The sequence below is a fragment of the Pseudomonas sp. PS01301 genome (genome assembly GCF_029960215.1).
GTDB classification, from domain to species: Bacteria; Pseudomonadota; Gammaproteobacteria; order Pseudomonadales; family Pseudomonadaceae; genus Aquipseudomonas; species Aquipseudomonas coleopterorum.
Genome location: NZ_JASCPM010000036.1, coordinates 1 through 47,398 on the forward strand (window position 1 = coordinate 1; position 47,398 = coordinate 47,398).

The 47,398-nt window shown below is 59.8% G+C and carries 44 protein-coding genes, 5 tRNA genes and 2 pseudogenes; 21 read left to right on the forward strand and 30 right to left on the reverse strand.

Going from position 1 to position 47,398, the window contains the following annotated elements; genetic code table 11:
- Positions 1-207: 207 nt before the first annotated feature.
- Genes QMX89_RS17045 through ptsP form a run of 3 tightly spaced genes read right to left on the reverse strand, consistent with a single transcriptional unit; the run spans position 208 to position 5,764 of the window.
- Positions 208-1,938, reverse strand: coding sequence for a PTS fructose-like transporter subunit IIB (locus QMX89_RS17045; protein WP_049861174.1), 1,731 nt, complete (start codon positions 1,936-1,938; stop codon positions 208-210).
- Positions 1,939-1,949: 11 nt separating this feature from the next.
- Positions 1,950-2,891 carry a 1-phosphofructokinase gene (gene pfkB / locus QMX89_RS17050; protein WP_282349110.1) on the reverse strand — a complete coding sequence of 314 codons (942 nt, stop codon included), beginning with the start codon at positions 2,889-2,891 and terminating at the stop codon, positions 1,950-1,952.
- A complete protein-coding gene (ptsP, locus tag QMX89_RS17055) occupies positions 2,891-5,764 on the reverse strand; it encodes a phosphoenolpyruvate--protein phosphotransferase (RefSeq protein WP_282349111.1) in 2,874 nt (957 codons plus the stop codon). Before ptsP ends, pfkB begins: the two co-directional genes overlap by 1 nt.
- Positions 5,765-6,099: 335 nt before the next feature.
- Between ptsP and cra the strand changes: the two genes are divergently transcribed.
- Positions 6,100-7,095, forward strand: a complete 996-nt coding sequence (gene cra, locus QMX89_RS17060) for a catabolite repressor/activator (RefSeq protein WP_282349112.1) — start codon at positions 6,100-6,102, stop codon at positions 7,093-7,095.
- Positions 7,096-7,097: 2 nt separating this feature from the next.
- Positions 7,098-7,886, forward strand: a complete 789-nt coding sequence (locus QMX89_RS17065; protein WP_282349113.1) for a TatD family hydrolase — start codon at positions 7,098-7,100, stop codon at positions 7,884-7,886.
- Positions 7,887-7,962: 76 nt separating this feature from the next.
- On the opposite strand, the gene ampE is transcribed toward QMX89_RS17065, so the two are convergent.
- The 3 genes from ampE to QMX89_RS17080 form a co-directional block, all read right to left on the reverse strand.
- Complete coding sequence (ampE, locus tag QMX89_RS17070) at positions 7,963-8,799, reverse strand: regulatory signaling modulator protein AmpE (protein WP_282349114.1); 837 nt, start codon at positions 8,797-8,799, stop codon at positions 7,963-7,965.
- Positions 8,796-9,359: a 1,6-anhydro-N-acetylmuramyl-L-alanine amidase AmpD gene (ampD, locus tag QMX89_RS17075; RefSeq protein WP_282349116.1), complete on the reverse strand. Its 564-nt coding sequence runs from the start codon at positions 9,357-9,359 to the stop codon at positions 8,796-8,798. Before ampD ends, ampE begins: the two co-directional genes overlap by 4 nt.
- 91 nt (positions 9,360-9,450) lie before the next feature.
- Complete coding sequence (locus QMX89_RS17080) at positions 9,451-11,673, reverse strand: DUF1631 domain-containing protein (RefSeq protein WP_282349146.1); 2,223 nt, start codon at positions 11,671-11,673, stop codon at positions 9,451-9,453.
- A 281-nt stretch (positions 11,674-11,954) separates the two neighbouring features.
- Between QMX89_RS17080 and nadC the strand changes: the two genes are divergently transcribed.
- The 5 genes from nadC (at position 11,955) to QMX89_RS17105 (ending at position 14,713) form a co-directional block, all read left to right on the forward strand.
- On the forward strand, positions 11,955-12,803 hold the full coding sequence (nadC, locus tag QMX89_RS17085) for a carboxylating nicotinate-nucleotide diphosphorylase (RefSeq protein WP_049861167.1): 849 nt from the start codon (positions 11,955-11,957) through the stop codon (positions 12,801-12,803).
- 44 nt (positions 12,804-12,847) lie between these two features.
- The gene (locus QMX89_RS17090) at positions 12,848-13,102 is read left to right on the forward strand and encodes a hypothetical protein (protein ID WP_049861166.1); all 255 of its coding nucleotides are present in this window, start codon (positions 12,848-12,850) and stop codon (positions 13,100-13,102) included.
- 211 nt (positions 13,103-13,313) lie between these two features.
- Positions 13,314-13,898 (forward strand): SMI1/KNR4 family protein, encoded by a 585-nt coding sequence (locus QMX89_RS17095; RefSeq protein WP_122742721.1) that lies wholly within the window; start codon positions 13,314-13,316, stop codon positions 13,896-13,898.
- Positions 13,899-14,108: 210 nt separating this feature from the next.
- Entirely contained in the window at positions 14,109-14,360 is a 252-nt protein-coding gene (locus tag QMX89_RS17100) for a type II toxin-antitoxin system HicA family toxin (protein ID WP_282349118.1), read from the forward strand.
- A complete protein-coding gene (locus tag QMX89_RS17105; protein WP_282349119.1) occupies positions 14,357-14,713 on the forward strand; it encodes a type II toxin-antitoxin system HicB family antitoxin in 357 nt (118 codons plus the stop codon). The genes QMX89_RS17100 and QMX89_RS17105 overlap by 4 nt, the downstream gene beginning before the upstream one ends.
- Positions 14,714-14,726: 13 nt before the next feature.
- On the opposite strand, the gene QMX89_RS17110 is transcribed toward QMX89_RS17105, so the two are convergent.
- The 5 genes from QMX89_RS17110 to QMX89_RS17130 form a co-directional block, all read right to left on the reverse strand.
- Complete coding sequence (locus QMX89_RS17110; RefSeq protein WP_282349120.1) at positions 14,727-15,500, reverse strand: EAL domain-containing protein; 774 nt, start codon at positions 15,498-15,500, stop codon at positions 14,727-14,729.
- A gap of 90 nt (positions 15,501-15,590) precedes the next feature.
- Entirely contained in the window at positions 15,591-16,208 is a 618-nt protein-coding gene (locus QMX89_RS17115; protein ID WP_282349121.1) for a TPM domain-containing protein, read from the reverse strand.
- Between the two features lie 18 nt (positions 16,209-16,226).
- A complete protein-coding gene (locus QMX89_RS17120) occupies positions 16,227-16,988 on the reverse strand; it encodes a TPM domain-containing protein (RefSeq protein ID WP_090360313.1) in 762 nt (253 codons plus the stop codon).
- Positions 16,985-17,584: a LemA family protein gene (locus QMX89_RS17125; protein WP_049861160.1), complete on the reverse strand. Its 600-nt coding sequence runs from the start codon at positions 17,582-17,584 to the stop codon at positions 16,985-16,987. Before QMX89_RS17125 ends, QMX89_RS17120 begins: the two co-directional genes overlap by 4 nt.
- Before the next feature lie 260 nt (positions 17,585-17,844).
- On the reverse strand, positions 17,845-18,063 hold the full coding sequence (locus QMX89_RS17130) for a hypothetical protein (RefSeq protein WP_043192846.1): 219 nt from the start codon (positions 18,061-18,063) through the stop codon (positions 17,845-17,847).
- Positions 18,064-18,186: 123 nt separating this feature from the next.
- Here QMX89_RS17130 and QMX89_RS17135 point away from each other — a divergent pair, with 123 nt between their 5' ends.
- A complete protein-coding gene (locus QMX89_RS17135) occupies positions 18,187-18,366 on the forward strand; it encodes a hypothetical protein (protein ID WP_282349122.1) in 180 nt (59 codons plus the stop codon).
- 55 nt (positions 18,367-18,421) lie between these two features.
- Here the strand turns inward: QMX89_RS17135 and QMX89_RS17140 are convergent, their stop codons facing one another.
- Together QMX89_RS17140 and QMX89_RS17145 are read right to left on the reverse strand one after the other, a co-directional pair.
- A complete protein-coding gene (locus QMX89_RS17140) occupies positions 18,422-18,667 on the reverse strand; it encodes a hypothetical protein (RefSeq protein ID WP_056844110.1) in 246 nt (81 codons plus the stop codon).
- Between the two features lie 142 nt (positions 18,668-18,809).
- Positions 18,810-19,073 carry a hypothetical protein gene (locus tag QMX89_RS17145; RefSeq protein ID WP_122742568.1) on the reverse strand — a complete coding sequence of 88 codons (264 nt, stop codon included), beginning with the start codon at positions 19,071-19,073 and terminating at the stop codon, positions 18,810-18,812.
- Positions 19,074-19,234: 161 nt separating this feature from the next.
- Here QMX89_RS17145 and QMX89_RS17150 point away from each other — a divergent pair, with 161 nt between their 5' ends.
- Positions 19,235-20,008 carry a hypothetical protein gene (locus QMX89_RS17150; protein WP_282349123.1) on the forward strand — a complete coding sequence of 258 codons (774 nt, stop codon included), beginning with the start codon at positions 19,235-19,237 and terminating at the stop codon, positions 20,006-20,008.
- Here QMX89_RS17150 and QMX89_RS17155 read toward each other — a convergent pair.
- The 5 genes from QMX89_RS17155 to QMX89_RS17175 form a co-directional block, all read right to left on the reverse strand.
- Positions 20,005-20,406, reverse strand: a complete 402-nt coding sequence (locus QMX89_RS17155; protein ID WP_282349124.1) for a VOC family protein — start codon at positions 20,404-20,406, stop codon at positions 20,005-20,007. The two genes, QMX89_RS17150 and QMX89_RS17155, sit on opposite strands and share 4 nt — an antisense overlap.
- Before the next feature lie 79 nt (positions 20,407-20,485).
- Positions 20,486-21,031: a YecR family lipoprotein gene (gene yecR, locus QMX89_RS17160; RefSeq protein WP_282349125.1), complete on the reverse strand. Its 546-nt coding sequence runs from the start codon at positions 21,029-21,031 to the stop codon at positions 20,486-20,488.
- Positions 21,032-21,354: 323 nt separating this feature from the next.
- Entirely contained in the window at positions 21,355-25,125 is a 3,771-nt protein-coding gene (locus tag QMX89_RS17165; RefSeq protein WP_282349126.1) for a hypothetical protein, read from the reverse strand.
- 282 nt (positions 25,126-25,407) lie between these two features.
- Positions 25,408-26,049 (reverse strand): hypothetical protein, encoded by a 642-nt coding sequence (locus QMX89_RS17170; protein ID WP_282349127.1) that lies wholly within the window; start codon positions 26,047-26,049, stop codon positions 25,408-25,410.
- Between the two features lie 30 nt (positions 26,050-26,079).
- A complete protein-coding gene (locus tag QMX89_RS17175; RefSeq protein ID WP_282349128.1) occupies positions 26,080-27,078 on the reverse strand; it encodes a hypothetical protein in 999 nt (332 codons plus the stop codon).
- A gap of 659 nt (positions 27,079-27,737) precedes the next feature.
- Here QMX89_RS17175 and QMX89_RS17180 point away from each other — a divergent pair.
- Positions 27,738-28,445 (forward strand): hypothetical protein, encoded by a 708-nt coding sequence (locus QMX89_RS17180; RefSeq protein ID WP_282349129.1) that lies wholly within the window; start codon positions 27,738-27,740, stop codon positions 28,443-28,445.
- Positions 28,446-28,646: 201 nt separating this feature from the next.
- On the opposite strand, the gene QMX89_RS17185 is transcribed toward QMX89_RS17180, so the two are convergent.
- The 6 genes and pseudogenes from QMX89_RS17185 to QMX89_RS17210 all read right to left on the reverse strand — a co-directional run bounded on the left by QMX89_RS17185 (position 28,647) and on the right by QMX89_RS17210 (position 33,258).
- The gene (locus QMX89_RS17185; protein ID WP_282349130.1) at positions 28,647-28,847 is read right to left on the reverse strand and encodes a hypothetical protein; all 201 of its coding nucleotides are present in this window, start codon (positions 28,845-28,847) and stop codon (positions 28,647-28,649) included.
- Between the two features lie 378 nt (positions 28,848-29,225).
- On the reverse strand, positions 29,226-29,840 hold the full coding sequence (locus tag QMX89_RS17190; protein WP_282349131.1) for a hypothetical protein: 615 nt from the start codon (positions 29,838-29,840) through the stop codon (positions 29,226-29,228).
- 178 nt (positions 29,841-30,018) lie between these two features.
- Positions 30,019-30,306 (reverse strand): annotated as a pseudogene (locus QMX89_RS17195) (integrase); the annotation flags it as partial.
- Positions 30,307-31,200: 894 nt separating this feature from the next.
- Positions 31,201-32,524, reverse strand: a pseudogene (locus QMX89_RS17200) (integrase arm-type DNA-binding domain-containing protein).
- Between the two features lie 161 nt (positions 32,525-32,685).
- Positions 32,686-32,761 (reverse strand) — tRNA-Thr (locus QMX89_RS17205).
- Positions 32,762-32,835: 74 nt separating this feature from the next.
- Positions 32,836-33,258, reverse strand: coding sequence for a prepilin-type N-terminal cleavage/methylation domain-containing protein (locus tag QMX89_RS17210; protein ID WP_282349132.1), 423 nt, complete (start codon positions 33,256-33,258; stop codon positions 32,836-32,838).
- 374 nt (positions 33,259-33,632) lie between these two features.
- Between QMX89_RS17210 and pilB the strand changes: the two genes are divergently transcribed.
- From pilB to QMX89_RS17255, 9 genes are all read left to right on the forward strand, one after another.
- The gene (gene pilB / locus QMX89_RS17215; protein WP_282349133.1) at positions 33,633-35,333 is read left to right on the forward strand and encodes a type IV-A pilus assembly ATPase PilB; all 1,701 of its coding nucleotides are present in this window, start codon (positions 33,633-33,635) and stop codon (positions 35,331-35,333) included.
- 3 nt (positions 35,334-35,336) lie between these two features.
- Positions 35,337-36,551, forward strand: a complete 1,215-nt coding sequence (locus tag QMX89_RS17220) for a type II secretion system F family protein (RefSeq protein WP_282349134.1) — start codon at positions 35,337-35,339, stop codon at positions 36,549-36,551.
- 3 nt (positions 36,552-36,554) lie between these two features.
- On the forward strand, positions 36,555-37,427 hold the full coding sequence (locus tag QMX89_RS17225; protein WP_282349135.1) for an A24 family peptidase: 873 nt from the start codon (positions 36,555-36,557) through the stop codon (positions 37,425-37,427).
- Entirely contained in the window at positions 37,424-38,047 is a 624-nt protein-coding gene (gene coaE, locus QMX89_RS17230) for a dephospho-CoA kinase (protein ID WP_282349137.1), read from the forward strand. Before QMX89_RS17225 ends, coaE begins: the two co-directional genes overlap by 4 nt.
- Positions 38,044-38,247, forward strand: coding sequence for a DNA gyrase inhibitor YacG (gene yacG, locus QMX89_RS17235; RefSeq protein WP_049861149.1), 204 nt, complete (start codon positions 38,044-38,046; stop codon positions 38,245-38,247). Before coaE ends, yacG begins: the two co-directional genes overlap by 4 nt.
- Before the next feature lie 58 nt (positions 38,248-38,305).
- Positions 38,306-39,016: a response regulator transcription factor gene (locus tag QMX89_RS17240; RefSeq protein ID WP_282349138.1), complete on the forward strand. Its 711-nt coding sequence runs from the start codon at positions 38,306-38,308 to the stop codon at positions 39,014-39,016.
- The gene (locus QMX89_RS17245; protein ID WP_282349139.1) at positions 39,016-40,380 is read left to right on the forward strand and encodes a sensor histidine kinase; all 1,365 of its coding nucleotides are present in this window, start codon (positions 39,016-39,018) and stop codon (positions 40,378-40,380) included. The genes QMX89_RS17240 and QMX89_RS17245 overlap by 1 nt, the downstream gene beginning before the upstream one ends.
- 85 nt (positions 40,381-40,465) lie before the next feature.
- Positions 40,466-42,703 carry a TonB-dependent siderophore receptor gene (locus tag QMX89_RS17250; RefSeq protein ID WP_282349140.1) on the forward strand — a complete coding sequence of 746 codons (2,238 nt, stop codon included), beginning with the start codon at positions 40,466-40,468 and terminating at the stop codon, positions 42,701-42,703.
- The gene (locus QMX89_RS17255) at positions 42,703-43,605 is read left to right on the forward strand and encodes an alpha/beta hydrolase (RefSeq protein ID WP_282349141.1); all 903 of its coding nucleotides are present in this window, start codon (positions 42,703-42,705) and stop codon (positions 43,603-43,605) included. Before QMX89_RS17250 ends, QMX89_RS17255 begins: the two co-directional genes overlap by 1 nt.
- A gap of 85 nt (positions 43,606-43,690) precedes the next feature.
- Here the strand turns inward: QMX89_RS17255 and QMX89_RS17260 are convergent, their stop codons facing one another.
- Positions 43,691-44,116, reverse strand: a complete 426-nt coding sequence (locus tag QMX89_RS17260; protein WP_282349142.1) for a DUF3830 family protein — start codon at positions 44,114-44,116, stop codon at positions 43,691-43,693.
- Between the two features lie 100 nt (positions 44,117-44,216).
- Here QMX89_RS17260 and QMX89_RS17265 point away from each other — a divergent pair, with 100 nt between their 5' ends.
- Both QMX89_RS17265 and QMX89_RS17270 read left to right on the forward strand, forming a co-directional pair.
- Positions 44,217-44,846 carry a DUF1780 domain-containing protein gene (locus tag QMX89_RS17265; protein WP_049860973.1) on the forward strand — a complete coding sequence of 210 codons (630 nt, stop codon included), beginning with the start codon at positions 44,217-44,219 and terminating at the stop codon, positions 44,844-44,846.
- Positions 44,847-45,175: 329 nt separating this feature from the next.
- A complete protein-coding gene (locus tag QMX89_RS17270; protein ID WP_282349143.1) occupies positions 45,176-46,477 on the forward strand; it encodes an NAD(P)/FAD-dependent oxidoreductase in 1,302 nt (433 codons plus the stop codon).
- A 131-nt stretch (positions 46,478-46,608) separates the two neighbouring features.
- Here QMX89_RS17270 and QMX89_RS17275 read toward each other — a convergent pair.
- The 5 genes from QMX89_RS17275 to QMX89_RS17295 form a co-directional block, all read right to left on the reverse strand.
- Positions 46,609-46,685, reverse strand: a tRNA-Pro gene (locus QMX89_RS17275).
- 97 nt (positions 46,686-46,782) lie between these two features.
- Positions 46,783-46,858: transfer RNA gene (locus QMX89_RS17280), tRNA-Lys, on the reverse strand.
- A gap of 5 nt (positions 46,859-46,863) precedes the next feature.
- Positions 46,864-46,940 (reverse strand) — tRNA-Pro (locus tag QMX89_RS17285).
- A gap of 10 nt (positions 46,941-46,950) precedes the next feature.
- Positions 46,951-47,026: transfer RNA gene (locus tag QMX89_RS17290), tRNA-Asn, on the reverse strand.
- 162 nt (positions 47,027-47,188) lie between these two features.
- On the reverse strand, positions 47,189-47,398 hold a 210-nt coding region (locus QMX89_RS17295; protein ID WP_282349144.1), incomplete at its 5' end, for a hypothetical protein.

Genomic DNA, 47,398 nt, shown 5'->3' on the forward strand with positions numbered 1-47,398 from the left:
CAGTGTTTCTGTAGCAGCGGCGCGAGCCGCGTCGGCGGTGCATGCGGTGTATCTGGAAGACCGCGATGAGGCCGGACGCGGCTTGCGCCGCTGCTACAGGGGATCGCACTGTTTCTGTAGCAGCGGCGCGAGCCGCGTCGGCGGTGCATGCGGTGTATCTGGAAAACCGCGTCAAGGCCGGACGCGGCTTGCGCCGCTGCTACAGGGTCAGGCTTTTGCCGGTTCTACGGCGATTTCCTGGGTCTCCGGCTTTTTGATCACGGCATACACGACCGCGGTCAACAGGGCACCGGCGACGATGGCCATCAGATACAACAAGGCATGGTTGATCGCGTTCGGAATCAGCAGCACGAACAAGCCACCGTGCGGCGCCATCAGCTTGCAGCCGAAGTACATCGACAATGCACCGGTCAAGGCCCCACCGACAATGCTCGCGGGAATGACCCGCAATGGGTCCTTGGCGGCGAACGGGATGGCGCCCTCGGAAATGAAGCACAACCCCAACACCAACGCCGCCTTGCCTGCCTCACGCTCGGTCTGGGCGAATTTGCGCCGGGCGAAGAAGGTCGCCAGCCCCAGACCGATCGGCGGCACCATGCCCGCCGCCATGGTCGCGGCCATCGGCGCATAGCTCTGCGACGCCAGCAGCCCCACCGAAAACGCATACGCCGCCTTGTTGATCGGTCCGCCCAGGTCGACGCACATCATCGCGCCCAGCAGCACCCCCAGCAGCAACGCGTTGGTGGTGCCCATGCTGTCGAGGAAAGTCGTCAGACCTGCCAGCATTCCAGCCACCGGCTTGCCGACGACATAGATCATCACCAGGCCCGTGAACAGACTGGCCAGCAGGGGAATGATCAGGATCGGCTTCAAGGCTTCCAGACTGGCCGGCAGCTTCGCATAGCGGTTGATCGCCTTGGCCGCGTAACCGGCAATGAAACCCGCCGCGATACCACCGATGAAGCCGGCACCCAAGGTGCTCGCCAGCAAGCCACCGATCATGCCCGGCGCAAGCCCCGGACGGTCGGCGATCGAATAGGCGATGTAGCCCGCCAGCAACGGCACCATCAGCTTGAACGCGGCTTCGCCACCGATCTGCATCAGGGCGGCCGGCAAGGTGCCGGGCTCCTTGAACGCCTCGATACCGAACACGAACGACAGCGCGATCAGCAAGCCCCCCGCCACCACCATCGGCAGCATGAACGACACACCGGTCAACAAGTGCTTGTAGACACCGGTCTTTTCCTGCTTCTTGGGCGCACCGGCAGCGCTGCCGGTGGATTCCACCTCACCTTCGGCCAGCGCCTTGTTGAGGGTCGCTTGAGCCTGTTTCAGGGCAATGCCGGTGCCGCAGCGATAGATCTTCTTGCCAGCAAAACGCTCGGTGGCCACTTCGATATCGGCGGCCAGCAACACCACGTCGGCCTCGTCGATGGCCTGTACGCTCAACGGGTTGCGCGCGCCCACCGAACCCTGGGTTTCCACCTGCAACTCGTAGCCCAACTGCTTGGCGCCCTGCTGCAACGCTTCGGCCGCCATGAAGGTGTGCGCCACCCCGGTCGGGCAGGCGGTGACCGCCACCAGACGCGGTGCACGCGACGCCGTTGCGGCTGCCGCTGGCGCAGCGGCGTAGGGCTTGGCTTGTTCGGCAGCCTGCCGCAGAAAGCCGTCGACATCCTGCAGGGCGTGGGCCGGGCTGCTCTGGAACAGACGCTTGCCGACGAAACGGCTCAGGTCCATGGCACCGGTGTTGACCACCAGCACCCAGTCCGCGGCTTCGATATCAGCCTCGGTCAGACGCTGCTCGGGGTTTTGCGGGTCGAACACTTCAACGCTGGTGCTCCAGCCCTGGCGACGGGCCGCCGCGTCGAGCAGACGTGCGCTCAAGACGCTGGACACCCGCCCGCTGGGGCACGCGGTGACGATAGCTAGTTTCATCTTCAACCCTCTTATTGTTCTGTCAGCGGACGTACACTGACGCCGCTTTCAAGCCGCGCCAGGTGCGCGGCATCACTGATTCCGAAGCCGATCTGCGTCACCGCCATGGCGGCGATCGCGGTGGCCGTGCGCAGGCTGTGTTCCGGCGTCCGTTCGCTGAGCAGACCGTGTACCAGCCCGGCCAGCAACGAGTCCCCGGCACCTACGGTACTGGCCACGTCGACGGTGGGCGGCAAGGCCTGCAAGGCCAGGTCGGCCGCGAACCAATTGACGCCGCGCTCGCCTTGGGAGATCACCACGTTGCCGACCCCATCAGCCAACAGGCGCTGGGCCGCAGCGGACTGCTCGGCAGGCGTTTCCACCGAGCTGCCGAGCACCTCGGTGAGCTCATGGGTATTGGGCTTGACCAGCCATGGACGGGTCAGCAAGCCGGCGCGCAGGGCCGCGCCACTGGTGTCGAGCGCCACTTTCAGGTCCATGCGCGCAAGCGTTTCGAGCAGCGCCTGGAACCACTGCGGATTCACCCCACGCGGCAAGCTGCCGGCGACCACCACCGCATCGTGCCCCGGCGCCATGTCCTGCAGACGAGCCAGCAGCGCCGCCTGGGCCTGATCATCGACCACCGGACCCGGACCGTTGACGTCGGTGACACGGCCACTGCGCTCAGCCAGTTTGATGTTGCTGCGCGTCTCACCCGGCACGCGAATGAACGCATCGGTAAAACCGCGCTGCGCGAACAGTGCCTCGAACGGCTGCGCATTGGCATCGCCGAGAAAACCACTCACGGTCACCTGATGGCCGAGGTCGGCCAGCACCTGGGCGACATTGAGGCCCTTGCCGGCTGCGTGACGGTGCAGGGCATTGCTGCGATTGACTTCGCCCAGTTCCAGGCCGTCGATCTCCACGGTCAGGTCCAACGCCGGATTAAGCGTCAGGGTCAGGATGCGTGCCATCAAGATTTCTCCACCAGGGCACGCACCTGCGTGGCGGTGCCCAACCCGAGCGCATGCCGGGCCAATTGTTGCGCGTGGCTGAGCGTCAGCTCGCGCACCCCCGCCTTGACCTCGGCAATGCTGCGCGCCGAGACACTCAATTCATCCACACCCAGGCCGACCAGCAACGGCACAGCCAACGGGTCGGCTGCCAGCTCACCGCACACGCCGACCCATTTGCCGTAGTCATGGGCTGCACGCACGGTGATGTCGATCAATTGCAGTACGGCCGGGTGCAGACCATCGGCCTGGGCCGACAAGGTCGGGTGGCCACGGTCGATGGCCAGGGTGTACTGGGTCAGGTCGTTGGTGCCGATGCTGAAGAAGTCGACCTCGCGGGCCAGTACCGGAGCCAGCAAGGCCGCCGACGGTACTTCGATCATGATGCCCAGTTGCAGGTCCTTGACCGGAATCTCGCGACGCACGCGCTCGGTCATGTCCTTGGCCTGGCGCCACTCTTCGACACTGCCGACCATGGGGAACATGATCCGCAGCGGACGGTTGTCGGCGGCGCGCAACAGCGCGCGCAGCTGGCCTTCCATCACGTCGGGGCGCTGCAGCGTGAGGCGAATGCCGCGCACACCCAGGAACGGGTTCTCTTCCTTGTCGATCGGCCAGTACGGCAACGGCTTGTCGCCGCCCACATCGAGGGTGCGTACCACCAGCGGTCGACCTTGCAGGCCATCGAGCACACGGCGGTACTCGGCTTCCTGCACGGCCTCATCCGGGGCTTGCGAATGGGCCATGAAAATCAGCTCGGTGCGCAGCAGGCCAACGCCCTCGGCGCCCTGCTCCACGGCCTTGGCAACACCGGCGCTTTCGCCGATGTTGGCAAATACTTCCACGGCGTGCCCGTCGAGGGTCACCGCGCTTTCCATGCGTCGCTCGGCTGCGGCCTGCAGGCGCTGCTCGCGGCGATCACGGTCGGCCAAGGCACGTTCCAGCACCTCGGGCGCCGGTGCCACAGTCAACAGACCGCGCTGACCGTCGATCAGCAGCGCGGTACCGGCAGCGATCTGCAACACGCCTTCGCCTGCGCCGACCACGGCCGGAATGCCCAGAGCACGCGCGACGATGGCGCTGTGCGCGGTGGCACCACCGCGCGCGGTGAGAATCCCGGCCACACGAGCCGGGTCAAGACGAGCCACGTCCGAGGGGCCAACTTCATCCATTACCAGGATGTAGGCTTCTTTTGGTTCTTCCAGCGTTGGTACGCCACACAGCTGCGCCAGCACGCGGCGACCGATGTCGCGCAGATCGGCTGCGCGCTCGGCCAGCAGGGCATCCTGCAGCGCTTCCTGTTGCACGGCGGCCGCCTCGATCACCGTGTTCCAGGCTGCCGCAGCACTTTCGCCCTGCTGCAGACGCGCGGCGACTTCATCGGTCAGCGCCGGGTCGTCGAGCATTTCCTGGTGAGTGACGAAGATTTCGCGGATGGCCTGCGCCTGAGCCCGCTGGATCAACCCTTCGATGTCCTGGCGGACCTGGCCCAGGGCGGCCTGCAGACGCTCGCGTTCGAGCGCCACGGATTCACCGCGCTGGGGATATTCGAAATCGTGCAGCACCTGGATGTGCGCCGGCCCCATGGCGATGCCGGGGGCAGCGGCGACGCCCTGGACCTGGGCCCCGGTGCGCGGTGCCTGCGGCTTGGCCTTGGGCGCCTTGGCGACCGGTGCCTGCTGCGGCGCCGCTTCGGTGACCGCTGGCAGCGGCTCCACTTCTTCGCCCAGACCGTCTTCGATGGCCTTCAGCAGCGCCGGCAGGGCGTCGTCTGCAATGGTGGGTTCGGCCACCAGCTCCAGGGTCTGGCCGCGCTGCGCACCGAGGCTGAGCAGCTTGCTCAAGCTCTTGGCGGACACGGCAAGGCCGCCGGACTCTACCACCCGCAAGCGGATCTCGCCGTCGAAGCTCTTCGCCAGCTGCGCCAGGATCTTCGCCGGGCGGGCATGCAGGCCGTGGGCGTTGGCCAGTACGATACGCGCACTGGGCCAGTCGGCTGGCAGCTCGCCACCGAGCGCTTCGAGCACTGCCCGCGTGCTGGTGGCGCCGCCCAATTCGTTGCCGCGGCCTTCGATCAGCAAAGCGCACAGGCGTTCGAGCAGCGCCTGGTGGGCTTCACCCAGACTCGCCAGGCAGAACAGACCAGTCAACGGCTGCCCCAGATAGCGCAGGGGCTTGTCCGGAGTGACGAACGCCAGGCCCGGACGCTTGACCGTTTGCTCGCTGTGCAGCCACCACAGGCCATCGCCCAATGGCAGCGCTTCGACCTGCTGCAGCAGCGCCGCGAAACCGTTGCTTACACAATCGGCCTGGCGCAACAGACGCGCACCGCGCCACACCAGCTCTTCGAAGTCTTCGGCCATCACGCCCAGGCTGATCATCTGCGCATCCAGCGCCAATTCCTGCGGCGCCCCCTGCAGCAGTTTCAGCAGCGCTGGCGCATCGCTGGCCCGGCGCAACGCTTCACCCAGGTCGGTTTCACCCAGTGCGCGGGTCAGCAATTGCAGCAGGCGCAGGTGTTCGTCGGATTTGGCGGCAATGCCGATGGCCAGGTAAACCATCTGGCCATCGCCCCAATCCACGCCTTCGGGGAATTGCAGCAGGCGCACGCCGGTGGTGAACACCAGGTCGCGGGTATCGGGCGTACCGTGGGGAATGGCGATGCCTTGGCCAAGAAAGGTCGAGCCTTGAGCTTCACGCGCTTGCAAGCCGGCCAGGTAACCTTCGGCCACCAAACCATCGGCAACCAGTTTGTCGGCGAGCAATTGCAGGGCGGCGGGTTTATCCACGGCACTCTGGCCCATGGATATCTGCTCTATAGTGAGCTCCAGCATTGCCTCTCTCCTTTACAGCGGCGGCAGCACGCTGAGGTATTGTTGTGAAGTTTGAGCATAGAGCACCGATGGGCGGGCTTTGTACTCTCGATACGTCCGGCCTGCGTTGCCGAGGGTAAGGGTGAGACCTCGACGAGAGATGTTTTACGGCAGGAAACGCGCAGGCTGAAACGTTTAATCTAGAATGCAGCGCACGTTACTCGATAATCTTCCATGATTGAAGTCCAACCTGTCGGTTACGTTGCCTGATCACGGCCCGACGCAACCTGACCAACGATGAATAAGCGCGCTCCAGATGCTCTGGCACCGGCGCGCCGACCACAAGGAATCAACGGTTGAAACTCAGCGATATTGCTCGCCTGGCTGGCGTCTCGGTCACTACGGCCAGTTACGTCATCAACGGCAAGGCTGCCCAACAACGCATCAGCAAGGCGACGGTGGCACGCGTCGAAGCCATCGTTCAGGAACAGGGCTTCACGCCCAACCCCCAGGCGGCCGGTCTGCGCAGTCGGCACACCCGCACCCTGGGTTTCATCCTGCCGGACCTGGAAAACCCCAGCTACGCGCGCATCGCCAAGCGGCTCGAACAGGGCGCTCGCGCTCACGGCTATCAACTGCTGATCGCCAGTTCCGACGACGACGCTGCCAGTGAACTGCAATTGCTGCAACTTTTTCGCGCCCGCCGCTGCGACGCGCTGTTCGTCGCCAGTTGCCTGCCGGCCAGTGACGACAGTTACCGCGAGTTGCAGGCCAAGGGCACACCGGTGATCGCCATCGACCGGATGATGGACCCGGCGCAGTTCTGTTCGGTCATCAGCGATGACCGCAACGCCAGCCTGCAATTGACCCAGAGCCTGCTGTTGCCCAAGCCACGGCACATCGCTCTGATCGGCGCTCGGGCAGAGCTGAGCATCAGTCAGGCACGAACCGAGGGCTTCAACACCGCGCTGGCCGATTTCGACGGCACGGTGCTGGTCGAGCACAGCGAATATTTCAGTCGCGAAGGCGGCCAGCAGTCCATGCTCGCCCTGCTCGACCAGCTTGGCCACCTGCCCGATGCACTGGTGACCACCTCCTACGTCCTGCTGCAGGGTGTGTTCGATGTCCTGCAGCAGCGCCCGCTGGATTCCCAGGCGCTGCACCTAGGCACGTTCGGCGACACCCAGCTGCTGGACTTTTTACCGCTACCGGTCAATGCGATGGCCCAGCAGCACGACATGATCGCCAGCAAGGCCTTGGAACTGGCCCTGGCCGCCGTTGAACAAAAGCACTACGAGCCCGGCGTGAATGCCCTGGCCCGGACCTTCAAACAGAGGATTCACGAGGCCTGATCGTGCGCTTGATCGACACCCACACCCACCTGGATTTCCCCGACTTCGATGCCGATCGCCCGCGCGTGCTGGACAGCGCTGCGGCGCGAGGCGTGGAACGGGTGGTGGTCCTGGGCGTGCACCAGGTCAACTGGCAACGGGTGTGGGACCTGGCCCTGGCGGATGAGCGGGTGTACGCGGCCCTGGGCCTGCACCCGGTGTTTCTCGAAGAACATCAGCCCGACCATGTGAACGGACTGCGCGACTGGCTGGAACGGTTGCACGGACACCCCAAGCTCTGCGCCATTGGCGAGTTCGGTCTGGATTACTACCTCAAGGATCTGGATCGCGACCGGCAACAGGCATTATTCGAGGCGCAGCTGAAACTGGCGGCAGATCTGGCGCTGCCGGTGCTGCTGCATGTGCGCCACAGCCATGCCGCCGTGATTGCGACGCTGAAGCGTTTCAAGCTGCCGCGTGCCGGTGTCATCCATGCGTTTGCCGGCAGTTGGGAGGAAGCGCGGGAGTACCTGAAACTGGGCTTCAAGCTGGGCCTGGGTGGCGCGCCGACCTGGCCTCAGGCGTTACGCATGCACAAGGTGCTGCCGCGCTTGCCGCTGGACGCCATCGTTCTGGAAACCGACGCGCCGGACATGGCGCCTGCGATGCATCCTGGCTTACGCAACAGCCCGGAGCATCTACCGGACATCGCCGAAGCGTTGGCGAAGATCATCGGCACCGACGCCCATACCCTGGCCGCTGCGAGCACCCAGAATGCCAATGCCCTGTTCGGCTGGCCCGATGGGCAGTGACCTCTGATGCGGCTCGCGCCGCTGCTACAAAAGCGGCGCGAGCCGCGTCCGGGTTCGACACGATGAACCTGAAAAATCACGCCAAAACCGAAACCACCGCCAACACCGCATACCACAACACCCCGGCCCGCACGACCATTTGCCAGAGGCTGTCCAGCGTTTCCACGCCTGCCGGGCCTACCACCGGCGTCGGCACATCGCCTGCCACACGACCGACCCGGCCGATCAGCGTCGCTGCGTCGATTTCCCAGCTGAGCACTTCGTGCAACATCACTCGGCTCACCGCTACGAAGTTGCCGACCAGGGCGAAGCTGGCTGCCAGCAGGCGCACCGGCAGCCAGTCCAGGGCATGACGCAGGCGCTGCGCCCGCAGCGCCACTGCGGGATGCCGAGACTGCTCGGCCACCAAGGCCACCAGCCGATAGATCAGCGCCGCCACAGGGCCCAGCGCGGCGTACCAGAAGATCACCGCGAAAAAGCTTTGATAGGCTTCCCAGAGCAGATGGCCCTGCACCCTCTGCAGCAGGCTGTCGCCATCCTCGGCAGTGACCCCCATGTCACGTTCAGCCACGTGTACCGCCGCCTGGGTATCTTCACGGCGCCAGGCGTCGCGAAACGGCCCCAGCCCTACGGTAACGTCACCCCGGCCCAGGCTGTAGATCAGCACCAGCAGATGCATCGGCAACGCCAGCAAGCCATACGCGACCGGTTGCAAGACATACAGCAGCAACGCCAGCAGCAGCGCCGGCAGTGCCACGCTGACACCCAGCACCAGCCATGGCTCGCGCGCCAGGCCCGACCGCGCCTCTAGCCGGTGCAGTTCACCGAGGAAGAACCCATCACGTTGCACGCGCTGGCGCAGACCGGAAAACTTCTCCGCCAGCAAGACCAACAGCAGCACTAGAAAGATCATCGAGCATCCTCTTCATTGAGCAAGGCGGCACGGTAACGTGCCCAATCGAAACAGGGGCCGGGGTCGGTCTTGCGACCTGGGGCGATATCGCTGTGACCGCGTATCCGCTCCACGCTCAACGCTGGGAAGCGCTCCAGCAACAGCCGGGTCACGGTGACGAGCGCCTCGTACTGGGCATCGGCGAAGGGCTGATCATCGGTGCCTTCCAGTTCGATGCCTACCGAAAAATCATTACAGTTTTCGCGGCCGTCGAACAACGACACCCCAGCGTGCCAGGCGCGGTCCAGGCAAGAGACGAACTGCGTCACCCCGCCGTCGCGCTCGATCAGAAAGTGCGCGGACACCCGCAGATGGGAAATCCCTTCGAAATAGGGATGCTCAGTGACATCGAGACGGTTCTGGAAGAAAGCCTGCACCTTGCCCGTGGCAAATTGCGCGGGCGGCAGGCTGATGTTGTGGATGACCAACAGCGAGACTTCGCCGTCAGGGCGCTCGTTGAAGTTGGGCGAGGGACAATGCCGAGCGCCTTCGCACCATCCCGTGAAACCGTTCAACCGCATCTGGAGTCCTGCTGGCCAATCAAGGAGCCCCAGTATGAACTCTCAGACCTGAGAAGTCAGACCCAGGAAGACGGCCTGCACCCAGGGCCGGTCAATTCGCCTTGAGCTTGCGCAGGTTGGTGACCACTGAATCCAGTGCCCGGTCGAACAACAGCGTGTCATCGAGCACTCGCACGGTACCGCGGCGGAACTCGACCGCCAGCCCCATGCGAGTCTTTTCCAGCACCTTCATGCCAGTACGGTTGACGAACACATACTTGCCCGAGGTCTCGATGATCGCGGTCAGCTTGCAGCGCAGCTTGAACTCTTCGTTTTCCTGCAGTTCCACCCACGTGCCGACGCGCAGCTTGTCGACCTGCAGCAGGCCTGGGTCATCCTCCGGAAGACGCAGCTGGGCTTCACCATCGGCGGTTTCACCGACCGGTGCCAGGACGATCTCCTCGACCACCTGCACCAGCGACTCGTCGCCGTTCGAAGTCCCCTCGACATCCGCCAGTTCGCGCTGGAATGCCTGGACATGCAGCACTTCCAGCTGGCTGAAGAATTCACTGGTGGCGAACGGGTCGAACGCGGTGCTGGTGAGGCCGTCGCGCAGGGACTTGAGCAGACCCGGCACCAATTCCAGCAGGCGCATGCGCATATCCGGATCATCGTGAGGCTCGACGCTCCAGATCAAATCGTCGACAGTCGCCAATGCCGCCTGCCACTCATCCGAGTTGGCCCCATGCTTCAGGCACACCAGCAACAGCACGCGGCTCCACGCTTCCTGCAGCAGATTGACCACCACCAGCGGCAGCGTACGGCCCAGCAAACGGCTGTTGAGCTCCTTCTCCACCAGATGACGTGCAAGGTCCGCGCGAGCGCGGCCTTCTTCGGCATCGCGGGTGCGCTGTTCGAGCAACTCGCTGCGGCGGCGCTCGTCATTGCTGAAGGCAAGGAAATCGACCAGCAGTTCGGAGAACAGCGAGGTGTCATCGACGAAATCGTTGAGCAGGCGCTGGACGATCTGCTCGATCCGCAAATACAAGGCATCGCGCTGGTAATCGTCGCGGCTGCCCCACCCCATCGCCGCCGAGGCGATTTCGTTGAGCAGGCGCCGGGCCGGGTGGGCGCCACGGCTGAAGAAACTCTTGTCCAGCACTGCGACCTTGAGCATGGGAATCTGCAGACGCGCGATCAAGGCCTTGAGCGAGTCAGGCAGATTGCGATCGTCGAGAATGAATTCGAAGAGCATGGCAACGAGGTTGATGACGTCCTCGTCCACCACCCCCACCACGCGAAACTTGCCGCTCTTGACGCTGACGCGGGTCAGCAATTGCTCCAGTTGTTGGCGCAGGTCGTAATCGTTCTGCGGCGTCTGCTGGGGAACGTGATGCTGCAGATGAGACAGCAGGCGCATCAGGTCGCTGGTCGAGATCGGCATGGCCTCGCTGGGCGGCTCCATCTTCGGCGCCATGCTGCCACGCAGATCGTGCAGCAGATCCTGCAGGGCCCCGAACACTTCCTGCACGCTTTCATCGCGCTGGGCAGGCTTGCTCGGTGCTTCGGTGCGCGTTTCCGGTTCGACGGCCGCGGGGCGCGCACGGTCGCTGGAGCGATCGGCGGCGCGACGGGCCGGCGCGGCCTTGAGCTCGGGCAAGATTCCGGCGGCGATAAGCAACTGATTGGCCTCGGCGTAGAGCTGATCGGTATCGGTCAGGACGTATTTTTCGAACAGCTTGAGGATGATCAGCTTGACCTTGATCTCCACGCCCAGGCTGCGCCCGGCTTGAAGGAAATAGTCGCAGAGCATGACCGGGCCAAGGGGATTGGTGGAATCATCCAGGCGGCGCGTGAGCAGCACGTTCAAACGGGTAGTCAACTGGCCAAGGGCGAAGCTGTCACGGCTCAGCACCTTGCTGACCATGGCGTCCAGCGCCACGGTGCGCTCAAGCTCGTCGTTGGGCACCAAGGCCAACTTGTCGTAGCTCAGCGGCGCAGGTGCATTGGTTTCGGCCGTGTCGTACTGACCCACGCGCACAAAGCTTTCGTAGAATTTCTCGAGGAAGCCGCGCTCGATGCTCTTGCGCTTGAGGCGCAAGTCGCGCATGGCTTCGAAAAAGGTGTTCTGATCGACGTTGTTCAACGCCCGATCGGCCATTTCGAAAAGGGTGTCGTCGGCGTTGTCGAACAACACCTGAAGGGCCTGCTTGAGTTGCAGCGCGGCTTTGTCGCGCACCTGCAACAGGACGACAGGCAGGCGCACACTGGCAGGCTGGCTCGCTGGATCGACGGCCGCCTTGTTCAGTGAAACCACTTTCCCATCGTTCGCCATCAAGAACCCCCCACCCACGAAAAAGAGCGTCGACATCCCTGCCAACCACGTGACGTCATCGCCCACCTGACCTCACAGACAGTGATCTCTGACTACCAAGGTGACAAGCAGTTCAGCGAGCACGGAGCTAAGTAGAAGATTGACCGTAAATAACCTGAAAAGCTCATCTAAGCCGACCAAATGCATCTCTTTTTGCACCACATTACGGCGCCAGACGCAGGGCTTCGCTCCGAGCCGCGCAGTATCCTATAATCCGCCCCACTTTGCCGATGGAGCGCGTCATGCCTAATCTTCGTCTTGCCGATCTGACCGCTGAAATCGAAGCCAACGTGCGCCGTGCGTTGTTCGAAGACGTGGGCAGCGGCGATATCACCGCGCAACTGATCCCGGCCGAGCGCCTGGCCAAGGCCACCATCATTACCCGCGACACCTGCACCATCGCCGGCACCGCCTGGGTCGATGCCGTGTTTCGTCAGCTCGACCCCCGCGTGGCAGTGCATTGGCAGGTGGTGGACGGGCAGCAGGCACAAGCCAACCAGCCGTTGTTTCACCTCGAAGGCCCGGCACGGTCGCTGCTGACCGGAGAGCGCAGTGCGCTGAATTTTCTGCAGTTGCTGTCAGCCGTCGCCACCCGCGCGCAGTCGTTCGCCGAGCGGGTTGCCCACACTCAGGTCAAGCTGCTGGACACGCGCAAAACCCTGCCGGGCCTGCGCCTGGCGCAAAAGTATGCAGTGACCTGCGGCGGTTGCCACAACCACCGCATCGGCCTGTACGATGCATTCCTGATCAAGGAAAACCACATCGCCGCGTGCGGCGGCGTGGCCCAGGCAATCACGGCCGCGCAACGCATCGCACCGGGCAAGCCCGTGGAAATCGAGGTCGAAAGCCTGGACGAGTTGCGTGAGGCACTGGCCGCGGGCGCCGACATCGTCATGCTCGACGAGCTGAGCCTTGCGGACATGCGCGAAGCGGTGAGCATCAATGCCGGCCAGGCCAAGCTCGAAGCCAGCGGCGGCATCAATGATTCGACCTTGGTCAGCATTGCCGAAACGGGTGTGGACTACATCTCGATCGGCACCCTGACCAAGGATGTAAAAGCGGTAGACCTGTCCATGCGCCTGAGCCTGTGACAGCCCACATAGATATCGACCAGCAAAGGTATGGAGTTTTCTTAGTGACCAGCACATCCACCCAAGGCGCCCACCAGGTCTACATCGTTCGCATCGACGGCACCCGTTTCGGCCCCTTCGAATCTTCCCTGGAGCCCAACAAGGCCCTGATCTACGAGGTGACCCTCAACGCCGGCGCGGGCGATCGCATCGAACTGCACGACGCCGCCGGAGACGTGCAGACCCACGTCATTTCCAACACCCACTTCCAGCCCCAGATGAGCGACGTCCCCGCGCACTACACCGTCCGCTGGCGCTGACACCCCCCCGCTGGTCTCTATGCAAGCAGGTCCTGTGGGAGCAGGTCCTGTGGGAGCGGGGCGGGCGGCGAGCCCTCTGCCCGCGAAGAGGCCAGTCGCCTCCCCACACATCCCAACCCCCCCCACAAATCCCCCAAACAGTAAATTCCCTTGACTCCCCCCCACGAATCGCCCAATGGTGCTCAAACAAAACCCGCGTAAGGAAGCAGCCTTGAGCATCGTCGAACAGTTTCACTCAGGCCTCAAAGCCGCCCTGCCCGCCGCCAGCCTTGACGAACTCGCGTTCGCCACCGGCGCCTCTTCTACCCAACTGGATGCGCTCAAAGAAGTCTACCCTGACTGCCCGGACAGCCTCCTGCACCTGCTGGCCAAGGTGAACGGCACGCACTGGCAGAAGTACGAAAAAGGGGAAGTTTCGGTACTCATCCTGGGCTCCGACATCGCCGAGTACCCGTACTACCTGCGCTCGGTCGAACAGATCCTCGAAGACCGCACCGCCAACGACAAAAGCATTGCCGACATCTACGACGACTTGTTCCTGGAAAACCCGGACATGGTCGACAAACGCATCGATCCCGATGTCATTCTGGGCGAACGGCTGTGCTTCTCGCACTGCATGAACAACGGCGGTACCTCCACGCTGTTCATCGACTTCAACCCTACGAGCAAAGGTACCAAAGGCCAAGTGATCCGCTTCGTCCACGACCCGGACGAATACGTGGTCATCGCCGACAGCTTCGACGCCTACCTGAAGATGCTGATCGACGACAAGTTTGCGTTCATTCTCGAGGATTGATGCTGCAGCAGACGAGCCCACCTGCCTGGTGAGCTCGTCTACTGGCAAGACGGTCTGACCACCCACCTATGCTTCCCTCGGGCACTCCTGCACATCCTTCGTATCATTTCCCCTCGCCTACATCCTCATTCCTGATCTAAACCTAGCCAAGCAGCAGATATTGACGCGCAATTGATGAGCAACTAAATTTAGTCGCACCTAGGGAGAGGTATGTCCAGGCAAGGAAAGCTCATCGCCAAACTAATCTCGCAGGATGGCGATTTCACATGGAATGAACTGGTGAAAGTACTGCAGGGGTTTGGCTACGAGCCAATTCAAGGCAGTGGTAGCCGTGTCAAATTCTACAATGGTGATCCGAAGGCCTTAATCAGCCTACATCGTCCTCATCCGGGTAATGAAATCAAACCCTATATCCGGCGGCAGATCATTGCTCAATTGAAAAACGGAGGCCTGATCCCATGAACCCATTGCTTCAATACCGCGGCTATTTCGGATCGATCGAGGCGAGCGCTGAAGACGACTGCCTATATGGCAAAGCGCAGTTCGTGCGGGCGCTGATCAGCTATGAAGGACAAACAGTCTCACAACTCATCGCAGCGTTTCACACAGCCGTAGACGATTATCTGGAAACATGCGCCAACCTGAAGGTGGCGCCGGAAGTACCCTGTAAAGGGTCGTTCAATGTGCGAATAGGCCACGAGTTGCACTTGGCAGCCAGTATTGCTGCAAACCGGCAAAGCATTACGCTCAACGACCTGACCAAGCAGGCCCTTGCAAGCTACCTTCACCAGGAATCAGCGATCCGCGCAGGTTGAAGCAACCCTTCGCTCAATGCTTGAGCGGTAGCAAGCCAATGGCCGGACGGGCGAACAGATAGCCTTGCTGGAGGTCGATCCCCAGCCCCTGCAGGGCCGTGCTTTCGCCGACGGTTTCCACGCCCTCGGCCACGACGGTGATGTTCAGCTTGCCAGCCACCAGCACGATACCCGCCACGATAGCCTGGCGCACGGCGTCATGATCCAGATCGCGAGTCAGTGCCATGTCGATCTTCAGCACCTTGGGCTGGAAGGTCGCCAGCAGATTCAGGCCCGAATACCCTGACCCGAAGTCATCGATCGCCGTGACGAAGCCCTGTTTCTCGTATTCGCTGAAGATCGACTGCAAATGCAGCGGGTCGTCTACACGCTCGCCTTCGGTCACTTCGAACATCAGCCGATTCAGCGGAAAGCCGAATTCGCGGGCTGCTTCGAGCGTGGCGCGGATGCACGTTTCGGCGCGATAGACGGCCTTGGGCAGGAAGTTGATGCTGAGCAGGCAGTCGGGGAGGTCCAGCAGACCCCAACGGGTGGCCAACTCGATGGCCTTGACGCGGCAGGACTGGTCGAAACGGTAGCGATTGCCGTCGTTGACCTGGCTCAGAATGCTGTACGCAGACTCACCGTTGATGCCACGCACTAGGGCTTCATAGGCCCACGGCTGCCCGCTGCGCACGTTGAGGATCGGCTGGAATGCCATGGTGAAGTCGAAACCCAGGGCATCCAGGTTTCGACAGTCGGAGCAGCCAACCGCTTTGAACGGCTGAGGGAAAATGATCGGGCTCATGGCGAGGCTCCGTGGGCAAAGTGCGAATGATAGCGTAATGCCACTTTGACAGCTCGTAACCTCGTTAGGTCCATTGGCAGGGCTGAGCGGTCAGCCCAGCACGACCAACCGATCAGGCAACTCGTTGCGAGGATGGGTTACAGGTACGTGTTGACGTAATACCTCACCGCACGCCTGGATACAACCCACGAAGCCCTCCATCGTTTCACCTCGCTTGACCCGCGCGGTGAACGCCTCGACGATCGCGTTCCAGGTGTCATCGCCAATTCGGCTGGAAATCCCCTCGTCCACCAGGATTTCCACGTACCGTTCCGCCTCCGAAACGAAGATCAACATTCCCGTCGCGCCTTGGGTGTGGTGCAACTTGCGCTCCAGGAACTGCCGGCGGGCCATGTTGGCCGCCCGCCAGTGACGCACACGGCGCGGCACCAATGCCGTGGTCAATGCGGGAATGCGGAACAGCAGCCCCATCACGATGAAGGTCGCCCACTGCACCAGCAACAACTGATGGGCATTCAGCCAACCGGGGTAATAGTTGATCAGGCCCGGCACCAGCAAGGCGATCAACCCCGCCCATAGCAGCGGAATGTAGGTGTAGTCATCGGATTGCAGTGCGAGCACCGTAACCAGTTCGGCGTCGGTGTGCAGTTCGGCCTCGGCAATGGCCGTGGCCACGCGCTTCTGCGCGCTTTCGTCCAGTAATGTCATGCTGCGTACCTGCTCGATTTACCAGCCACCCGATGCACCCCCGCCGCCGAAGCCGCCGCCACCGCCACCAAAACCGCCACCGCCGCCGCCGAAACCACCGCCGCCACGGCCGCCGCCGAGCACACTGCCCAGCACCGCACCGGTGAGTACCGAACCGCCACCACCGCCTCGGCCGCCACGTCCGCCTCCCCCACCACGGATCATCACGATCACGATGATGATCAAGATGAGAAACGCCGGCCACGGCAGGCGCTGCTGCTCCTGACCTTGACCCTGCGCATTGCTGCGCTGGGGCTCGGCCAGTGGATCACCGCCCAGCACCTGCAACATGGCGGCCGCGCCAGCACGAATGCCACCGGCGAAATCGCCCTGGCGGAACGACGGCACGATCACGTTATTGATGATGATGGAGGACTGCGCGTCCGTGAGCTGCCCTTCCAGACCGTAGCCCACTTCGATGCGCACCTTGCGCTCGGCCTTGGCCACGATCAGCAGGGCGCCGTTATCCTTGCCCTTCTGCCCGATGCCCCAGGCGCGTCCGAGTTGATAGCCGTAGTCGGCGATATCCGTGCCTTGCAGATCCGGTACGGTCACCACCACGACCTGCTCGGAGGTCGCCTGCTCGTGTGCTTCGAGCATCTGGCTGAGCTGACTGCGGGTCTGCCCGTCGAGCAGGCCCGCCTGGTCCACCACCCGGCCGCTGAGCGCTGGAAACTCCAGCGCTCCGGCGGTGGCGACCCACAGCAGCATCAGCAGCGGCAGGCACCGCCATGGCTTCATTGGAACTTCACGCTCGGCGCTTGCTCGGCATTGGGTGCCGTGGCCTTGAAGTTCTCGCGAACCTTCTGGTCACGGTACATGGTCATCTGCCACAGCTTGCCGGGGAAGGTGCGGATCTCGGTGTTGTACTTCTCGACCGAGGCGATGAAGTCACGACGTGCCACCGCGATACGGTTTTCGGTCCCTTCTAGCTGCGACTGCAAGGCCAGGAAGTTCTGGTTCGACTTCAGGTCAGGATAGCGCTCGACAGTGACCATCAAACGGCTCAAGGCACCGCTGAGTTGCTGCTGAGCCTGGTCGAACTGCTGCAGCTTGGCCGGATCGTCCAGCGTATTGGCATCGACCTGGATCGAAGTGGCCTTGGCCCGCGCCTCGATGACCCGGGTCAGGGTGTCCTGTTCCTGCTTGGCGTAACCCTTCACCGTTTCCACCAGATTGGGAATCAGGTCGGCACGACGCTGGTACTGGTTCTCCACCTGAGCCCAGGCCGATTTCACCTGTTCGTCATATTGCGGAATGTTATTGATGCCGCAGCCACTGAGCAGCGTGGTGAACATCAACACGGTCAGCAGCCGTGTGCGCAGAGAAATGGTCATGGCGGGGTCAAGCTCCTTGGAAGGCAGCGCAACAAGGCGCTGCAACGCGCCGACATCCGGTTCGGGTCGACGCTTGAATAAGAGAGGTTAGCAGGCCTGGATGGGCGAAACGCCAAATCGCAGGCAAAGAAAAGCCCGCCGACGGGGAGGAAAGCGGGCTTGAAGAAGGAGCAAGGTCAACATTACGCCCGAGAATGTGAACACCGCGTGAAACGGATGTGAACGGACAGTTAGCTGCACTTTTCTCCTTTTTCACGACATCAACGACCGTCTGCGATCTTGCGTTCGATCTCGGCGGTCTTGCGCTGCAAGGTCTCGGCGTCCTGCTCTTTCTCCTTGATGGAGGTCGGCGTGATGACCTTGTCGACGCCTTCGGTCGCCGGGGTTTCGTTCTCGATATCGCGCTCGACCACGTTCACGGGCTTGCCGCTCGCGTCGAGGGTCGGAGCTTTTGGCTGAATTTCATCGCGTGTGGTCATGGTAGGAAGCCTCTGATGTTAGGTAACGATTCGAGGCTTTGCAGGCGAGGTAAGTTCCTGTGCACAACTTTTGACCGCACGTTACCCACAGGCACGGGTCACAGTTTCTTTGGGAGGAAAACCATGGCCATTTCAGTGAAGAAACTCGAAGGCGATGACGTCCCCGAGCAATATCGTGCACAAGGCATGGACCTGGTGTTTCAAGTACAGGACGCCGAGGGCGAGCTGCACATCCGCACCAACGACGAAGAGGCCGCCGCCCTGGCGGTGGAGTTCAGCGAGAAGGACCAAGGCAACGAGTGACTACGGATGGCGTGCAGAACCCAGCTGATTTGCACGTCAGGCCCCGCAACTGCGCCTAACGGCTAAGCAACCAGACCCCGGCGCAGATCAATCCGGCCAGCAGCGTACCTCCGAACAAGGCGTACTCCAGCTTGGTGCGATTCAGCGAGTCGATTACCTGCTCGATGTAGACCTCGATGTCAGCCGCTCGGCGGCGCATCTCCAGACCTTCGATAATGTCCTGCACCCGCGCATCGAGCAGCGGCGAGACGCACAGATAGACCGAAGCGTAACTGGCGAGAATGATAAGAAGGTACTTCACGGTTGGCTTCCTTGCCCAAAATGTAATGCGGGCGCATGTGCGGTCGACAGACGCGGTGGAAACGATACAGGTCGAAGCGAACAATCGCCATGGTGGGAGCGCTCCCCTCCATTGCGTCTGCCGATCACGTCACAGCCCACTGTCACAAATGCTTTTTCGCCTCCTTGTCGAGGTGTTTGTCGGCCTTGTGCCGCTCATCATCGTCATGCTTGACGCCTTTATCGACCTCAGCGGCGTCATGTTTGACGCCCTTGTCGATTTCCTTGGCATCGTGCTCGACACCTTTGTCGAGTTCACGATTGTCGTGACGAATGCCCTTGTCCAGTTCATCTTCAGCCTGCGTGGCAGGCGCCACGGCACAGATCAGCAGCAAAGCGGTAGCGATTGAAGGAACCCACTTACCCATGGCAACACTCCTGTTTGAACGGCTGGAGCCACTGACTCCATCGACCCTAACGGTAGTAGAGGCACACAAACCGCGCCAGAGTGCGCCAGACAGATGACCGCCCACACACCGGGCTATCGAATCCTGTAAAACGTACGAACCAAAAACAACGAAACACGCCCATGACCGTCTTCTACCTCAAGCTGCTCATCACCCCGCTGCTCATGCTCTCGATCTCCATTGCGGCCAAACGCTGGGGCACCCACGTCGGTGGCTTGCTCTCGGGTCTTCCGGTGACTTCGGCCGTGGTGATGTTGTTTCTGAGCCTTGAACAAGGCCCTGGATTCGTAGCAATGGCGGTACCGGGCGCGCTGGCGGGCGTTGCGGCGATCCAGGCGACCTACCTGTTCTACCTCACCGTGACCCGGCGGCTTTCGGCATTCCTCGGCTGCGTGGCAGCGCTGGCCTTCTACGTGGTCGCCGCCTTGCTCATGAACTGGCTGGGCTCACTCCCGGCGTCCATCGCAGTCACGCTGTGCCTCATCATCGTACTGATCATGGCCACCTCAACGACCGGCGAGCGCCCGGCAAAACCGGTTCCGCTGCCCAGCTGGATCATCCCGATGCGGATGCTCACCGCCACCCTGCTGCTCCTGCTGATCACCGCCGGCGCACAGTGGCTGGGCCCCGTCGTCAGTGGCTACCTGGCGCCCATCCCCATCATCGCGTGGCCGCTGGCCGTGTTCGCCCACGTCCAGGGCGGACGTCAGGAGCTCGCCGCGATCGTGCGCGGCAACGCCATTGGCGCCGTCGGCGTGATCGGCTTCTACCTGAGCCTGCAGGGGATGGTGATGCAACTGGGCATACTGCCCGCCGTGGCGACGGGCGTGGTCCTGGCCGTAGTAATCACGGCCGTCGTCGCGCGACTGGCCAACCTGCGCCGGAAAGCGGCCTAAGCCATATCAGAGGTGTGCACGAAACATAACTTGTTGCCCTCGGGATCCCGACAATAGGCCCCGAAATAGTCCTGCGCATACTGCGGCCGCAAACCCGGCGCCCCCTCGTCCGCGCCGCCGTTATCCAACGCCGCCTGCCACGCGTCCCGCACCTGCTGCTGCGACTGCCCCGCAAAACTCACCTGCATGCCGTTGCCCCACGTGGCCGGTAGGCCGTTGAACGGAAGCTGGACGTAGACCTGAGGCCAGGGCCTGCCCGGCCGCTGCCAACCGGCGCCGGCTGGACCGCCGTCGTTTTCCTCGGGGATGCGGATGAGGCCCAGGGTTTGGAGGACGTGGTCGTAGAAGGCGAGCATTTTTGGGAGATCGCGGGCGCCGATTTGGATGTGGCTGAACATGGGGGCTCCTAGGCATGTCGTGTGGGCTATGCGTGAGAGGAACCGAACCGGACAGATTTATGTCCCTGCCCCCGATTCGCTACTGCGCCATGATTGCCTGATATCTCTTTTGATACTCGTCGTAAGGCAAGTTCTGCTGCATCAGCAAATCGATCTGCCGTTCGCGGTATTCAGAGGCTGATAAGGGCGCAGGTGCGGTACTGGGCACGGCTTGGTAGGGTGCTGTCGCCTGTCGCGCACGGACAGCAACAGGAGCTTGGCTTGGGCCAAGGTAATTGAGTGGCGCAGACACGCTGCCGAGGTTGCCAAGGCATTGGTATTTCTTCGATACACGCCATGCGGAGCAATCGCCATAGCCGCGTCTGAGCGTGCATTCCTGGTTCGTTCCGCCAAAAGGCTCTGCGTCGACATAACCCCATAATGAACACTTGGAGCGGGCAATGGCATACGCCTGCTGCTGATCGACCACCGGGGTTTCGAAGCTACCGAATTCATACGCAACGTCAATGACGCCATCTGCGCGACTTCCGCCTGTGGCCTGGAAGTCCTTGTGCGTTGCGCAACCGGCAAGGGTCGCCAAAAACACGAAAGCCGCTGTTCGGCGGCTGAGGGTTAGGAGAGGCATGTGATATCCGTATTCTGAGTTTTTGAGCAGCGGTGCTACATCAGGCTTGCTGGGTCTGAAAATCTGAAGCTGACACAGGTGATTTCAGATGGTGCCGGAGATAGGAATCGTATCGACACGAAAGACGCTGAATTCAATCGATATTTTTCTTCAGGGTATAACTCATTATCTCTAAAATCATCCTCAGCCTATTTCCAGGTGGCGAATCATCGTGAAAAAGCCCTGACTTGCGGCAGACTAGTCTGGAAGGAATTCAAAGTGCTCCGTCGAGCCACCACCCACCTTCAGCACGAGGGCGGTCATCATAGTTGTCATTGCCGAGCTTATGCACTGCGCTGACAATCGAACACGGTAAGTCCTAGGACGAATGACTCGATGGCTTCGATAGTCTGGGTCCGCTCGCCGTGCAGTAGCCTTGCAGCGGCATTCGCAATCGAGAGTTCGCCTTGAAGAGCGGCATCCACGAGTTGCAGGCCAGCCCCCTTGATGTCGTCCGTGAGTGCCAAGTTGCTCCAAGCCTCCCTCGCTTCGTCGAGAGTCTCGAAGATCGCCCGATAGATGCTTTCCTCCTCGGGCATCCTGGTTCCCTTACTGCTCCAATACGCATCAATGCCTTGGAGCTCTGCCAACGGGTTGGTGAGCCGAGTAAATACGTTTAGCGAATCCAGCGGAGCTGCCTGGAGTCCTGCGGCGGCGCACCAGGGTTGCGCCAGTTCATTTGATAGGACCGGGAACATACTGTCGAAGCCAGATGTAGCGAGATTCGTCAATCCGAGCTTGCCCATGACCGGCAGGACGCAAATCTTGCGCCCGTCATCAACAAGAGCGCGCCAGGCTGCCCAGCCACTCTCTAGGTCCAAGCCTGTTCCATCGGTGTTCACAGGCAAGGTGACCAGCACATCCGCAGGCGGCCACACCCCGGGAATAGTAGCCTCATGAAGCAGATAAACGCCGATGCCAGGGCTTATTGCGGTCAACTCGGCCCTCAGCCTACCTTCCAAGTTATTGAACTCGGCCTCGCGATATCGGCGCGCGGCAAGTGCCGCCTTGCCAAGCGCACTTCCCTTTGGGGCCGTCTGGCAGCGGTGGGTGAGGAACGGGTGCAGCCCTCTTTTCTCAGACTCACCGGCCATCGTCTGAAACATTTCCACGAGGCGTCGTAGCTGATCCAACTCTTTCGGAGCCTCGATTGACAACACATCCCATGACTCCTCGGACGCCGCAATCGTGATGCTTTTCTGGAGGTCTGCAAGCCACCCCATGTAGGCCGGAGCACCCTGCGGCAGCGCAAGAAACCTCCGGACGAGGTCCGTGGAGCAACTGGACAGGATCGATGGCAGCCTCGACCAGCTCTGAACCTCAGCTGTTGGCTGCTGCTCCTGTGGCGCCACCAAGCTGATAGCAGCATCGTATACGCGCCCCAAAATGTTGAGTGCCGTTGTGTCAGTCTTTCCTCTGAATTGCCCGTCAAGCAGGGCTCTGAGGTTCGGGACGAGCATATTGAGCAGATCCAGGCATTGCGCTAGATATGCGGTGTAACTCTTAACAGCCAATTCCGCGTTGAGAATGGCCAGCCACGCACGATTGCGGGCAACCTGTTCGGGCGCGGGAACGTTCGCCCTGGGCATGCGTTTGCAAGCAAGCGGGTAATCTCCAATTGTGGACGGGACGATGCTCCCATCACCTCCGAGCGCGTTGCTGGAGACAATATCTGCTGCAGGTGTCAGCGCCAGCAAGGTTTCACAAGTCTGATACACCTCGTGATTAAGGTCGGTTTGCACGGAGGTTGCTACGTACCAGAAGTCTGAGCGAACCTCTTTACCTTCCTCGCATAGGCTCAGACGCGGCGCTTCAGCCCATGCCACATGGTCGCAGAAGCGCTGGAACAACACCTCTTGCCCTACTGCATCGACCCAACTGATCGCCAGCGCCCTGTCGACCCTTGCTGTGACTCTTAGTAGCGAAACTATGGCTTGAAAGTCCGCGTCGACAAGCGGTGGGGAAAGTGTGGCCAGCTCCCTCAAGTGCGAAGCTGGGATGACTTGGCCGAGTAGCGAAGCCATGACCCGGGTCAAGTCCCCCATGCTGCTCCCCGCCTGGAGCGTGCGGCGCAGATCGCTTGGAGCTAACCGAACCAAAAAGCGAGCGGTCAAACCTGAAGCGATGACCTCAGTTCTGATTTCAGTAAAGCGTCGAGATGCCGAGACTATCTGACCGATATCTGGTGGCTCGACGTCGCCGATCGCAAGTCCAGCAGGCGTTCCCAGCAACGACTTCGCCATCGCTAGTGCTTCGGCGGTCTGGAGCCATCGTCCGATCACCCGATGCGCGTTCGTGTGATCCAGCCCTGTCAGAATCGCGCTGAGGAGCGTCGTTGTCGGTGCTGCCTCCAATCTAAGTGCCAGGCCTTCAATTACCTCGTCATCGTATCCCCCGTGCCTAGAGAGCGTGCGCTCAAGGAACCGAGACATCTCGGATGCCGACACCAGCCAAACTGCAGTTGCGACCGTAGTCGACAACAAGGGCGGCGCGAACTCGTGGGACAGACGAAGTAGCTCTGCAGATCTCAACTCATGCAGCCCCACTATCCTGCCGTCATGTGTGTCTTGAACTAGGTGCTCATCCTTGAGTCTGGTCAACGCTAGCGAGACCGTAGTTGCTGGTTTGGACAAGACGCGAGGCAATTCTGACACATCGGCACTGCAACCCGCAGCGTTCACACAAGCCACCATCCTCAGGACATCCAACTCGTCGTGTCGAGTGACGTCGTTCATCCGCGCAGCAATCTGCGCGTGCAGCGTCTCACTCAATCGATGCCCCTGGGTAAGCACGTGGGTGTACTCAAGTAGATGGCCAGCCGCCAGCGCCCAAGGTTCTCGCCATCCTTGCCAAGCGGTTTGCCCTCTATCCCTCAACTCTCGCCACACTCGTTCAGCAAGAGTGTCGTCACCCTGAACCTTGACCTGGGCAGCGCGACGGTTATCTACCAGCGGATAACGATCCTCCTCTCGTACAGATGCCAAAAGCAGCAGCCCAGGAGTGCGATTTACCTCCGCAGTCAACGCGGTCCAACCCTCCCAGAACCCTCGGCCCACGTCATCGATGATGAAGCCGACGGGCGCATCAGCAGTCGCTCGTCTGGAGCGTGCAAGCTGGACAAGTGACGCAACTGCTGTCGGCGGCATACGATGAACCTGAAACCAACGCACTGCGTGGCGACTGGCATACGCGGCTTCCCAAAGAACTGCTGACTTTCCTGAGCCGGAAGCACCGTGAATGAGCGCGTTTCTGCGGCTTTCCAATCCTTGGAGAACGGCTGCACGGAGTTCAGGGCGTTCCACAACAAGTCCCGCCGCTACATGTGATGCCTGCGCATCGACACCCAGGTAGAACTGCGGATCCTCATCAGGAGTCAGGAAGTCCACAGCTGAACACAAGCCCTCAGTTAGCGCTGCCTCGACTAGTGCTGAGGTCAAAAGCGGCTGTAGCGCATCGAACCGGTGCTGAACATCAGATACTGCAAGCCCAAGATAGGCGTTCTCCGGCCGAGTACCATTTACATCAGAAAGATGCCCCACCACGCCCAAGAGGTCCGCGAAGTACATTTCGGCTTCGAAGGGGGTGCAGGCCTGCCTAGCCGAAATCTGGGCTAATGCGCTTCCGCGAGGGTCAGGCAGCACGAGCACCTTGGTTCGCGCAATGAGGCCAGCCAGCCCCTTGCGTCCCTTCAACTGGGCTACGACGGTCGGATAGGCGGAAAGATCCTGCAACTGGCGGATGGCAGTGCGACGTTCGCCAATGTTACTTTCGAGCACCAGCAGAAATTGGTCGCCAGGAAGCCCTTCTCCTTCCCACATTTTCGTGACGAAGCCTGCCACTGAACGAGCTGAAAACGGCCCCATGTGGTCGCGTCGTGACTTGACCTGCGCGAGCGTTCTAGCGCTGGCCGTCCGGACCTCAAGATCGTCACCCCCTTCAGGGACGACACTGCCGTAACCAAGCTGGCCGACGAAGTTTTCCACAGCAAGGCTTGCCGCAACCGCATCCTGATAGCGGAACCCACGTCCCGCATGAGAGCCAGCTCTTGTCGCCAAACCAAACCTCCCTTTCCGATGGCCAAAAACAATTCGTCGGGCATTCGCTCCAAGCGGCGACTAGAGGAGGATATCTCGTGAAGACATTACTCCCGGAAGTGCAAGTTATGGAACAGGGGGCGCTAAGAATATGATGTAGTATAGCTCTTCACCCAGCGGTATTCACACTGTGATTCGGCTCCGTCTACCCATATCTAGCATCGAACGGCAGTTTACAGGCGTTCAACATTCGGCACGTCAGGCAACGGTTGTCCTAACTCCCGCCATCTTGCTGACTTTCGGCTAAGAGCGCACCAGATCAAGCACAAAAACAATCACACGTCCCTCACGTACTGATTTGCTTCCAGTAATGAGCATCTCCCGCAACTCATTCGCTGCTTGAGGTGGCTCCGTACCTCGCCCTGGTTTTTTAAGGCACTTGTTCGGCAGATTCTGATCGCCAAACCAGAGGACGAGATAGATGCCACGACCCTCTGCTCGCCAGTCTCGGGTGTAGAGTGCATCAAGCTGCATGTCTGCACCTCTCCAGAGTTCCGCGTGCCACTGCCCCTTCACTTCGATCGGTATCCTAAGTGCACGCGCTGAACAGGCAATATCGACTTCCTTGTCTGCAGCGACATGCGCCTCAGGATCAAACGTGATCTCTTTCGATCCTTGGCGAAGCAGCCCAATAAGATGATCACGACAGCGTTCCTCCGCGAAGGGCGTACCGTTGTCATCATAGAAGCCACGCCATGATTCGGCATCGTCGCTCTTGACCTTCGCTTGGGCGATCGAAAGCTCCTCGAGCACCAACGCCTGCAGATCAGCGGCGGATACAGGAAGAAGATTACGTGTAATCGAATTGATGGTTTCAAGCGCGGGAGGAGCATAAGATGATTCGACACGGATGTGCGCTTGCTCTGCGACAACAATCTTAATCAACTCGGTGTAACCGTCGGTAGGCGCGCTCCTCTAGCGCATCAACGCAGCGATTGCATCTTCGCTGGTGTCATTGCCCAGACGACGGATTAGATGGATCAGATGATTACTCGCATCCCAGGGATTAGTATTGCCCCCGGTAGTCACGCTTGGACGACTAACCATTGACCAATGCGGGCGAAATGTAGTGATGATCCATTCAAGCTGCGCTGGCTCCAGAGCAACATAGGAACCATCGTCAGAATGTCCACCTGTGGAATCACGCAAATGCCAGAGCAACTCTGGTTCAATCTGGGAAACACTCAGCCGCGCAGCCGTCTGCTCAAAATCGACGACAAGGCCAATCGTATCCCAGTTGCGCCTACGCTCATCGTCAGTCAGCTTTACGCGACCAACGGCAACGCGGCGTAATACCTCGAATCGTCCCGAGCGGATAAGCCGATAGATCAACTCTGCTTCCGGTCCGATCGGAAGATCTGGGAAGCGCTTTAGCCATTCGGCAGCAAGCTCAGCAGCAAGTTCTGCATGACGTTCATCTCGCACAAGTGCATAGAGGCCGTCTACTGATTCACAGCGCGCTTGAAGCTGAGGTTCATGGTAGAGCCGCATTGCGTCCCCCCAACCGTCGCGAGCCTGGATAGCGGCCTCGATCGCCTCTCTGAGACCGATAATCCCTGCGTGGTCGTCGATGCAAGTTCGGCGCAGTACAAACAGTCCCGCCATCAGGCGCTCATCAGAAAGATCATCGAACCCTACGCCCTTCCGAAAGCGCTCGGCGAGCGCAGCAACGATAATGTAGCCAGCTTCGTAGTACTGACCTTGTGCAACGCTTTCCGCAATCTCGTGCGCTGTGGGCGTGGCTGGTTCAAGCACCATAAATGCTTCGAACCCCACATGCGCAACATCCCCGATATCGTCGCCAAGCCATTGAGCAACGCGCTCGTGGGCAGGCACATCGTCTCCGATATCATTAAACAGACTGAGATAGGCTTTGGCCGGATCGATGATTGTTCCGAAGTCGCCTACACCCATTTGATCGATACAAGTCGCATAGCTCTTTCGGTGCTGGGCGTGCGCGGCAGCTTGCTTTTCTTAGCGGATACGTTCGCTTTCAACTTGCTCGATCTTCCATTCGGGTATAACCGGCTTGGCAAGCCTTTCGATCCAGTTCAATAGGTCAGGGCAGTGTGCAGCGAATGGCCTTGCGGCTGCACGAACCTCGGCACCTATTTCATCGTCGTGCGGAGTGAGCAAACCATTCAAGCAGATACGACTTTCCCATGCCCGCTTCACCGAGAATGAGCAATGGTTCGGTCCGTTTTCGCAACTCGCCCTGAGGCAGTTTGGTTCGGCCATTTTCGGTTTCACACCATAGCGTCCGCTCAATCATCTCGTGCACCAACAAATCTTCGCATTTACTCACGTCTTACCGAAGCCTCACTTGGAACCTGCCTAGCTAGCCAGATACTATCCTGATGAAATCTAAAATTCTCCACTGAGCAGCCTGAGTATCGCGCACGACCACCCTTAGCTCATAGCTGCCGGCGCAGCATTGCGGGTACCTCCGAAGGCGCTTGCCACCTGGGTTTCGCATGGCGTGCCCTTTCTCATTGTCCGCTACCGTCGACTGAGTTAAACGTACGTCGGCGCTGATAGACTGTTTCTTTTACCTGGCAATAGGCTGGAGTGAGATGGATATCAAAGAGTTATGCGTCGCTCATAACTTTGATATGAGCAAGTGTGAAATCGCGTTGGGCGGTGGCAGTTTTGGAATGGCTGACTTGAAGACTTCACCGGCCGAGTTCCTATCATTGGCGGAGGACGATTTTGAACGGGGCGGCTTAGCGGCTCTTGTCAACGCAACGACCAATGCGAAACGTGCCGTTGTCAGCCAGCTCGATCAGTTGTTGATCTCTTTTGGCTACCAGCCACTTAGATGGAACGTGCCCAAAAAAATCGAACGTGTCAGGGCGCTCGGGCTAATGGCACCAAGCTTGTTGCGCAAAGTCGTCGACATGAGAAATATTCTTGAGCATGAGTACGCAACGCCTGAGCTCGAAAAAGTTGAAGAAGCATTAGATATCGCGAGTCTCTTTGTGATGTCCGCTACGGCTATGTTTATTCCGTTTGACGACGTCTTGGAGTTTTCACATCCTGACTCAACTGTGATGGCTGGGACCGTCACACATATCACTGCGGGATTGAACCGTAAGTCTGGCAGGGTTTTCTACATAGTCTACGCGTACGAGCCTGGTGAGTATGCCAGGCGTTGTATTGGTCAATGTGAGATCGAATCAGGGCATGTCTTGTTCGAAGCGATGGTAAAACTTTCTGCATCGCTGATGCTTCGATACAAGGTAAACCAGGCGATCAGTGATTTTGAGTCCGCCTTTGCGTAACAATGAGTGCTCTTTAGCTCAGGGGCGGAGCTGCGAGAGACAGCTATCGACCCATAACTGTCCTTCGTGTGGGTCGCTCACGGCCAAAAGTTGTCTTTAGTTGAGTGCAGCTTTGCCCCATAGCTGCCAGCAACGACAGCAGTTAAAGTGGTCAGAAGCGGTCATTCAACGGGCTAAATAGGCCTAATTAGTGTGACCGAGCTAGATCAGCAAAAGCTTTTTCAATATTTGCTGGATTTCAGCAGGGCTTTCGTCAAATCCGTATTTACCGGCATTCTCTTTGGATGAGTTAAACCCCAAGGAAAAACCATTATATTGAAAGTAGTTAGTGTCAATTTTTCGCCTACTTGGTTTGTCTTTTTCCAGCATTTCCAAAAGCGCTTTTAAGTGTGAACGCGTCAACCAGAATTCTTGAGGTAAATCGGTATTGCAGTCGCATGTCAGTTGCAAGAGTAACCTAGTCGTAAAATCTCCTGAGCAGGGCGGATACTGATGTGACGGCCTAATTTTCCTATACATTCAGATTGCACACCGAGCATGAGCGTGCGCAACATTTTCTTACTATTATAGTGATCATCGAATCGAATGGTAACCAGCTCCCTTAACTTTCGCCTTCAGATTTCTACCGCCCGAGGCTAAGCCCTCTAAAAGCCGAACTCTTAAGCAAACCTAACAGACCGTTCCTAGCCGATTCCTCCATTCCGAAGCGGTCAGCCTCAATAATTTATTGGGCTAAATTGCAGCCTAAACAAATTAAGACCCTTAAGCACTGGATTAAGATCAACCATCACATGTTGTAGATAGAATCGTGTTGTCGCTTTTAATAGTCTTGATGAACACGGTGCAATTTATGCCTGCCACTTTGTATGACAAGCGCTCTCCTGCGCGCCCCTCAAACGGCTGCCCCCCAAAAGTTCCTTTTACTCGAGATCGAGGGTAAATAAGCTCAACGGCAAGCGCTGCCACTCCTGGGATAACATCTTCGCTCTGCCCTTCACTCAGTTCAATAGTAATGGGCTGCTTCGCAGCACCCTGAAGTTGAGACTTCAGTTTTAGATATTTTTTGTTAACCTCAGAAAGCTCAACAGCCGTTGCGCTCAACTTTTCATCAAGAATATTGTTTTCCTGCTGCAATTCAGCAACGCGCTTTTCAAGCAACTGCTGATCAGCGCGACTTTTTAATGTGGTATTAATTTCAGAACTAACATTCTTCAGATTTTTTATTGTTTCTGGAAGATCCCAACTACTGGCCTCTCGCATGGCCGCGATTTGCTTGTCTCTCTCAGAGATATTATCGAGCTGTATAGTCCAAGCCGCCCCTCCAGCTGCCACGGCTGTAGCTAACACTAACGCACCCCAAGAAGCCACATCTGAACCCGCACTACCCGCTGCCATAGTTTTCTCCCGTTGACGAGGAAATGAAAGCTACCCAAATGTATGCACGCTGTCCATCAGTGTAAAAAAGCCTACCGAACCCTACATTTTTACCGGATTGGCTCACAACCTAGCAGGCGCCTCCCTGAGCAGATCAATACGAGTTTTTACTTTAAGCAAGCACAGACGAACACAGAAGTAGGCGGTTTTGTTCGGTGCAGACAGCAAGGTCACCGCGCCCAACCGCGTTACGCAGATACGCCGCATAGTCGGCCAACAACTTCCGATCAACCTACCGCGCATCATTGCTTCCGGGCCCCTGTTCGGAACGGCACCAATTCACGAATGCCTGCCACCGATCACAGTGCGCTTTGACCGTGCCGTAATGACGGCCGCCGAATATGCCTTTCAGTGCGTGAGGTACTGAGTAGCTCAAATGCCTCCCGTAATCGAAATTACGACCATCGCGTCTACCCACCAATGCCATGTCAGTCACCTCATCTACCGTTCTCCGATCCTCGCCCCACGTCATCCCGCCAAGAATGTTGAGTGTTATTAGGGATCAAGGCCCCTGCGACCTGTGGGGATGTCCTCTAACGCGGGACTGGCGGCTCCTTACGTCCAGGAGCAAGGGCATCTCATGATCTGGCCTCCTGAGCACCGTTACCGGTGGGCGGGTGGAGGCAGCACTGGCTGACGAGACCAGCGCCTGAAGATCCTGAGCCAGGTGCAAGCAGCAATGCGATGACTGGGGCATGCTTGACTGTCAGTCAGGTGCAGACCATTCCTTGGTCTGCGGCACCATCATCTACAGCGCTGTTGCTGGTGACATCGGCGTTTGTCACGCCGATTGTCACGAGGGGGAATGCCGCAAAGCCATGTGCGATCAGGGCTGCAGCAGTGTTAGAAGTGCCCGTCTCTTCCACAGAAAGAGACGGGCACAGGTTGGCGCAGGATTGAGCCAAGCGGATAGGTTGCTGCAGGACAGTGAGGTACGGTGTGTCTGGCGCACGAGGACCATATGTGTGAGAGCATCCATCACATGGGTAGTGACCGTGCGAGCTGCCGGATGCGAATCGCCCTTGGGGAGAACCATCGCCAGAGCGGCGTGACCTTTAAGGTTCGGGTCACCTGGGGTGCTGTCAACGACAGCCTTCGCACTGTCTTTTCTACGCCCGCAATCCGAGATGGTCAAGCGACTGGCCCGTACGATTTTGCGGTTGAAAATGGCATTGAGCGTGTACGGAATCCCGTGGTTTCCAGTGGCCGATTTGGTGCTTTTTATTTTTTAGGTGAGGTCCATCCAAACAAGGCGGCTTTGCAGCCCTGTTTGGATGGACCCGTATGGAAAGCAGATCACCGAAACTTCAAAGCCGTGCGCTCACTCGACTGCGCCACGCCTTGCTCTTAGGCTAGAAACGTTTGCCCCGGTCTGACTCGTGAACTCATGCGGCGAGGTATGCTCCTGCCGGTTCGCTTCGAGGTAACGGCTCCACCAACTCATGATCATTCGCCGTTCCTCCAGGAACTCGGCCTTGTGGATATACGCCGCCCGAACGTTGTTGCGCTCCCTGTGGCTCATCTGCCGCTCGATAGCGGTCTCTGACCACAGCCCGGATTCGACCAAGGCATAGCACGCCATGGGCCGGAAGCCATGCCCGCAGATTTCGGTCTTGATGTCGTAGCCCATGTTCCGCAAAGCGCTGTTGACCGTGTTCTCGGGACATAGGCTTCCACGAGCGGGCGTCACTGATGAATACTAGATCGAAGTACCCCGTGATCACATGAATCTGTTCGAGCAACACCACCGCTTGCGGTGACAGAAGCACCAGATGGATGTCGCCCGCCATCTTCGTTCCTCTGGTCGAATACGGTACGCCGTCCAACGCGGGCCGCGTATCAGGTATCTCCCAGATACCGCGCTTCAAGTCGAACTCACTCCAGCGTGCGAAGCGTAATTCGCTGGACCGGACAAACACATGCACAGACAGCATGACGGTCAGCCGAGTGAGCGTGCGTCCCTTGTAGTGCTCGATGCGGTCCATCAACTCAGGCAGACGTGACAGTGGGAGTACAGGCCGATGCGTAACCCGTGGCGCGCTGATGAAGCCCTCAAGGTCTTACACAGGGTTCACCGTGATGAGCCGTAACCGCTTCGCCTCACGCATGATGCTCTGAAGGTAGTTTTGTACCCTTACGGCCACATCGATCGTGCCGCGCTTCTTGATCGCCTCAAGCGGCTGCATGAGGTCGAAGGTATCCAGATCAACAATGGCGCGTGCGCCTAGCAGGGGGAATACGTGAGCCTTCAGACGACTCAGCACGGTCCTGGAATGGCCAGGCGCCCACTTCACGGACATTTCCTTATGTCATTCTAAAGCAACACGCTCGAACGTTTGGCCCCTGACAACCGCCTTGGCCTTGGCCTGCTACTTGGACGCAGTCGGATCTATGCCCTCAGCCAGCATCCGCTTAGTCTCCAGACGCTTCTGCCGAGCATCTGCGAGACCAATGACGGGATAATTGCCAAACGAGGTCAGCCCCTCTCGCCCATCCGGTTTCACATACCGGAAGCGCCAGCCTTTGCGGCCATTGGGGTAAACGAGGAGGTAAAGACCGTCATCGTCAAAAAGCTTGTAGGGACGGTCAGTAGGCTTGGCCGAGCGGCAGGCGGTGTCGGTCAGGGGAGTAGTGGTACAAGCCATAAGGGTAAACCCCTTTATCGAATCGACTTTATCCCAAACGTTACCCCTAAATCGGCTGGCAGCTGTCGGATTCCGACGGAACGCCATAACGAAAAAACCCGCCACAAGGCGGGTTTAACGGGGCTTCCAGAGATTTTGGTAGCCTTCGCTGGAACCTGAACTGGTGCCGGAGATAGGAATCGAACCTACGACCTTCGCGTTACGAGTGCGCTGCTCTACCGACTGAGCTACACCGGCGGTTATCTCTAAATGATAGTCAAGATGATAGGTGCGCGGAGATTTCTCAACGCACCTAACATGCTTCCGACCGATTACTTACAAGAGCCCGGCATCCAGTTTGCAGGTGTACCGGCGCAAGACCAGCTGACAATATCTGTCTTGCCTGTATTTGGCGCAGGTGTCATTACAACAGTAGCGTCGGTACCGGTTGTAACTTTGATTGCACCTGTTACAGTAATTACCCCGGTAGTATCGGCAACTGTCAGCGTCTTGGCGTATTTAGTAGGCACAAAACTGTCGCCACCACATGATGCAAGACCGGTTAGAGCACCTTTGGAAGCTACTGTTTCCGTAACACATGTGCGTGCACTGCTTGCCGCCAAAATCAATTCTGAAGCTTTTGCTCGCGCTGTATAGTCTTGATAGGCAGGCAAAGCAACTGCTGCGAGGATACCAATAATTGCCACGACAATCATCAGTTCGATCAGCGTAAAGCCTTTTTGTAACTTGTTCATAGTCGTTCCTCACAGTACGAAATTTTCAATGTGCAGAGAGCAAACTTCAAAAGCCCATCTTGCAGTAATCTTGTTAGAAGCATGATCCGTGCCAGCTTTATCGCTAATCTTTATTTGGTTGAAATCGTCGAAAATTGGGGCTGAGATGGACGATCTGCGCCATATCTGACAATTTTTGTCACGCTCCACGCTTCATCTTGCTCTATGTATCGATGGTTTTCTTAAAGGCAATTCTTAATCAGGGGACACCTTGTCGGTTGGTCTCAGCACTCGACACATAACCGCGATAGCACATATCTTGAACAAGGGCACCCGATTTGGCAGCACTCCTCGACTACGCTATAAAACACGGATTGTCCGTACTTGGTGCCCTCATGAACGATATCGTCCTCACCGGCTTGGCCAAGCAATTGGTCGTCGCTGAACTCCTGACCGACAAGGCTGCACAGCAGGCCTATCAGCAAGCTCAGCGTAGCCGAGTCCCCCTTGTTCACTACCTGGTACAGAACAAGCTAGCAAAAAGCCGTGATATTGCTGAAATTGCGGCCGATCAGTTTGGTGTGTCCTTTCTTGATCTGGCAGCAGTGGATCGTGAAGCCCAGCCTAGAGGATTGGTCAGCGAAAAGCTGGTTCGCCAGCATCATGCCCTGCCACTTTGGCGACGTGGCAACAAATTGTTCGTAGGCATTTCGGACCCAACCAACCATCAGGCCATCACTGACATCCAGTTCAACACCGGCCTGACAGCCGAAGCCATTCTCGTTGAAGACGACAAGCTGACCGACGCCATCGAGAAGTTTTTTGAAAGCGGCACGACTGGCCTCGAAGAACTCAGTGATCTGGATCTAGATGGTTTGGACGTCGAAACCGTCGACGACAACAAAAACGACTCCATCGGTGGACAGGACGCCGATGACGCGCCTGTCGTACGCTTCGTCAACAAGATGCTACTCGATGCTATTCGTGGCGGTTCTTCTGATCTGCACTTCGAGCCCTATGAGAAAACCTACCGCGTTCGATTCAGGACTGACGGCATGCTCCGCGAAATCGCGCGTCCGCCGATCAATCTGGCAGGCCGCATTGCGGCACGTCTCAAGGTCATGGCCAGCCTCGACATCTCCGAGCGTCGCAAGCCGCAGGACGGCCGGATCAAGATGCGCATCTCGAAGAACAAGGCTATCGACTTCCGGGTAAACACCCTCCCGACACTGTGGGGCGAGAAGATCGTGATGCGTATCCTCGACCCGTCGAGTGCGCAGATGGGTATCGATGCGCTGGGCTATGAGCCTCATCAGAAAGAGCTCTACCTTCAGGCGTTGAGGCAACCGCAGGGGATGATTTTGGTCACTGGTCCTACAGGTTCGGGTAAGACCGTGTCGCTCTACACCGGCATCAACATCCTTAACACGGTGGACATCAACATCTCGACGGCCGAGGACCCCGTGGAAATCAACATGGAGGGTATCAATCAGGTCAACGTCAATAACAAGCAAGGTCTGGACTTTGCCCAGGCCCTACGTTCGTTTCTGCGTCAGGATCCCGACGTGATCATGGTCGGTGAGATCCGTGACCTGGAGACCGCCGAGATCGCCATCAAGGCCGCACAGACCGGTCACCTCGTGCTTTCCACCCTTCACACCAACAGCGCTGCGGAAACGCTCACTCGTTTGCAGAACATGGGCGTGGCTGGCTTCAATATTGCAACGTCCGTCAGCCTGATCATTGCGCAGCGGCTTGCGAGAAAATTGTGTCCGCATTGCCGCAAGGAAGCGGACATTCCGCGCGACGCACAGATCGAGGAAGGTTTCGCACCGGAGCTGATAGGCACCTTCAAGATCTACGAACCCGTGGGGTGCGAGCAGTGCAACGGCGGCTATCGCGGTCGGCAGGGTATCTACGAGGTGGTGAAAGTCACCAAGGAACTCCAGCGCATGATCATGGAAGCCAGCAACGCGATCGAGATCGCGGCGCAGATGCGCAAGGAGGGTTTCAGCGATTTGCGATCGTCGGGTCTGGTCAAGGTTATGCAAGGGGTCACCAGCCTTGCCGAAGTCAACCGAGTCACCAAGGATTAAGTAATGGCGGTCAAAGCAAAGATCCACGTCTATGCCTGGGAAGGGCTGGATCGCAAAGGCACCAAGATGTCTGGGGAGCTGAGCGGCCATAATCCGGCGTTGATCAAGGCGCAGTTGCGCAAACAGGGGATAAACCCTGGTAAGGTCAAGAAGAAGGGCACTTCACTGTTCGGCAAAGGCAAACGGATCAAGCCTGCCGACATTGCTCTGTTCACTCGGCAGATGTCCACCATGATGCGCGCCGGTGTGCCATTACTGCAGTCGTTCGACATCATTTCCGAAGGTGTCGATAACCCCAACATGCGCAAGCTCGTGGATGAGATCAAGCAAGAAGTTGCTGCAGGTAACAGTTTCGCTTCTTCACTGCGGAAGAAGCCGGAATACTTCGACGATCTTTACTGCAACCTCGTGGATGCCGGTGAGCAGGCGGGTGCTTTAGAAACCTTGCTGGATCGGGTGGCTACTTACAAAGAAAAGACCGAGCAGCTCAAGGCGAAGATCAAGAAGGCGATGACCTACCCCATCGCGGTAGTAGTTGTTGCCATCATCGTTTCAGGGATTTTGTTGATCAAGGTAGTGCCGCAGTTCAAGTCGATCTTCGAAGGCTTCGGCGCGGAGCTGCCAGCTTTCACGCTGATGGTGATGGGGCTGTCTGACGTGGTCCAAGAGTGGTATTTGCTGCTGCTGGCGGGCTTCGTTGGTTTGTTCTTTGGCTTCAAATATGCAATGAAACGAAGTCCCAAACTGCGTGACACGGTAGATCGCTGGTTGCTCAAGGTGCCCATCGTGGGCGCTATCTTGTACAAGTCAGCGGTGGCTCGTTATGCACGCACGCTTTCCACCACATTCGCGGCCGGCGTGCCACTGGTGGATGCGTTGGATTCGGTGTCAGGCGCTACCGGCAACGTCGTCTTCAAAAACGCCGTAAACCGCATCAAAGCCGACGTTTCCACCGGTATGCAGCTCAACTTTTCCATGCGCTCAACCGGCGTCTTTCCCACCCTCGCCATCCAAATGACCGCCATCGGCGAAGAATCAGGCGCCCTAGACGACATGCTCGACCGCGTGGCAACCATCTACGAAGCCGAGGTCGACAACATGGTCGACAGCCTCACCAGCCTGATGGAACCCATGATCATGGCGGTTCTTGGTGTAGTGGTAGGCGGCTTGGTTATCGCGATGTACCTCCCCATCTTCCAACTCGGCAACGTAGTCTAAGAAATGCCATTAATCGACCCATTAGCCTTCTCCACGTTGGCCCTAACCGCCTGCGCCCTCCTCCTCGGCCTCATCATCGGCAGCTTCCTCAACGTCCTCATCCACCGCCTTCCCATCATGCTCGACCGCGACTGGACTACGCAGTCCCGGGAAATGCTCGGCCTGCCACCGGAGCCCGCGGGCGCCACCTATAACCTGCTGCTCCCCCACTCCGAGTGCCCGCACTGCGCGCACAAGATTCGCGCCTGGGAGAACATTCCGGTGGTGAGCTACCTGATGCTGCGCGGCAAATGCTCCAGCTGTCGGGCGAAGATCAGTCTGCGTTATCCGCTGGTCGAGTTGGCCACAGGCGTTCTCAGTGCGTTCGTGGTGTATCACTTCGGCCTGGGCTGGGAGGCGGCGGCGTTTCTGGTGCTGACCTGGGGGCTGCTGGCGATGAGTCTGATCGATGCCGATCACCAGTTGCTGCCGGATGTGCTGGTGCTGCCGCTGTTGTGGCTGGGGTTGATCGTCAATGGGCAGGGCTTGTTCACGAACCTGTATGACGCGCTGTGGGGCGCGGTGGCGGGTTATCTCAGCTTGTGGCTGGTGTATTGGGCGTTCAAGTTGATCACCGGCAAGGAAGGCATGGGCTACGGCGATTTCAAGTTGCTGGCCATGCTGGGGGCCTGGGGTGGCTGGCAGATTCTGCCGCTGACCATTCTGCTGTCGTCGCTGGTGGGGGCGGTGCTGGGGGTGATCATGCTGCGGATGCGCAACGCGCAAACCAGTACGCCGATCCCGTTCGGGCCTTATCTGGCCATTGCGGGGTGGATTGCATTGCTGTGGGGTGATCAAATAACCACTTCATACATGCAGTTTGCCGGGTTCCGATGACAACAGCTGTGGATAAACCGTGGGTGCTGGGTCTGACCGGTGGCATTGCCAGCGGCAAGAGCGCGGCGGCGCAGCGCTTTGCCGAGTTGGGCGTGCACGTGGTGGACGCCGACCAGGCCTCGCGCTGGGTGGTGGAGCCGGGGCGTCCGGCGTTGGCGGCACTGGTCGAACGCTATGGCGCGGCGCTGTTGCAGGCCGATGGCAGCCTGGATCGCGGAGCGCTGCGCAAGGTGATCTTCGAGGATGCGCAGGAGCGGCGCTGGGTCGAAGCGTTGTTGCACCCGCTGATTGCCGAGGAAATTGCGCAATCGCTGGCATCGGCGACGTCCCCCTATGCGGTGTTCGTATCACCGCTGATGGTCGAGTCCGGCCAATACCGCATCACCCAACGCCTGCTGGTGGTGGATGCGCCCGAGGCGGTGCGGGTCGCGCGGACACTCCTGCGCGACCACACCACGCCGGAGCAGGTCCAGGCGATTCTGAAAGCCCAGGCGAGCCGCGAGCAGCGGCTGGCGCTGGCGGACGATGTGCTGGTCAATGATCGTGATCTGGCCTGGCTGCGCTCGGAAGTCGAGCGGCTGCATACTTTTTACCTGACTTTGCGTGGAGGCCGAGAATGAGCCAACCCTTGACCGTTGATTGCCCAACTTGCGGGGCGCCGGTGGAATGGACGGCAGCGAACGTGAACAGGCCGTTCTGTTCCGACCGCTGCAAACTGATCGATCTGGGCGCCTGGGCGGCCGAGGAACACAAGATTCCGGTCAGCCCGGATGCCGAGGACGAGCTGTTCAGCGAGGACCTGCCACCGCGCGGTCATTGAAGCAGCGTTGCATTGCGCGATTGTGATGCAGTCTTCGGGATGCAACAATTGCGCAATTGTGAATGACTATCAAAAACCCCCTTCCGTACTGTTGGTCGAAGACGACGCCGAGCTTCGCGAACAGCTGTGCCTGCACCTGCAACGTCGTGGTCTGGCGGTGCAGGTGTGCGAACGCGGCGACGCAGCCTTGCTGCTGGCGCAGCGTGAACCGTTCAACCTGATTCTGCTGGACATCATGTTGCCCGGCCTCGACGGACTGAAGGTCTTGAGTCAATTGCGCCAGGCCCACGGTACGCCGGTCATGCTGATGTCGGCCCTGGGCGCCGAGCAGGATCGCATCAGCGGTTTCACCCAGGGCGCGGACGATTACCTGCCCAAGCCTTTCAGCCTGGCCGAGCTGGATGCGCGTATCGACGCGCTGCTGCGCCGGGTGGACCTGGACCGCCGCGCCACGCCGACCCGCGCTGAAACCGATGTGGCCGGCTTGATCCGTGACGGCCATGCTCAGGACATCCACTACCACCAACGCCCGGCTGGATTCACCAGCTCCGAGTACCGGCTGCTGTGCACCCTGCTCGACCACGCTGGTGAGGCCTTGAGCAAGGCGTTCCTCTATCAACAGGTGCTGCACCGCAGCTACACACGGCTGGACCGCGGCTTGGATGTGCATGTGTGCAACATACGGCGCAAGCTGGGCCAGATCGGTGCCGACCATGTGCAGATCCAGGCAGTACGCGGCCAGGGTTACGTACTGGTGGTCGCAGGGTGATGCGTCGGCGTCATTCGCTGCTGTGGAAGCTGGCTTTGCTGCAGACGGGTTTCTGTCTGCTGCTGGTGTGGCTGGTGTGGTTCTGGGGCCTGCAAGTGGAGCGGCGCAGTTATTTTCTAGACCCTGCCACCCGACAGGGTCTGGCGGCCCATGCCGAGCAGGCCGAACAGCGCTGGCTGAACGAAGGCGCAGATGGAGTGGAGCGATGGCGCGAACGGTTCATGGCCGATCAGCGAACCTGGGCAGCGGTGATCGGTCCGCAACTGCAAAGCCTGGGCACCAGCGCCTTGAGCCACGATGAATCCAGCCACCTGACCTTCATGCGCAAGCTCGACTGGCCCATGAGCCGACGCCTGGACGACGAACTGCCGTATGTCAGCATCGCCTTTCCTCGGCATCCCGAACAAGGTCGCTTGGTACTGCAACTGCCGGAACGGCTGCTACCGGAGGGGCTCACGCCCTGGACCCACATCGTCACTCACGGCCTGATGCCGGCTGCGCTGGCGCTGCTGTTGGGGCTGTTGCTTTATCGGCATCTGGTGGTGCCGCTCAATGAACTGCGCGAACGCGCCAACGCGCTGCGTGCCGACGACCTCGAGCCGGTCGCCAGCAGTGCGGTCGCGCAACGGCGAGACGAACTGGGCGAACTGGCCCAGGCTTACGAGCACATGGCCCAGCGTGTGCGGCAGAGCCTGCAACAGCAACGTCAATTGTTACGCACGTTGTCCCACGAGATGCGTACTCCGCTGACCCGTCTGCGTGTGGCCAGCGACAGCGGCCTGCCGGACGGGCAATTGCAGGCGCGCGTGTCGCGCGAAGTCGACGAGATGCAGCGACTGGTCGAGGACGCGCTGGATCTGGCCTGGCTCGATACCGAACGGCCCGACCTGCCCCGTGAAGAGGTGCGGGTACGTTCGGTATGGGAAGCGCTGGTGCAAGACGTACAGTTCGAGAACCACTGGCCGGCCCATCGCTTGCGCTGCGAGGTGCCGGACGACTGCGTGGTGCAGGCCCACCTGAACAGCCTCGCTCAGGCGTTGGAGAACCTGCTGCGCAATGCGGTCCGGCACTCGCCAGCGCAAGGCTGGGTGACACTTCATGGCCACCGTGATGGCCTCTTCTGGCATTTGTGCGTAGAGGACCAAGGGCCCGGTGTCGACGTCGCCGACCTGGAGCGGATCTTCGAGCCGTTTTTGCGCCTGGATGGCACGCCGGGCAAGGGCTTCGGCCTGGGCTTGAGCATCGCTCGACGCGCGATCGAGTTGCAGGGCGGCCAGCTGTGGGCCAGCCGCGGGGATCACGGTCTGCGCATGAACCTGCGTCTGTTGGCCCATGACTCGCCGAGCCAGACGCCAAGTGTTTAGAAAGTTAATGCGCTTTACTATCATTTAGCAATTATTATCATCTTCGATCTTCCGGCCACCCTGGCCAGTTCATGGAGATCCAACGATGCGCCTGCGCCTGCCGCCCCTGCCCTATTTCGCCGTGCTTCTGGGCGCTTGCCATCTGCTCCCCGCAACCGCGTCGGCCGACAACACGACAGCCGAACCCGTGGAGCTGGAAGCGTCTTCGGTGGTGGCCACGGCCGAAGAAGAGATCAAGCAGGCGCCCGGTGTGTCGATCATCACGGCGCAAGACATTCGCAAGCGTCCGCCGGCCAACGATCTGTCGCAGATCATCCGCACCATGCCGGGGGTCAACCTGACCGGCAACTCCAGCAGCGGCCAGCGCGGCAACAACCGGCAGATCGATATTCGCGGCATGGGGCCGGAAAACACCTTGATCCTGGTCGACGGCAGACCGGTGAACAGCCGCAATTCGGTGCGTTATGGCTGGCGCGGCGAGCGCGACAGCCGCGGTGACACCAACTGGGTGCCCGCGGACCAAGTGGAGCGCATCGAAGTCATTCGGGGTCCGGCCGCGGCCCGTTACGGCAATGGCGCGGCGGGCGGCGTGGTGAACATCATCACCAAGCAGCCGGGTACCCAGACCCACGGTTCGGCGACGGTCTACCAATCCTTTTCGCAACACAGCGCGGAAGGCGCCACCAAGCGGGTCAATTTCGGCCTGAACGGGCCACTGACCGATGCGCTGAGCTACCGCGTGTTCGGCAATGTCGCCAAGAGCGATGCCGACGCTCAGGACATCAACAGCGGCCATGAGTCGCGGCGCACCGGCAACCAGGTCGGCACCTTGCCGGCCGGGCGCGAAGGCGTGCGCAACAAGGACATCAACGGGCTGCTGAGCTGGAAGCTCAGCCCCGAGCAGACTGTAGATCTGGAAGCGGGCTACAGCCGCCAGGGCAACATCTACACCGGTGATACCCAGAACACCAACAGCAACGCCACGGTGCGCAGCCTGGTGGGCCATGAAACCAACATTCTCTATCGCGAGAACTACGCCCTGACCCACCGCGGCGACTGGGATTTCGGCACCTCGCTGGCCTATCTGCAGTATGAAAAGACCCGCAATCGACGCGTGAAGGAAGGCCTGGCCGGGGGTACCGAGGGCATCTTTTCCAGCACTGATTTCACCACCAACGTGGTGCGCGACCTGACTGCTCACGGCGAGGTCAGCCTGCCGCTGCATTGGGGCGTCGATCAGATGCTGACCCTGGGCACGGAGTGGGTCGAGCAGAGCCTTGGCGACCCCAATTCCAACGTGCAGACCACCACGGCCGGTGGCGCCATACCGGGCCTGGCCAGCAGCAACCGCAGCGGCAGTTCGGAGGCGCGCATCGCTTCACTGTTCGTCGAGGACAACATCGAGCTGTTCCCCGGCACCAAGCTGACCCCCGGCTTGCGCCTGGACCATCACGACATCGTCGGCGACAACTGGAGTCCGTCGCTCAACCTGTCCCAGGTGCTGACCGACACTGTGACCGTGAAGGCCGGCATCGCCCGTGCCTACAAAGCGCCGAACCTCTACCAACTGAACCCCAACTACCTGCTGTATAGCAACGGTCAGGGTTGCTACGGCCAGACCACCAGTTGCTACCTGCAGGGCAATGCCGACCTGGAAGCCGAAACCAGCGTCAACAAGGAGCTGGGCGTGGAATATCGCAAAGACGGCGTGGTGGCCGGCCTGACCTACTTTCGCAACGATTACCGCAACAAGATCGAATCGGGCCTGACCCCGGTCGGCACCGCCATCGGTGGCAGCGGGACGACTGCCAACGCCAGCATCTTCCAGTGGGAGAACGTGCCCAAGGCCTTGGTCGAGGGATTGGAAGGCAACCTGACCTTGCCCGTGACGGATGATCTGAACTGGACCAACAACTTCACCTACATGCTGCGTTCGGTGAACAAGGAAACCGGCGATGTGCTTTCGGTGACGCCCAAGTACACCCTGAATTCGATGCTCGACTGGCAGGCCAGCGAAGCGCTGTCGCTGCAGGCCAATGTGGCCTGGTACGGCAAGCAGAAGCCCAAGAAATACGACTACCACGGTGCACGAGTGACCGGCACATCCAACAATCAGCTGTCGCCCTACGCGCTGGTCGGCGTCAGCGGCACCTATGCGCTGACTCGGCACCTGAGCCTGACGGCGGGCATCGACAACCTGCTCGACAAGCGCCTGTATCGCGAGGGCAATGCCCAGGGTGTGAACAACATCGAAGGCGCGGGCGCGGCTACCTACAACGAGTCGGGCCGCACGCTCTACACCAGCCTGACGGCGTCGTTCTGATGAAGCATACGATCATCAGCGGGCTGGCAATGGCCGCCCTGATTTCACACGGCGCCGCGCAAGCACGTCCGGACCCGCAACAGCCCATGGCGGCCCCGGTGCTGGAACAGCCCGACACTGGCTATGGGTTCACCACCCGAACTCTGGACTCGGCGGACGGGCAGCGGCATTACCGGCTGTATATCGGCCGCCCGGAACAGCCCGCCCCCGCCGCTGGCTATCCGGTGGTTTACCTGCTCGATGGGAATGCTGCCGTGGGTGCGCTGGACCAGGCACTGTTACGGCGCTTGAACAAAGGCGCCGATGCACCGCTGATCGTGGCCATCGGCTCGACCACGCCACTGCGTATCGACCGTATGGCGCGAACCTTCGATTACACGCCGCGAGTGACCGGCGACACGCAGATCGATGCGACCTCCGGGTTGCCCAGCGGCGGTGCCGATCAGTTTCTCGACCTGCTGGAGCAGCGAATCAAACCGCTTGTGCAGCACGCAGTACCGGTGGATGTGAAACGGCAAACGTTGTGGGGGCATTCCTATGGCGGATTGCTGGTGCTGCATGCCCTGCTGACCCGGCCTGGGGCGTTTCAGCATTACGCCGCGGCCAGTCCTTCGCTGTGGTGGGGAAACGGTGCGGCGCTCGAGCCGTTGGATGGCTTGGCGGACCGAGTGGGCCAGAGCAAGGTGGGGTTGACGTTGATGCGAGGTGACGCCGAGGCAGCCGGGCCGGGTGGGCCGGCGCGCTCGACGCAGGCGCCGGGGGTGGCCATGGAGCGGTTGTTGAAAGGTGTTCGCGGCGTGCCCGGTTTGCGCGTCGATTACCACGTGTTTCCTGGGCTGGGGCATGGGCCGATGCTGCCTGCCTCGCTGCGATATGTATTGGAGAATGGCGTGTATCGCTGACGCGGCTTGCGCCGCTGCTGCAGGGAATTGGCGCTTTTCTGTAGCAGCGGCGCAAGCCGCGCCCGGTCGCACCGCGCCGGCGGGATCATGCCAATTCGAACAGCACCTCCTGCGCCCCTTCCCACAACGTCTTCACGCCCAGGGCTCGAAGGTTTTCCTTGCCCTGCACGACGGTCAGGAAATGGTTGCCGGCCAACTGCCCCATCTTGCTGGCGAAACAGCACGAGCCGTAGGCCAGCAGGATTTCCGTTTCGCTGTACGGCCCCGGATAAAACAGCACGTCCCCTACCGACGGGTGACTGGTGTGGTTCTCGAAGCCGACCGGCGCATCACCTCGCAGCAACTGAAATTCCCCCAACGGCACCCAGCACGCCTCACCGCTCCAGCGTACGTGGATGATTTTCTGCCGATAGGGCAGCAGCTTGAGAAACGCCTCCACCGTCTGCGGTGCGTCGGGGTGGGTTTCGGCCAAGAATTCATAGCCGCCGGAGGTGATCTTGATGCTGGGCATGGTGCAACTCCTGGGAAAATCCCATCCTTACCCATTGCCCGACGATTTTGAAGCGTTGACCATTATTCTTTTCGTCGCACAGGCGGGCTAAGCTAGGGCCATGGATGACTCCGACTACCTGCGTTTGCTCACCAGCCAGGCCGAGCAAGCCAACGCCTTTCTGTCCAATGCGCGCAAATGGGAGCGCGAGCGTTGGGTGTGCGAGCGCCTTTTGCAGGGTCTGAACATCACCTACCGCGACGACGAGTTCACCCCTGCAGGCCAGGAGCCGCCGGACGTGCTGTTTCGCGACGCCAGTTTCGAAGTGTTTTTCGTACTCGATGAAGGTCGCCGGCTCAATGATGAATGGCGTGAAGAGCTGCAACGTCGCCGCAGCGCCTTCTCCCTCAGCCAACTGGTGCGCCGCGAAGCTCGGCCCAAGCGCATTCGTGCGCCCGAGCTCTTACAAAGGCTCGCCCCGACCCTGCGCAAGAAAGCCCACAACTATCGCGAACGCGGCCTGGACCTGGGCGAGCTGGACATCATTGCCTTCGCCAGCCTCAAGCGCGAAACCCTGGACCTGAACAGCCATTTTCCGCCGCCTACCGAATTTCTCCGCCAAGGCTGGCGCTCGCTGTCGCTGGTCGGACCGACCTTCGCGCGCGTCTTGTTCGCCCATCCGGATGCGCCGGATTTTCTACGCAACAACCTCGGCCGCAGCATCGTTTTCGATGTCGGCATCAGTTTGTGACAACCGCTATTTATCAGCCATGGCGTATCCGCAGCGGCGATGATACAAAGCGTCATCGTCCGTACCGACTGTCAGGAACCCTGTAGCCTTGCCAGCGTCTGAAACGTCTACCTGTTCATGGTTCCAAGCCCTGCCACGTGAACCGCGCCCTAAGGGTCGGCGGTTGTCTGTGTGCTTGTCGGCAGCAAGTCGAGCGTCCGCTCCTTGCCTCGATAACCGCCGTCGCAGGGCCGTGGAATCGTCTGCCTCAAGGTGTGGAGCTATGAGCTGCCTTGCGCTCGCCCTCCCTCGCAGACCCAACGAATTCCTTAACCTTATGAGAGCTCTCCATGACACATCGCATCGTTATCGTCGGCGGCGGCGCCGGCGGCCTGGAACTGGCCACCAGCCTGGGCAAGACCTTGGGCAAGCGCGGCACGGCCAGCATCACGCTGGTGGATGCCAACCTGACCCATATCTGGAAACCGCTGTTGCATGAAGTGGCAGCCGGTTCGCTGAATTCGTCGGAAGACGAGCTCAACTACGTTGCCCAGGCCAAGTGGAATCATTTCGAGTTCCAGCTGGGTCGCATGAGCGGCCTGGACCGAGGGGCCAAGCAGATCCAGCTGAGCGCTACCCTGGATCCGGAAACAGGTCTGGAGCTGGTGCCGGCGCGCAGCATTGGCTACGACACGCTGGTGATTGCCGTGGGCAGCACTACCAATGACTTCGGTACCCAGGGTGCAGCCGAGCATTGTCTGTTTCTGGACACGCGCAAGCAGGCCGAGCGCTTTCATCAGCAGCTGCTCAACCACTATCTGCGTGCGCATGCCGGACACGATGAAAGCCGCGCGCAGATCAGCGTGGCTATCGTCGGTGCCGGTGCCACAGGGGTCGAGCTGGCGGCCGAGCTGCACAATGCGGCCAAGGAACTGGCGGCCTATGGTCTGGGCCGCATCGCGCCCGAGAACATGCGCATCACCTTGATCGAAGCCGGTCCGCGGGTGTTGCCGGCGCTGCCGGAGCGTATCGGTCAACCGGTGCACCAGACTCTGGAAAAACTGGGCGTGACGGTGCTGACCAATGCCGCCGTGAGTGAAGTGACTGCCGAAAGCCTGCTGACCAGCAGTGGCCAGGTCATTCCTGCCAGCCTGAAGGTGTGGGCGGCGGGCATTCGGGCGCCGGGTTTCCTCAAGGACATCGATGGCCTGGAGACCAACCGCATCAATCAGCTGGTGGTGCGCCCGACCTTGCAGACCACTCACGACGACGACATTTTCGCGTTCGGCGACTGCGCGGCGTGCCTGCAGCCGGGTACCGACCGCAACGTGCCGCCGCGCGCTCAGGCCGCCCACCAGCAGGCTTCGTTGCTGGCCAAGTCGCTGAAGCTGCGCATCGAGGGCAAGGCCCTGCCGGAGTACACCTACAAGGACTATGGCTCGCTGATTTCGCTCTCGCACTTTTCGGCGGTGGGCAATCTGATGGGTAACCTGACCGGCAGCGTGATGCTGGAAGGTTGGCTGGCGCGCATGTTCTACGTGTCGCTGTACCGGATGCACCAGGCGGCGCTGTATGGCCTGTTCCGCACCGGCATGTTGATGCTGGGCAGCCGTATCGGACGCGGCACGGAGCCGCGATTGAAGCTGCATTGATGGAGGATCGGCCGCGTTACGTATGACGTGACGCGGTGATGCCGGACGCGGCTTGCGCCGCTGCTACAGGGGGGTGTATTGAATTGGGGGCAAAAAAAAAGGCGCCTATGACAGGCGCCTTTCTTCGAATATGGTCGGGGTAAGGGGATTCGAACTCCTGACATCCTGCTCCCAAAGCAGGCGCGCTACCGGACTGCGCTATACCCCGGTACAAAAAAGGCACCCCGGAAGGCGCCTTTTCTGCTGCCCACCGGTGTTAATCGGTGGGGCTTTTAAGATTCGACCCGGCGAACCGGAATCAAAAATGGTGGGTCGTGTGGGATTCGAACCTACGACCAATTGGTTAAAAGCCAACTGCTCTACCAACTGAGCTAACGACCCAAATATGGTCGGGGTAAGGGGATTCGAACTCCTGACATCCTGCTCCCAAAGCAGGCGCGCTACCGGACTGCGCTATACCCCGATATGAAATTTGGCTCCGTGACCAGGACTCGAACCTGGGACCCAATGATTAACAGTCATTTGCTCTACCGACTGAGCTATCACGGAACTATCAATTTCAGAACATCTACAGCAATTTCAGTACATCTACATCTGCTACAGCTTCAAGCCTGTATCACTACCGCCTTGAACTCTTCGACCTGTTCGCATCGCTGCGTTCATGTCTCTGAGGCGCGCTATTCTACAATCTTCAAAACCCCTGTCAACCCTTTAAATTGCTTTCAAGACACTGATTTGCAACTTTTTTTCAGAACCGGGTGAAGCGTTTGGTTCTGCGGGATGACCGACAGCGGGGCGCACTTTACAAGCCTTGAAACGAAAATGCAACGGGAAATCAAAGAGGTGTGTCATGTCGGGCCTCTTCGCGGGCAGAGCCCGCTCCCACAGGTATGCAACGTTCCTGTGGGAGCGGGCTCTGCC

What these genes read in the sequence shown, in the direction of transcription:
- QMX89_RS17045 (WP_049861174.1), bottom strand. Translation starts at nt 1,938, where the DNA reads ATGAAACTAGCTATCGTCACCGCGTGCCCCAGCGGGCGGGTGTCCAGC.
- pfkB (WP_282349110.1), bottom strand. Translation starts at nt 2,891, where the DNA reads ATGGCACGCATCCTGACCCTGACGCTTAATCCGGCGTTGGACCTGACC.
- ptsP (WP_282349111.1), bottom strand. Translation starts at nt 5,764, where the DNA reads ATGCTGGAGCTCACTATAGAGCAGATATCCATGGGCCAGAGTGCCGTG.
- ampE (WP_282349114.1), bottom strand. Translation starts at nt 8,799, where the DNA reads ATGATCTTTCTAGTGCTGCTGTTGGTCTTGCTGGCGGAGAAGTTTTCC.
- ampD (WP_282349116.1), bottom strand. Translation starts at nt 9,359, where the DNA reads ATGCGGTTGAACGGTTTCACGGGATGGTGCGAAGGCGCTCGGCATTGT.
- QMX89_RS17080 (WP_282349146.1), bottom strand. Translation starts at nt 11,673, where the DNA reads ATGGCGAACGATGGGAAAGTGGTTTCACTGAACAAGGCGGCCGTCGAT.
- nadC (WP_049861167.1), top strand. Translation starts at nt 11,955, where the DNA reads ATGCCTAATCTTCGTCTTGCCGATCTGACCGCTGAAATCGAAGCCAAC.
- QMX89_RS17100 (WP_282349118.1), top strand. Translation starts at nt 14,109, where the DNA reads ATGTCCAGGCAAGGAAAGCTCATCGCCAAACTAATCTCGCAGGATGGC.
- QMX89_RS17105 (WP_282349119.1), top strand. Translation starts at nt 14,357, where the DNA reads ATGAACCCATTGCTTCAATACCGCGGCTATTTCGGATCGATCGAGGCG.
- QMX89_RS17110 (WP_282349120.1), bottom strand. Translation starts at nt 15,500, where the DNA reads ATGAGCCCGATCATTTTCCCTCAGCCGTTCAAAGCGGTTGGCTGCTCC.
- QMX89_RS17115 (WP_282349121.1), bottom strand. Translation starts at nt 16,208, where the DNA reads ATGACATTACTGGACGAAAGCGCGCAGAAGCGCGTGGCCACGGCCATT.
- QMX89_RS17120 (WP_090360313.1), bottom strand. Translation starts at nt 16,988, where the DNA reads ATGAAGCCATGGCGGTGCCTGCCGCTGCTGATGCTGCTGTGGGTCGCC.
- QMX89_RS17125 (WP_049861160.1), bottom strand. Translation starts at nt 17,584, where the DNA reads ATGACCATTTCTCTGCGCACACGGCTGCTGACCGTGTTGATGTTCACC.
- QMX89_RS17130 (WP_043192846.1), bottom strand. Translation starts at nt 18,063, where the DNA reads ATGACCACACGCGATGAAATTCAGCCAAAAGCTCCGACCCTCGACGCG.
- QMX89_RS17135 (WP_282349122.1), top strand. Translation starts at nt 18,187, where the DNA reads ATGGCCATTTCAGTGAAGAAACTCGAAGGCGATGACGTCCCCGAGCAA.
- QMX89_RS17145 (WP_122742568.1), bottom strand. Translation starts at nt 19,073, where the DNA reads ATGGGTAAGTGGGTTCCTTCAATCGCTACCGCTTTGCTGCTGATCTGT.
- QMX89_RS17150 (WP_282349123.1), top strand. Translation starts at nt 19,235, where the DNA reads ATGACCGTCTTCTACCTCAAGCTGCTCATCACCCCGCTGCTCATGCTC.
- QMX89_RS17155 (WP_282349124.1), bottom strand. Translation starts at nt 20,406, where the DNA reads ATGTTCAGCCACATCCAAATCGGCGCCCGCGATCTCCCAAAAATGCTC.
- yecR (WP_282349125.1), bottom strand. Translation starts at nt 21,031, where the DNA reads ATGCCTCTCCTAACCCTCAGCCGCCGAACAGCGGCTTTCGTGTTTTTG.
- QMX89_RS17175 (WP_282349128.1), bottom strand. Translation starts at nt 27,078, where the DNA reads ATGGGTGTAGGCGACTTCGGAACAATCATCGATCCGGCCAAAGCCTAT.
- QMX89_RS17180 (WP_282349129.1), top strand. Translation starts at nt 27,738, where the DNA reads ATGGATATCAAAGAGTTATGCGTCGCTCATAACTTTGATATGAGCAAG.
- QMX89_RS17190 (WP_282349131.1), bottom strand. Translation starts at nt 29,840, where the DNA reads ATGGCAGCGGGTAGTGCGGGTTCAGATGTGGCTTCTTGGGGTGCGTTA.
- QMX89_RS17210 (WP_282349132.1), bottom strand. Translation starts at nt 33,258, where the DNA reads ATGAACAAGTTACAAAAAGGCTTTACGCTGATCGAACTGATGATTGTC.
- pilB (WP_282349133.1), top strand. Translation starts at nt 33,633, where the DNA reads ATGAACGATATCGTCCTCACCGGCTTGGCCAAGCAATTGGTCGTCGCT.
- QMX89_RS17220 (WP_282349134.1), top strand. Translation starts at nt 35,337, where the DNA reads ATGGCGGTCAAAGCAAAGATCCACGTCTATGCCTGGGAAGGGCTGGAT.
- QMX89_RS17225 (WP_282349135.1), top strand. Translation starts at nt 36,555, where the DNA reads ATGCCATTAATCGACCCATTAGCCTTCTCCACGTTGGCCCTAACCGCC.
- coaE (WP_282349137.1), top strand. Translation starts at nt 37,424, where the DNA reads ATGACAACAGCTGTGGATAAACCGTGGGTGCTGGGTCTGACCGGTGGC.
- yacG (WP_049861149.1), top strand. Translation starts at nt 38,044, where the DNA reads ATGAGCCAACCCTTGACCGTTGATTGCCCAACTTGCGGGGCGCCGGTG.
- QMX89_RS17245 (WP_282349139.1), top strand. Translation starts at nt 39,016, where the DNA reads ATGCGTCGGCGTCATTCGCTGCTGTGGAAGCTGGCTTTGCTGCAGACG.
- QMX89_RS17250 (WP_282349140.1), top strand. Translation starts at nt 40,466, where the DNA reads ATGCGCCTGCGCCTGCCGCCCCTGCCCTATTTCGCCGTGCTTCTGGGC.
- QMX89_RS17255 (WP_282349141.1), top strand. Translation starts at nt 42,703, where the DNA reads ATGAAGCATACGATCATCAGCGGGCTGGCAATGGCCGCCCTGATTTCA.
- QMX89_RS17260 (WP_282349142.1), bottom strand. Translation starts at nt 44,116, where the DNA reads ATGCCCAGCATCAAGATCACCTCCGGCGGCTATGAATTCTTGGCCGAA.
- QMX89_RS17265 (WP_049860973.1), top strand. Translation starts at nt 44,217, where the DNA reads ATGGATGACTCCGACTACCTGCGTTTGCTCACCAGCCAGGCCGAGCAA.
- QMX89_RS17270 (WP_282349143.1), top strand. Translation starts at nt 45,176, where the DNA reads ATGACACATCGCATCGTTATCGTCGGCGGCGGCGCCGGCGGCCTGGAA.